We start from the raw sequence: 57,671 nt of genomic DNA on the forward strand, positions 1-57,671 counted from the left end.
AGAAGTCACCGATGACAGGACTGGTGTAAATGACGGTATGGGTCAGGGAATACTCGACAATCAGCATAGGCCACATGGCACTTTCGGCATATTCCCTTGTTCTGAAGGCCAAAAGGGAATTTGTAAGCTCCGTAGTTTGAAGCATAATGCCATAATTGTCGGCAGGTGTAATATACCAGCCTTTCACCAGATCGGTCATGGTGATATCGATATAGCCATTAGGGTTGTTATCATCAACCAGCGTATAATCAGGAGTTAAAACGGATCCGGGAGCATTATCCCAGGTTACAGCAGTTTCTTCAAAGGCAGCGGTTAAACGGTAAATATCCAGCTGCTGCGGCACGCCTGCTTGATAACGCGTAGTCAGATAAAGCCGGAGCACCGCTTTCTGGATGGTAATATTGGGTTCAAGCATGGAGAGGTCAAACCTTAGCAAGTTTCTATAGATTGAACTGGAATACGGATCCAGGCCTGTATACATCGCACCTGTCTTTCCGTTATTCGCAGTTGGGGTAAGATTAGTTATATAGGCATCGGCTGCCGCGTAAAACGTGTGAATCAATCCTATCACCTTTCCTTTTTGAACGAGCTTTTCTACGTTATATAGTATTCCGCTTGTCCGCGGATTGCGCATCAAGATTCACCAGACTTGCTTGATTCACATAGTATGAATTGTGAATTTGATACAGTTCAAGGAGAAAGCAATGGTCACAATTAGCCTGTGCATGATTGTAAAAAATGAGGAAAAGACGCTCGGAAGATGCCTCGAAAGTGTCAGAGATATACCCGATGAAATGATTATCGTGGATACTGGTTCGACGGACAAAACCAAAATGATTGCTACCCGTTATCAAGCTAAGGTCTATGATTTTGCCTGGATAGATGATTTTGCAGCAGCCAGGAATTTTTCTTTTGCCCAAGCTACCCAGAACTATATTCTCTGGCTGGATGCAGATGATGTGCTGCTGGAGGATGACAGGAATAAGCTCCGGCAGCTGAAAGAGACCCTGAATCCGCAAGTGGATATTGTGATGATGAGATATAACCTTGGCGTTGATGATAAAGGGAATGCTGTCTGTACTTTTTTCCGGGAAAGACTCCTGAAAAGGTCGATGAACTATACTTGGCAAGACCCGATTCACGAATATATAAAAATTGAAGGAAACATTATCAACTCGGATATTTGTGTCACCCATAAAAAAGTTGAACGGAAAACTGCAAGAAATCTAGATATCTTTGAAAAGATTATTTCCGAAGGCCGGATCTTAAGCGACAGAAATTGTTTCTATTACGCACGGGAGCTTTATATTAACAGCAGAATTGACGAAGCCATTCAATACTACGACAAATTCCTCGATACCGAGGGAGGGCTTTTATCTAATTATATTGATGCCAGCATCGATATGAGCAACTGTTATTTGAGCAAAGATGACCGTAGAAATGCGCTTAAAGCATTGCTGCGAAGTATGGAGCACGATCTTCCCAGGGCAGAAGTCTGCTGCCAGATCGGTCATTTGTATAAAACTGCGGAGGATTATCCCAAAGCAATATTCTGGTATGAGCTGGCAACCACGATAAAAAAGCCGGAAGAAAGCTGGGGGTCTGTCGTCCATGATTGTTACGGTTATATTCCGTGTATGGAGCTTTGCGCCTGTTACTTCAAATCCGGTAACCTGGCGGAGGCCATCCGCTATAACAAGAAGGCCGGTGAGTATAAGCCGGATGACAAGCTGGTTCTGCATAATCAAAAATATTTTGAAACTTTACTGGGCAGCGTCGTCAGTAAAAATTAAAGATGATGTTATACAAAGATGATGATATACAAAATAAACCAATGCACTTTAGGCATCGGCAATCTATAATCAGGAGTCAAAATAATGGAGAAGAAAAAGATTCTGCTGGGAAGCCCTGTCTGCCAAAAATCCAATATCTTAAGAGAATTTCTTGATTCGCTGACCAGACTGGAACAGGAAGATGTATGCATCGAGTATATTTTTGTTGATGACAATCATGAGGAAGAGTCCAGCCGGCAGCTGCTGCTTTTCGCCCAAAACAAACCGGTAAGACTGTATCAATCCGTGGACAAAGAAAAGAATTCTGAAACCTACGTATGTGATGACGCAACCCATTACTGGAAAGAGCACCTGATATGGAAGGTTGCTAAGTATAAAGATTTTATGATTCAAAAAGCGATTGAAGGTTCTTACGATTATTTGTTTTTAGTTGATTCGGATTTGCTTCTTTATCCTCGAACCATCACCCACCTGATTGGAACCGGCAAAGATATTATTTCTGAAATCTTCTGGACGACGTGGTATCCGGAAACTCCGGAGCTGCCCAATGTGTGGCTGTATGACAGCTATGATCTGGTTCGCAGGCTCAGAGGGGAGAGCCTGACCCCGGAGGAACAAATGAAGAGGCAGCAGGCTTTTCTCAATCAATTGAAAGTCCCCGGCGTTTACGAAGTCGGAGGTCTTGGAGCATGCACGCTGATCAGCAGAAAAGCCCTGCTTCAAGGAATCTGTTTCAGGGAAATAGAAAATTTGACTTTATGGGGAGAAGACCGTCATTTCTGCATCCGGGTCAAGGCGCTGGGGTTGGACTTGTTTGTGGATACGTATTATCCAGCTTATCATATTTACCGGGAATCAGCGCTGGCGGGGGTAAGTGATTTTAAGAAAAAGTGCGACGCCGATAAAGGTAGACTAGAAGTAAAAGAGAGAACCAATGAAAAATATTTAAGTGTTCATAGACCGAAATTAACGCTGTCAATGATTATGAAAAATGAAGCAAATCGCTATCTGGAAAAAGTGCTGGAAGAACACAGGCACTATATAGATGAAGCTGTCATCATTGATGACGGCAGCACGGACAACAGTGTCAATCTTTGCCGGAAGATCCTTCGGGGAATTCCGTATCAGATCATTCAGAACCCGGTATCAAAATTTCAAAATGAAGTGGAACTTAGAAAACAGCAGTGGGAAGAAACGGTCCGGACAAATCCGGAATGGATCCTAAACCTGGATGCAGACGAAATGTTCGAACGTAAATTTAAGGAGAAAGTCCAGGATTTAATCTGTAATCCTGATGTGGACCTTTATTTTTTCCGTTTATATGATTTCTGGGATGACAATCATTACAGGGAAGATAAGTACTGGCAAGCCCATTCCATTTATCGGCCTTTCTTGATCAGGTACAGGCCGGATTTTCAAGCCGAGTGGAATGAAACCCCCCTGCACTGCGGGAGGTTTCCCAAAAATATTACAATGCTTTCCTATGCTTTAGGCAATATGAGGATCAAACATCTGGGCTGGGCGGACCCGAAAGACCGTTTGGCGAAGTACCTGCGGTATTTGCAGCTTGATCCTGAATCGCGTTATGGCTGGAAAGAACAGTATGAGTCGATCCTTGACCCGAACCCCGGACTGATCGAATGGGAAGAGAATCCATTGCGCTAGTTATATCAAATACACTTGTTGGGAGAACCGAATATCGTGATGGAAGGTATCAAAATAGAAAAATGCCCTATATGTGAAGGATGTAGATTGGAAGTTTTTTTTGAATACAGCGGATTCAGACTGATTCATTGCCTGAAATGCGACTTAATTATGAATGAGCACGTTGCTTTGACCATGCAGGGCAGCAGCCCGGACGGTCTGATTGACGCAACGTATGACGACAGCTGGATCATGATGCGCCAGCGGTACATCCAGGATACTTTTCTGCAGCATGCAAGTTTTAATATTCTGCTGCTGGAAGTGTTTTGCCCCCATAAAGGTGACCTTTTGGAAATCGGTTCCGGTACAGGCGAATTTATTTTCATGGCCAAAAATGCGGGATGGAAGGTCACGGGTGTAGAACCGTCTGAAAAGGCATGTATATTTGCTGATGAACGATTCGGAATTCAAATGATTAATCATGTATGGCAGACCGGCGTATTGGAACAAAATAAAAAATTTGAAGCAATTGTGTTCTGGCATGTTCTGGAGCATATGGCTGATCCGGTGGGATTCCTCAAAGGAATATCCGGCTTGTTAAAACCGGATGGGAAAATATTTTTCAGCATTCCGAACAGGGATTCATTCACCAACGCGGTTTACGGACCTTATTCCCCGCTTTTTATGGAAAGGGATCACTTGTTTCATTATAATGCTGCGAATCTGACCCTGCTTCTGGAAGAGGCAGGACTCAAACCGGTTTCACTTTTTTCGAGGGAAACGTTTCAAAAAATGGAATCGGACCTGAACGCTTCATCAAAAATATCGAACAGGCCTGATAGCGGATCCCTCGATCGGATGATGGGAATGATAGCGCGGCTGCAGTCTCAGCACCAGGGGCATGAACTGTTCTGTATTGCAGTTTCATCATTTTTATAGATCGTGCTCTGAAAAATTATGTAAAAAAGGTAGATAAAACAGCAGACAAAGGTGTATACTTAAAATAAGTTGGAAGAAATTCCAAATTTTTGTTGTGTATAGACAGAAATATCAGACGGAAAGAGGAGACAAACAAATTATCATGATTCAATTTAATAAAAAAGCATTATCCGTTGTTATCGCCATGATGTTATTCGTCGCAACGCTTTCAAGTGAAGCAGCAGCCTTGCCGGCTGCGCTTTACCAATCAAGCACCCTGCAAACGATTACTGCTGGGGCAACTTTGGAGAATATATCGAGATTCACTTTGAACGGCTGGTTAAACATTAATGTTTTACGAATCGATACGACGAATCCTAATATAAAAATTGATACATTGACAAACGATCAGATCACAGAAAAACTCGTCACTGTTCCCGCTCTAGCTCAACAAGATAACGCTGTGGCAGCGGTGAATGCCAGTTTTTTCAATGCAATAAATGCGGCAGCCGGCTATGCCGACGGGCCAATCGTTCAAGATGGTAGCTTGTTGTCGACAGCCGGCTGGTATAATCAAAATAAAAATGAAATGGCTTCTTTAAGCATAAGCGATTACGGCGAATTGAGTATTGACTATTGGAAAAATGAGCTTCAATTGATTGGCCCTGATTCTGCGCCGTTTGTTGATTCTCAGTACAACCAGCCCAGCCGTCGGAATTATACCGATATTACCGTTCTTGATAAGAAATGGGGGGCTTCTACACTAGGGGCTTCGGCTGCCTATCCTGACCTGGTTGAAGTTCTTGTATCTGACGGCCGGGTTGTGGAGGTGCGTCAGGCTCAGTCAGCCGCAGTGATTCCTACTAATGGCTTTGTAATCATCTCCAGGGGAGAACAAGCAGCAAAACTGATGCAAAGTTTGCAAATTGGCGGACAAGCTTCGCTAAGCCTAAACTCAACCCCGGACTGGTCCGGCCTTCAAATGTCAGTCACCGGAGCTTCTGTTCTGGTTAAAGACGGTCAGATACCCGATAAATTCTCATATAATGTTAGCAGCTTTAATCAGAATAATCCCCGCACGCTCGCAGGAAGTACGCAGGACGGCAAACAACTGATTCTGGTCACTGTGGACGGAAGACAGGATAACAGTATCGGTCTTACCCAAAAAGAGTCAGCAGAACTGATGCTGCAGCTGGGCGCTTACAAAGCCATGATACTTGACGGAGGCGGGTCAACGACCATGGTGGCCCGAACCCCTGGGACAAAGCAGCTCCGGGTTGCCAATGTCCCTTCAGAGGGAACATTAAGGCCGGTTGCGAACGCCATCGGGATTTTTTCTTTGGCTCCTGCCGGAACGCTTTCAAGATTAATCATTGAAACCGAAAGTCCAAATATTTTTGTTAATACTTCGAGAAGTTTTACACTTAAAGGAATAGACCAATATGCGAACCCGGTGGACATTGACCCTAAGGATGTGAAGTGGGGAGTCAGCGGTATCAAAGGCACGTTTTCAGGAGGTACGCTTCGTCCGACTTCCGTGGGGGATGGAAAAGTCACCGCAAAGGTAGGGGATTTGACGACTGAGTTGGATATTTGCTCTTTAAGCGCCCCCGCAAGGCTTATTCTGAGTACCAATGAAATCAAGGTGCCGTCAGGGCAAAGCCAGACGATACAGGTTACAGGCTGCAGTCTGGAGGGATTTACAGCTCGGATTCAGCCGGAAGATATTCAGTGGAAGGTATATGGCAGCATCGGCATCGGAGAATGTCTTAATGGTGTCTTCCAGGCTCAGAACGCAGGTACAGGCTATATCGAGGCTTCCGTCGGCAATGCTCATGCCTACTGTGCGGTTGCCGTATCTTCGGAAAGTACGGAAAATAAATATGCTTTTGAAGACAGCTTTGGGACATTTTCAGCAAGCTCGGAAAATGTCAGGGGTTCTTACCGGATCAGTAGCGGGCAGGTTTATGCAGGTCAAACATCCGGAGAACTAATGTATGATTTTCTTTATACGGAGGACCCTGGTGAGGCATCCGTTCTTTTTGGAAACAAAGGGATCCCGCTTAACGCCAATACGTCAGGTCTTGCCGTTTGGGTTTATAATTCTCTGGAGAATACCAATAAACTCATGGGAGAAGTTATAGATGCCAGCGGTAAAAAGCATCAGGTCCAATTTTCAGCGGATATGAGCTGGAATGGATGGAGACAGGTCAGCACGTCTCTCAGAAGTATCAATTCCCCGCGCTATTTGACAAGACTCTACGTCCGGAACACGGATCCTTCCAATAGCGGCGGAATGATTTATTGGGATGAGCTTACGGCAAGCGTGAGCAATCATCCTGCCATCGATACTACCAAGATACCCCAAAATACTGTACTTACGGATAAGGCCAATCGGGCGGCAACGTTCTCTGCGGGATCAAGTAGTTTCAGGTTTGCGGTGTTCGGCAGCAGCGTGCAGCCCAACAGCAAATCCAAACAACAAAGCTTGATGCAACTGAATACGTTTATCAATAAAAATATGGATCTTGCCATTTACACCGGAGCAAGCGCTGCCAAATTAGCCGGAGGAGTGACCAAACCTGCTATGAAAACTGGCAGCGGGTATAAAACCTTTCATTACAAGAACAGTACCTTCATTCAGCTTGATTGCTGCAAAGGAGGGCTCCGGAGAACTGACCCGGCGCAATGGACCTCGCTGTTCAAAGAATTAAACAGTAGCAAAGGCGATCAAATCTTTGTATCCATGGACTGTGCCCCTGGTTCATTTGTTAATGCCAAAGAAGCTGCTTTACTTAAGGATACTTTAGCGGATTACCACAAGGAGACTGGCAAAAATGTCTATGTCTTTTATCCGGGCTCCACGGATCAAGCTCAGTTGGACAGGGGAGTACGTTACATTTCCTGTGCGGGCTTCAACACTTCCGCAGCAGGCAAACAGGCCAATAAGCTGATCGTTACTGTTCTGGATGATCAAGTTACCTACGAATTTAAAGCGCTATAAAAACGTAAGAAAATTGCTATAGAAAGAAAAAGACTTTAGCTGAATGGAAAAAAACCAATCAGCTAAAGTCAACTTGTATTTCGCTTACCCGAGTAAAGTTCTGGATCTTTGTTAACGGAATTTAGAAATCGATTTACTTGGGTTCGTGCTATCTTTGTTTCTTATTTTTGAACTGGCGCATGGCCTGCTTCATTTCGCCTTTGCTGCCGAACATGCTTTTGATTTTTTCCTGCTCAAGCTGCCGCGAATTTAAACCTTCGTAAGCAAGCTCTTTTTGCAGTTTCTGATAGCTGTTTACCCGGTCTTGCAGCAGTTCACCATTTTCAATCGCTTTGCGTACCGCGCATCGCGGTTCCGTGGTGTGGGAACAATCTTTGAATCTGCACTTTTGGGCAAATTCCGCAATATCATCGAACGTTTGGGCCAGATCACCGGATTCAATCTGCAGCTCCCGCATCCCTGGCGTGTCAATGACAAGGCCTCCGTTAGGAAGCTGCAGCAGCTGGCGGCTGGTCGTTGTATGCCGGCCTCTGTCGTCATCACGGATCTCCCGGGTAGCTAACACTTCCTGGCCCAGCAGGCGGTTAATCAGGGTCGATTTTCCGACACCGGAAGAACCGATAAGGGCAACTGTTTTACCATTGGCAATATAGGTTAAAATATCCCGGTAACCGTTTTCTGTCATACTTGAACAGACAATGACGTCTGTGCCGGCACAGACATCCGAAATTTTTTGAAGCTTTCTGTCTAAATCCGTGCAGAGGTCAGCCTTGGTCAGAACAATGACTGGAGTTGCCATGCTGTTGAAAGCAATGGTAAGGTAGCGTTCCAGCCTGCGCACGTTAAAATCATAGTTTAGGGACATGCAGATAAATACGACATCAATATTGGCCGCGACAATCTGGACAGCATGGGTTGTTCCTGCAGCTTTCCGCTCAAAGACACTTTGGCGGCGAAGCACCTGGTGAATGATCGCGTTGCCGGAACGCTCGTTTAAGCGGTCAATCATGATCCAATCCCCGACGGCCGGAAAATCTGCGTTATTTCTGGCGTTAAAAATAAACTTGCCGGAGACCTCAGCCTGCAGCTCGCCATTTTCAGCGATCACTTGATAGAAATCCCGGTGCTGTTCAATGACCCTTGCTAAATATAAACCCGGATATAAAGTTGCTTCTTGTGCAAAACGATCATTCAGCCCGTAGGCAGCTAAAAAGTTGTTATTCATTTTATCCTCCAAAATTATTCATCTCAAGTCATGTTAGAGAATTTTTTGGAGGGTACAAGTTTAGTAAACCTGTTTGCCCTCCCGACAGAGGACAAGGGGCTCGTGAGTGCAATAGAACTTCATCATAAAAATACTCCTTTGGTTTAAAGTAAATGTTGAAATACAATATAATTATACCATAAATGCCAATCACCAGAGGAAGATGTGTATCAAGGATAATCGTATCGTGTTATCCTTGATGTCAAAAAATTAGAGTTATTTTGAGAAATGTTCAGGAAAAGTATCTATAGATGGGAGAAATTACTGCTATGCCTGACCTGAAAAATACGCCAAGCATAACGAGATTGCCAAACGGATCGAACTGGAAGAACGACACTGTTCTGTTTATAGCAAGCCAGACGCTCTCGCTTTTTGGGACATCGCTGGTTCAGTACGCGATGATGTGGTACATCACCTTAAGCACGCAATCCGGCGTGATGATGACGGTTTATATCATCTGCGGATTTTTGCCGACATTTTTGCTTTCTCCGTTTGCCGGAGTCTGGGCTGACCGTTATAACCGTAAAAACCTGATCATGCTGTCGGACACGCTCATTGCGGCAGTTACCCTTATTCTGGCCATTCTTTTTTTGCTGGGCTACAAAACCGTCTGGCTTCTGTTTGTGATGGCTGCCCTGCGTGCGTTTGGAACGGCTGTTCAGACGCCAGCTGTAGGTGCATTTTTACCTCAGCTCGTTCCGCAGGATAAGCTGACCAAGGTCAACGGCATCAACGGCAGTATTCAGTCGCTGGTCATGCTGGTATCACCGATGATCAGCGGAGCATTGTTAGCCATAGCTGCAATTGAAACAATCTTTTTTATTGATGTGGTCACAGCTGCCATTGCTGTGACGGTATTGTTTGTATTCCTGAGGGTAGCTGCCCATGCCAAAGCCTTGCAGAAGCAAACCGTCAGTTACTTCGGTGATCTGAGAGAAGGGATCCGGTATGTTCTTAACCATCCGTTTTTGAAAATTTTCTTTCTATTTACAGCTGTTTTCTTTTTCCTGGCAGCGCCTTCTGCGTTTTTAACCCCGCTTCAGGTTACACGCAGTTTTGGTAATGATGTCTGGCGGCTGACTGCAATTGAAGTTGCGTTTTCGCTTGGCATGGTTATCGGCGGACTCGGGATGGCATCCTGGGGAGGCCTCAAAAACCGGGTAAACACGATGACCCTGGCAGCGTTAATGATTGGGGTATGTACTCTCGCGCTTGGGGTCGTTCCGGTTTTTTGGATTTACCTTCTTTTTATGTTCCTGATCGGGGTCGTCATGCCCATCTTCAATGTCCCGGCAATGGTTCTGCTGCAAGAAAAAGTGGAAGGGGATTTTCTAGGCAGGGTATTCGGTGTTCTGACTATGATATCAAGTTCCATGATGCCGCTTGGGATGTTGGTGTTCGGTCCTTTAGCTGATGTAATTAAAATAGAGTGGATGCTGATCGTGACCGGTGTGCTGCTGTTTATTCAGGGGTTTTTTCTGCTTGGAAATAAAACCCGGATTGAGCCGGAAAGACAAGAGCAGCCTGCCGGAAAACCTTAAATGGTTAACTGAAAAGCTCAAATATTCAGGTGGAAAGATTTAAACATAGACGCTGATAATAGAAGATGGCAGAAATGAATTCTGTATTATTCTTTGTGTTTGCTTGTATATCAATTCGATATTTTATAGTATAATAGCAGTCGAAATTATGTCATTGACAAAAGCTTTCGATTTTAGACATTTTCAGATATATTAAGGAGGACAAAATGCAGAAAATCCAAATGAACGTCCCACTGGTAGAGATGGATGGCGATGAGATGACCAGAATCATCTGGAAATCCATTAAAGAGATCTTGCTTCTACCCTATATCGATTTAAAAACTGAGTATTACGATCTTGGCCTGGAATACCGGGATCAGACGAATGACCAGGTTACGATCGATGCCGCTATGGCCAACAAGAAATATGGCGTTGCCGTAAAGTGCGCTACCATTACGCCGAATGCCCAAAGGGTTGAAGAGTACAATCTGAAAGAAATGTGGAAGAGTCCGAATGGCACCATCCGAGCGATTCTGGATGGAACGGTTTTACGAGCGCCGATTGTTGTGAAAGGCATCACACCAATGGTCTCTGCCTGGAAGAAACCGATCACGATTGCCCGTCATGCTTATGGTGATGTTTATCGCAATGTCGAATACAAAGTCCCGGGCGCTGGAAAGGCGGAACTCGTTTTCACCAGTGAAACCGGTGAAGTGAACCGTCAGACGATTTTTGACTTTGCTGGCAAAGGCGTCATTATGGGAATGCATAATGTCGACAAATCCATTGAGAGTTTTGCGCGTTCCTGCTTTAACTATGCGCTCGATGTCAAGCAGGATCTATGGTTTGCGACCAAAGACACGATTTCCAAACTGTACGATCATACCTTCAAGGATATTTTCCAGGAAATCTTTGATGCGGAGTACAAGCAGAAATTTGCCGATGCGGATATTGAGTACTTCTACACGCTGATTGACGATGCAGTGGCCCGTGTTATCCGTTCCGAGGGCGGATATATCTGGGCATGTAAAAACTATGACGGGGACGTGATGTCCGATATGATCGCGACAGCTTTCGGCAGTCTGGCCATGATGACATCGGTTCTGGTATCTCCCGATGGCTGCTATGAATATGAGGCAGCACACGGGACAGTAACCCGTCACTATTACAAGCATCTTAAAGGCGAAGAAACCTCAACGAATGCGATGGCTACCCTGTTTGCCTGGACCGGAGCATTAAGAAAACGCGGCGAAATCGACGGACTGAAAGATCTGATCGAGTTTGCAGATCAGTTGGAAGCCGCTTCCCTGCAGACAATCGAAGCAGGAATTATGACCAAAGACCTGGCCCTGATTTCCGATCTTCCTGAAAAGACGGTTGTCAGCACGGACGGATTCCTACTTGAAACCAAAAGGACCCTGGACAGAATCCGTGGTTAATTCTCGCACATCGTGTTGGATTTAACTGAATGAAATGACTGGGTGATTAAACAGCCTTGGTCCGAATTTCCATCGGATTAGGGCTGTTTATTATATCTAAAAAATTTTTCAATTTATGGGGTAAACATGGTTTTTTATAAAAAAACTGCGGATTACGTGAAAAATTTTCCTCCTTTTGATAAAATAGTATATATATCGCCGAAAATGTAGGATAATACTATAGGAAATTAATTTTGCACAAGCGGAGACGGAAAAAATTGAAGTATCTAAAAAAAGAAATGAAATTGGAAAATCCTCTGGCTTTTTGGACCCATTTTGACAAACAGGATCGTCTTTTCTTTTATAATCCCCTGACCGGTGAACTGATCATCGGGGCAATACGTTGGAAAACCTTTGCTGAAGGAGAAAGTTATCAGAATTACGACCTAGTGTTTTCTGCCAGAACCTTTTTTCAGTCGGTCCGTGATCCCAAATGGGCCGGACTTGGCAATGAAACCATTGCTTTCAAGTACTATTATGTTGAAAAGGACGGCAAGCAGCTTTTATACTATCCCGAGCAGGCGCCGAAGGAAGAAATTTGCGGGTTAGAGGACAGGGAGACAAAGTCTGTCCGCCATACCTATACGATCGCTGATGATGATTACCCGCAGTGGCAGGAATTATTCACCAATGTCAAACAGGAAATATCCTTAAAAAACGTGGATAAAGTGGTTATTTCCAGAGAAGTGAAAATCAGTTGTGCCACGACGGTTCATGTTGAGAGCGTACTCAAGAGCCTCCGGGAAAAAAACCCGGACAGCTTTGTTTTTGCGTATGCGAAGGAAGGACGGACTTTTCTGGGTGCTACGCCGGAAATCCTGGTCCAGAAAGCGGACGATGAAATTATCAGTTATGCCCTGGCGGGCACAATTCCCCGTAACGCCATTGATGAGGGGACTCAAATGGAGATCCTGCTAAACGACCCTAAAAACCTGCATGAGCACCGAATTGTGCGGGATACCATAGCCGATGTGATGAAAAAATACTGCGCTGAGGTATGGATCGACGAGACAAGGATTCTGACCCTGAAAAACCTTTATCATCTAAAGACCCGTCTTGGGGCAAAAGACCGCAGTCTTTTAACCGCCTGGGTCACCCGTCTGCATCCGACGCCGGCCCTTGGCGGCAATCCGGTCGGACCCGCCCTTGACATTATTGCCCGAGAGGAAAAACACGAGCGGGGGATGTATGCGGCCCCCCTGGGAATCATGGATCAGAACGGTAATGGCATTTTTGTGGCCGGTATCCGGTCGGCCCTTATTCAGGACAATATGGTCTATGCGTATACGGGATGCGGGATCGTGGAAGGATCCGATTGTCTGGAGGAATACATCGAGACGAACGATAAATTAAGGACGATCCTGGAGGGCCTTGTACCCTGAACCCCATGTCCTTAAATCTAATCCTGGAATCTTATGATTCTAACTTTGGAAATCTTTAAGCTTGGGATTTGAAATATGTTGGACATGAAGGTGAGGATAGTACGACGATGACCGATTTTTTTGTAGCAACGAATTACATAGCGGCCCTGGTGGATGAATTGTACCAACTGGGCGTAAGGGAAGTTGTGATCAGCCCGGGATCGCGTTCTACCCCGCTGGCAATTTTATTCAGTGAACATCAATTTGAGATCTATGTCAGCATTGACGAACGTTCCGCAGCCTTCTTTGCACTCGGGGCAGCCAAAGAGATGCAGAGACCCGTCGTGCTGGTTTGTACATCAGGATCTGCTGCAGCGCACTATTTGCCGGCCCTGGTAGAAGCCAAATATTCCAGAGTTCCGCTGATTGTTCTGACGGCCGACCGGCCGCCCGAACTGCGTCAGGCCGGAGCGCCCCAAACCATTGATCAGACCAGGATTTACGGAGAGTATGCGCGTTTTTTTGAGGAACTGGCATTACCCGAAGAAGATGAACGGATGTACCGCTATGCCAGGGCAGTTATGCAAAGAGCTTACGGCAGCGCCATGACGGGAAGCTTTGGCGTGTCCCACGTGAATATCCCGCTGCGTGAACCATTGGTGCCGGATTTAAGTAAACTTGATTTTACAGCAGGCCGCTACAGAGATGCTTTTAGACTTCATAAAGAACCTTTCAGCCTTAACAACCCGTCTTCGTATCTGCTTCCTGCCGAGCCTTTGGAAGTTCATCCGAAATTTGATGCAGCATTCAGCAATAAAAACGGAATCATTGTTTGCGGCGGCGACGCGTATGCTGACTATCATACAGAGGTACTGGCCCTAGCGGCGCGTTTGAAAGCGCCTGTACTTGCCGATCCGCTGTCCAATTTCCGCAGCTTCTCAAGCGAGATCATTTTGGACAGCTACCAGGCATTTCTAAAAGACGATGCGGTCAAAGACGAATTAAGACCTGAATATGTCATCCAGTTTGGACAGACACCTGTGTCGAAAAGCCTTCAGCAGTATTTGGCCCGGCATCAGGACGCATTATTTGTCCAGGCCGATACAGTATTTGACTATCGTAACCCGGCACTTTCCACGAATCATTATGTACTGGCTTCACCTAAACTTTTTGCAGCGTCGGTCAAAACCGAAAACAGCAGCCGGGGATATTTGGATAGGTGGCTCATTTGCCAACAAAGAATGCGGGTGCAGCTAAGACAAGCCAGACAGGAAAAAGGACTGTTTGAAGGGGCCTTGATTCAAAGGCTTCAAGATCTTCTGCCTCAAGAATCCAGGATTCTTGCAGCCAACAGTATGGCCGTCCGCGATGTTGATGATTTTCTGGAAGCTCGCGCGCAAAACCTGAAGGTACTAGGAAACAGAGGTGCCAATGGAATCGACGGCATGGTTTCTACAGCCCTTGGTATAGCGGCTGCCGGTAAACCGACGGTGCTGCTGACCGGAGACATTGCACTTTTCCATGATTTAAATGGGCTTCAGATCGCCAAGAATCACCCGTTGAATCTGACCATCCTATTGTTCAATAACAATGGCGGGGGGATCTTCAGGTACTTGCCCCAGAGCCGGGGAAAATATTTTGAAACGCTGTTCTTAACCCCCCCGGGCTTGGATTTTTCTGCATTAACTGCTCTGTATGGCATCGCCTACTTTGAACCGAAAAATTATGAAGAATTTGAGCGCAGTTTCCAAACAGCTCAGAACACACAAGGCATCAAGCTTATTGAAGTAAAAATAGATCTGGAGTTAAGCAAGGAACTGCATGACAAGTATACCCGGCTGCCATCAGAAAATGACTAAGGTGGATGATAGGAAATGATGATCACCGCAAATGGTCTAAACATTCACTTTGAAGTACGGGGAACTGGGAAACCGGTCGTCTGTTTGCACGGCTTTTCAGAGAACCTCGGTACCTGGGACGACATGGATCTGGCCGGCTTCCGGTTGATCCTGGTGGATATGCTAGGACACGGCAGTACTGAAAAACCGTCTGCCCTTCAGCCGTACAGACTTCCCACGCTGCTGGAAACGCTGCATGATTTGACGCAGCAGTTAGAGCTGGTGCATTACAGCGTGATAGGGTATTCCATGGGCGGCCGAATTGCGCTGGCCTATGCTTTACAATATCCCCGGGAAATTGCTAAACTTATCATGGAAAGCGCTTCCTATGGGGAATGCGGTGAGCTCAGCAGGGAGAAGCGGCGCAGAGATGATGCCGTACTGGCCGAAGATATTCGGCAGAACGGGATTGAATGGTTTGAAAGCTATTGGTCAGGTTTGGAACTTTTCAAAACACAAGCCCGGCTTCCCGAGAAAGTCCGAGCGAAAATCAGGCAGCGCCGCCTGCAAAATGAACCATATGCGCTTGCCAATACACTACTGGCGAGCGGTCAGGGAACGTTTCCTTGTCTGAAAGATCTGGTGGCCGAATTGACAATGCCTGTTCTCTTTATCAGCGGCGAACTTGACCCGAAATACCAGAAAATCAGCCGGGAGTTCAGTCATTTAAATGCCAGGATTATCCGGCAGACCATCTCCGGAGTAGGGCATAATACGCATATGGAAGACCCGCAGACTTTTCGGGCGGTCGTTAGCGAGTTCCTAAGCGTTGATGCTTAGATGAAATTACGGAAAGACGTAATAAGAATTCGGGAAAAAAGAATATGAACCCGGAGAAAAAGAATACGATATTATAGGGAGGTAATTCAATGAGCACATTTCCGTGGAAAAAATTCAGCCGCAGCTATGAGGATATTATTTATGAGACATACAGCGGGATCGCCAAGATTACCATCAACCGCCCGGAAGTCCGCAATGCTTTCCGCCCCAAAACGATTATGGAATTGATTGATGCTTTTTCGATTGCCCGGGAGGATGAAAATATCGGGGTGATCATTTTGACCGGCGCTAATCATGGTCAGGGCCAGGAAAAAGAAGCATTCTGCTCCGGCGGTGACCAAAAGGTGCGTGGTCATGGCGGTTATGTCGGTGACGACCAGATTCCGCGTCTAAATGTGCTGGATCTGCAGCATTTAATCCGCATCATTCCTAAACCGGTGATCGCAATGGTCAATGGGTTTGCGATTGGTGGCGGCCATGTTCTGCATATTGTCTGCGATTTGACAATCGCATCGGAGAACGCCAAATTCGGCCAGACCGGACCGAAGGTCGGTTCTTTTGACGCCGGCTACGGTGCAGGTTATCTGGCTCGCATCATCGGCCAGAAGAAAGCCCGCGAGATCTGGTATCTCTGCCGTCAATATACGGCTAAGGAAGCCCTGGAGATGGGACTCGTTAATACAGTCGTCCCGTTTGAGCAGCTTGAAGAGGAGACCGTGAAATGGGCGCAGGAAATCCTGCAGCATTCACCGACGGCCCTTCGCTTCCTGAAAGCAGCTTTCAATGCAGATACGGATGGTCTCGCCGGACTGCAGCAGCTGGCCGGGGATGCAACGCTGTTATTCTATACCACAGACGAAGCCAAAGAGGGCAGAGACGCTTTTAAAGAAAAACGCGAGCCCGATTTCAAAAAGTTCCCGAAATTCCCCTGATCCGGCAGGATATTACGAAGACCTACCTCAAATAATGTAATACACGATCTGTATGGATGGAATTAAGGATTTAATAGAGAGTATGGATTAAGATGAACTGGTTAAAAAGGCAAGCCCTTGAAAAACCGGATAAGAAATTTATCAACGACCTGACGTTTCGGGACGTGTCCGAACGCGTGAGCTTACTTTCGGTAAGGCTTTTGCTGCATGTCAAAAAACAAAAAAGGGTAGCGCTCCTTTCGAATAATTCTGAACAAACGGTCTTGTTTTTTCTGGCCTTACAGCTGCTTCAAAAAGAAGTATTGATGCTGAATACACGTTTAACCGCTGAAGAAATCGGCAAACAAGTAAAAACCTTGGATATTCAGCTGGTTTTGGCCCAGGATGGTCTGGCCGCCGTGAATTTTAGCCAGTCATTTCCGGCCGAAGTGAAGTCATTTTCGGATGTAGTTGGGGATGATGTTACGGATGATGTAAAGGCTGATGCTGCAGAACAAGATGATTCGGAAGCATGCAGCGAATTTGATCCGGCCGTGGATTATAACCCGGAACAAATTGCAGTCATTATGAATACGAGCGCCACGACCGGAGAATTCAAATCTGTTCCGCTGCGCTGGAAACAGTTTGCTGCCCATGTTAAGGCTTCTCAAAAAAGCCTCGGAGTCACAGAAGAAGATAACTGGCTAATGATTCTGCCGTTGTATCATATCAGCGCCTTAACGATTCTACTGCGCAGTTTATACAACGGGACTGCGGTAACCTTGCTGGAAAGCTTTCGGGAAGAAGAAACGTTAAACCTGGTTCAGGAAGGAAAAGTCAATATGCTGTCGGTTGTTCCGACCATGCTGAACAGAATCATTGACCGGATTGACAGGCATTGCTTGAGAGTGGTGCTTATAGGGGGGGAGTTCATACCCCGACCCTTGGTTGAAAAATGTATGGTTAGGCAGATCCCTATCTATAAAACGTACGGTATGACGGAAACCACCAGCCAATCGGCAACTTTTTCCGTTCTTCAATACCCGGATAAGCTTGATTCAGTTGGCTTACCGCTGGACTCGGTGGAAATCCTGATCAAGAATCCAGGGCCTGACGGCAGCGGCGAAGTCCTGATTCAGAGTCCCATGGTTATGGACGGGTATCTTGGCCGGGAAACAATCTCTGGATTTTTTCCTACGGAAGATATCGGTTATTTGGATCCGGATGGTTTCCTGTATATTCTCGACCGTCGCAAAAACATGATCATTTCAGGCGGGGAAAATATTTATCCGCGGGAAATCGAAAATATACTCTACGCGCACCCTGGGATCAAAGAATGCGTTGTCATCGGAAGAAAAGATCCTAAGTGGGGACAGGTACCTGTCTTATTTGCAGTATCTTCGTTAAACGAAGAAGAGATCAGGGACTATCTGTCTCCGAGACTTGCCCACTATAAACTTCCCAGCGAGATCATTTTTTTGGCTGAACTTCCCCGGAATACCACAGGAAAGATCCGTCACAAGGCACTGGAAGATATGCTGGCCGGGGGAGGAAACCCATGATCATAAAAAAAGCAGAGCTGTTCCTTTTGGACATGCCTTTGAAATTTACCTTTAAAACATCTCAGACCACTTTGAACCACCGGGAAACGATCATTCTTAAAATCACAGACGAATTTGGGAATACCGGCTATGGGGAAGTTGTCGCTTTCTCTGATCCTTTTTATACTTCGGAAACGCTTGCTGATGCCAAACGCCTTCTGCTGGAAACTTATCTTCCGCGGCTGCTGCAGGAAGAGACTGTGCATCCTTTCGACATTCATGCCTGGCTGGACAGAGCTTACCCGATGACAGGCGCCGGGGTTGAAAATGCGTTGCTGGACGTGTACGCGAGGCGTCAGGATATCCCTGTCATGGCGGCTGTGTTTCTGGAGGAGACAAATACGCAGATTGAGGCGGGGATGGTTCTGGGAGATCTGGATAGCGCCGGCCTGTTAAAACAGATTGAACAGTACCTGCAGGAAGGTTACGTCCGTTTTAAAATAAAGATCAAACCGCAGGACGGTTTTGCCAAACTCAACATGATCAGAACTGCCTATCCCTATCTCGAGCTGCTCGCGGATGCCAACAGAAGCTTTCGCTCCGAGCACATTCCCGAATTGATGAGAATAGATGGTCTTGGTTTGCTGTGTTTGGAGGAACCTTTGGCTGAAGCTGAACTGACGGACTATCAGAAACTCCAGGCAGAAATGCAGACGCCTGTCTGTCTGGATGAAAGCATTTTAAGTGTAGCTGACCTGGAGAAGGCGATCGAATTAAAAGCCTGCCGCGCCTTGAACATCAAGACCGGCCGGGTTGGCGGCCTGTTTTATGTCAGGCAGATGATTGAGCTTTGCCGGAAGCATCATATCTACTATTGGATCGGGAGTATGGTGGAAAGCGGAATTTCGAAAATACTGCACGTCCATTTGGCAAGTCTGAAGGATACCTATATTCCTGGAGATTTGTCGCCGTCCCAGCGTTATTTTCCACAGGATATCATCCGGCCTGAGGTCACGGTTCAAAACGGCAGGATTGAAGTACCCCGGGGTCCGGGATTGGGAATTGCTGTCGATGAAAATGTCCTGGCTGATTATACCGTTGAGCATCACATATTCGCTTAGCAACGTGCGCGGGAAAGGAGGACCACTTGATGGAAAACCAGAAATACCTGATGGATTACCTGAATATTGAATATATACAGTATAAGGACAATACGTTTGAAGCCAAGATGAATTTAACGGCTTTTCATAGCCAGCCTTATGGTATATTGCATGGCGGGGTAACCATTGCTTTGGGAGAATCGGCTGCAGGATATGCCTCCAATCAACTGCTGGATAATACCCAGGTTGCTGTGGGCCAGAATATTACGGCAAATCATATGAAAACAAAAAACATAGAAGGCTATATCCTTGCGAAAGGCAGACTGCTGCATCAGGGAAAGACATCTCATGTCTGGTTGATTGAAATGCTTGATGAAAAGGATGAGTTGATTTCCGTAGTAACCGTGACAAATGCGATTATCAATTACAATAGAGTGTAAAAGAAGGCTGTTAAAGCCTTCTTTTACATAGTATGAGGGTAGATCTGTGTGCCACAATACCACACTGGTCTAGCTATGGACGTCAAAATATTTGTGACCACTGTGCCTGTAATGGTGGCGTATTTTTTTTGACAAAGATGGTGTAATGTGATAATCTTCTCATTGCAATCTACTAATTTAGTAATTTAGTAGATTAGTTGATATAAAAGAAATGACAAAATAAAATTTTGCTAAATTAGGAGAGGTGACTTATGAAGATTCCGACGACGCTGAAACATAAACCTGTGATTGTATCGGAGGACTATGAACGGATTGACGGCAGAAATGCCTATGATTCCGACGCCAAAGGATTATCCCTGGGGCTGGCCCAGTGGAATGACAGGGGAAAGCTGGAGATATCTGCAAAAGTCTGGCGGTTCACCGGAGAAAAATGGTCGAGACAGTCCGAGGAGCTTCCACTTCACCGGGTGATCGATCTTGCGATCCTGATTTGCAGATCGACACTTCATTTTCGTGAGGCCTACCGGTATGAAAAAATGTATGATCCTGAGAAACCCGTCATTGACAGGATCGGGCTGCAGGGAGATGCAATGACCGTAGCCGTATGTACTGATAATCCGATGATTGAAGGAGACATCAAACTATTCAGGCAAGTACTCAGCAATGATGATGAATTAATCGGAGAACGGTTGAGTACGCTTTCCAAACTTCTGAAGGAAATGGGGTATTAGACGATGACGGGTACATCCGACCGGAAAAGGGAGCTCCGCAATGAATATAAGGAACGGAAAACTTCCGGTGGAGTTTTTATGATTACCAATAACGAAAACGGCAGTTATGTTCTGCAGGGCGCTGTTAATGTCAGGCGGTTCCAGAACCGTTTTGATTTTTCTAAAGATACCGGCTCCTGTGTGCTGACAAAACTTCAACCGGAATGGGATGAATATGGGGCCAAGGCCTTTAAGTTTGAAATTCTGGAAGAAATCGAAATAAAAGATACCCAGACCATGAAGGAATTTGAAGAAGACCTTCAGCTTCTCGAAGAGATATGGGCGGAAAAGTTGGATCCGGAACTAAGGATTCCCTAAGGTATCCAATGCGGTTTTCTTAGGTATCCAAGGAATGATGTATATTGGAATCTTTGACCTGTGAGAAGGATGTATTCTTCTCACGGGCATTTATTTTTTTAATCATAGTTGGGTTGGCTAACATTATAATAGTCTGAGAAGAAACCAAACCATGAAGAAGATGATTCCAGATTGCCGAATAATACGTCTTTGTTAAGCGGAATTTTTTTAAGAAACCAACTTTCTGTCCACCTATAAGCGTGCCCAAAGAAAGCATAGAAATGACAGCTCCTTTTATCAAGTAATGATCATTACCCGTTTTCTTAAGCGTATAAACTAAGGGAATTCCCCACAATGAGCCTATACCTAAATGAGCCAATTGACCCAATATGAAATTCTCGCGTCGTTTTGTTCTATATGGAGCTACAAATAATCCACCTGCTATATGACCATATAGTGTTTCAGTTTTCCCTGCCTTAAAAATTAATAAATTAGATACATCCATAGCAATCGTCCCAATTAAACCTCCAAGAAGGCCAATGATGATTGTATCTTCGCTCCTGCCAATTTTCAGCATTAAAGTACTCCTTTTTTATATAGAATGCACTTATTTTTGAAATTTTAGAATGGTATTTTCTACCGCTGAAATTTGGTCAAAAAAGTCTGCATTTATTTCTAACTGGAGTCTGGAGTTTTTTATTTAACCCCGGCCCAGAAATTCTTTCTTACTGCAGTGCTGGCCATTGTCTTGATGATCTTAGTTATACTGATGATCAGAAGGGTACGTATTTTACTGAAAAATATACGCCTAAAGCCTATGGCACAACGCCATAGGCTTTAGACTTGTCTTATTACGATTCTTTTTTTGTGTGAGATTTTATTTATCCGTGCTGTCCTTGTTGTCAGTGCTGTCTTGAGCGTCTTGCACTTCTACAGTTTGAGATTCAATTTGCTCGGGCACTGCAGCAGGGGATTCAGCCGGGTCCTCAGATACGATATCTTCAGCTGCGGTATTAACGGTGTTTGTATTTACCACTGCGGGTTCAGCATGGACCACGGTTTCACTGTTGGAACATGAACGGAAGTATCCGGTGATTTTTTGATTGATGAGACCTGCACCATACAGGACTACGGCAATGCCAAGGATGCTAAGCGGCTGGAAGATTCCAGGGAGCAGTTGACCGGGAACCAATTCCTTGGCGACCATTTCATATGGATAGCCTTGCGTGATATACTGCGAAATGGTGTTGTTGAAATACAAAATATTATTGACTAAAAGTGCAACAGCGATAACAGCAATAAAAGCAGATGCGATATACATGAAAATCGAACTTCTGGGGAGCTTTTTTCTTGCCTGGGATTTCTTTTGTTGTTTCATAAAAGATATTTCTCCTTTTTTTGCCTGTCACGGCGTTAATTGTTTTGCAGACCTTTATTTATTTGAAAAAGGTTCCTACTGGTAATATAGACATTAATTCTTAGAATTATATTAATGTAGGGTTTACATTATTCATTTTTGATTTTATACTGTATAATTGTACGAAGAGCCAAGCATCCTCATTGTTTCAAAACATTGACTATGAGGGGATTTCCAATTGGGAAGATTCAGGCAGCATTTATACGTAAAGGTTAAATTTAATTGAAGATAATTGGGGGCATAATGATGATTAGTGTTACGAGGCTGCTATTTGATGCGGAATATTTCGGGGATTCCCTGCGTTATAGCAGGCATGCTCATGGGGCTAAAAACGGAGCAACAGGTAGTTCAGGACCGGTCGTTGTTTGGAATTCGACGCGAACCTGCAATTTGCAGTGCGTCCATTGTTATATGGACTCAGATTCGCAGAAATATAACGGAGAACTGACAACGGAAGAAGCGAGGAGGTTTATTGATGATTTAGCGGAGTTTCACGTTCCTGTCCTGCTCTTTTCAGGCGGAGAGCCTTTGATGCGGCCCGATTTTTTTGAACTTGCCGCCTATACTGCTCAGAAAGGAATCAGACCAACTTTATCTACGAACGGTACGTTGATAACACCGGAAGCTGCCCGGCACATCAAAGAAATTGGTGTAGGTTATGTTGGGGTATCTCTTGACGGTCTGAGAGCGGTGAATGACAAGTTTAGGGGCAGAGAAGGAGCTTTTGCGGCTGCTATGGGAGGAATCCGGAACTGTGTGGAGGCGGGTCAGCGCGTTGGTCTGCGCTTTACGATTAACCGTCATAATTATGAGGAACTGGATCGTATCTTTGATTTTATTGAAGCAGAAAAAATTGACCGTGTTTGTTTTTATCATTTGGTATACTCCGGACGGGGCAAGCAAATGGTCGCTGATGATATTACTCCCGAAGAGTCGAGACAGGCGCTCGATACCATTATCCGCAGAACAAGGGACTTTGAAAAACGCGGACTGCACAAGGAAATCCTGACAGTTGATAATCACGCCGACGGTGTTTATCTCTATTTGCGGGCTTTATGTGAAGATCCGGCCAGAGCGGAGAAAATAAAGACACTCATCGGCTGCAATGGCGGAAATCGTTCTGGGATTGCGTTTGGAGAGGTTGATCCTTCAGGGAATGTACATCCAGATCAGTTTACGCAGCATATCTCGTTTGGCAATGTCCGAGAGAGAAAGTTCGGAGATATCTGGACTGACTTAAGCCAACCAGTGCTGGCAGGTTTGAAAGACCGTAAACCGCTTCTCAAAGGGCGATGTGCCGAGTGCCGGTATTTAGATTTCTGCAACGGCAATTTCCGCACCAGGGCAGAGGCTGTGACAGGCGATTTTTGGGAATCTGATCCTGCCTGTTACTTAACGGATAAAGAGATCGGAATAAAAACGATTAATGGTTGAGGTTTAGCTTTGTTAATCTCTGTACTAGGAAAGGAAGAAAGATATGATTGTCTCTTGGAATACGACAAATGCCTGCAACATGTATTGTGATCACTGTTACCGCGATGCCGGATGCAGGGCCGAGGAGGAACTCAACACGGCTGAGGCCAGGACGCTGCTGGAACAAATCGCCAAAGCAGGGTTTAAGATAATGATTTTTAGCGGCGGTGAACCACTCATGCGCCCAGATATTGTTGAACTAGTCGCCTATGCCAAAGACCTTGGTTTACGGCCTGTCTTCGGAACCAATGGTTCTTTGTTGACGGAAGATCTTGCCGCAAAGCTTAAAAAAGCCGGCGCCATGGGGATGGGAATTTCCCTTGATTCAATGGATCGAAAAAAGCAGGATGATTTCCGTCGCTATGACGGAGCCTGGAACCAGGCTGTGCAAGGTATGCGCAATTGCAAGGCAGTGGGGCTTCCTTTCCAGGTGCATACAACAGTGATGGACTGGAATGCACATGAACTGGAAACACTTACGGATTTTGCGGTCCGGGAGGGAGCAGTGGCGCACCATTTTTTCTTTCTGGTGCCGACAGGCCGGGCAGTGTCTATAGAAGAAGAGTCTTTAAGGGCGGAAGCTTACGAAGAAGTGCTGACCAGGATCATGAAGAAGCAGCAAACCGTTGATATTGAACTGAAACCAACCTGTGCACCGCAGTTTATGCGAATTGCCAAACAGATGGGGGTAAACACCCGGTTCAGCCGCGGCTGTTTGGCTGGAACAGCATATTGCATTATCAGTCCGAAGGGTCAGGTACAGCCCTGTGCATATTTGAATCTGCCTCTCGGTGATGTCCGGGACACACCTTTTGATGAAATATGGCGCAGCAATCCGGTTTTGCAAGAACTGCGCACGCTGGCGTATAAAGGTGGGTGTGGCAGCTGCGGGTATAAAAAAGTTTGCGGAGGCTGCCGGGCTCGTGCTGCTTTTTATGAAAACGGTGACTACATGGCTGAAGAGCCCTGGTGTTTATACCACGGACGCAAGGGGGTCAGTTGCTAAATGGAGACAAAGGACCGGATTTTGCTGACCAGAATCCAGGCGGCCTTCCCGGTTGAGGAACGTCCTTATCAGGTTTTGGGAGAAATGCTGGGGCTAAATGAAGAAGAAACATGGCAGCGGGTTAACCAGTTCCGGCAGAAAGGAATGATCCGGCGGATAGGCGGAGTCTTTGATTCTCGTCGTCTTGGGTATTTCAGCACGCTTTGCGCGGCTAAGGTTCCGGAAGAAAAAATATCCGTTCTTGCGGATTTTTTAATGGAAATCCCCGGAGTTACGCATAATTATTTGCGGGATCATCGTTACAATATGTGGTTTACGGTCATCTCCCGGTCGCAGGCCGGGCTGATGCAGATTTTAGAACAGGCAAAGAATATTTTGGGAAGTCCTGAAGTTTACAGCCTTCCCGCTATCAGGTTGTTCAAGATTGGCGTGCTGTTTGACCTGGAAAAGCGTACAAATAATAAGCTGCCCATTGCGAATGCCGGCTATTCGTCTCCGGAAGGGCAGCCTGCTTTTCAGGCAGGGGAGGGGGATAAGGCCTTAATCCGCATTTTGCAGGGTGATTTGACTTTGTCGCTTTGTCCTTTCTCTGAGGCAGCTTCCAGACTGGGATGGTCAGAAGAAAGTGTCCGAGCAAGAATCCAGGACTATAAGCATGACGGGGTGCTGCGACGTTTTGGTGCCATCCTGTATCACCGGAAAGCTGGATTTACTTCAAATGCGATGGGGGTATGGGTTGTTCCAGAAGCGCAGGTTGAAGAAACCGGTCACATCATGGCCGCCTTTAAGGAAGTAAGCCATTGCTACCAACGCCCTGAACTTCCGGATTGGCCGTATAATCTATTTACCATGATTCATGGGCATTCGCCGTCGGAGTGCAGGAAAACAATGGAGAGAATTTCTAAGGTTACAGACATACGACAGTATGAGATGCTATTCAGTCATGCTGAATTGAAAAAGACAAGCATGGAATATTTCAGGGAAGAAGAGTAAAATAACGCATTTTTGGCAAGGGCGTAACGGGACTTAAGTTCTGTTACGCCCTTGTTCCTTATGCTTTATTGATTTATCTGTTCCGGTGATTGTCTGCTGGTATCTTTCTTCAGATTAGAGTAAAAACTGAATTAATACACAAAATAAGCATGATAGAATAAATTTGGATGGTAATGCCGAGATGCTTGACCAGCTTATCACTAAAATACGCAGTAAGAACATAGGAAAAGAAAAACCTTTGCTTGATGAACGGTCCCAAGCCGGGAAGCCTCTGTCAAGCGTAATTGAGCATAACCTGCAAGCCATGCAGCAGATTTTTGAAAAATGTTCGGATATTTCTTTCAGAGAATTTCAGCTGCACTCTACCAAAAAAATCAAAGCGTTTATTGTCTACTCAGACAGCCTGTGTAAGCCCGAAATTATTAATGATGCAATTTTAAAGCCGATCATGCTGGAGGTTTCTGCAAGGACAGAAAATCTTCACACAAAAGCAGATCTTAATACGAACACAGCCGTTTATACGGACACGAATCTCAAAACAAATGTCGGTGATATGCCCGGTATCATACTTCAACATCTGCTAACCAATTACAAAGCCGATACGTTGTCTCTGATCTCCGAAGCAGCTGACGCAGTACTGGAGGACAATCTCGTTCTGATTATAGACGGGTATCCGATTGGCATTAAAGCTTCTGTCCAGGGCTATAACATCAGACAGATTAATGAGCCGACGACTGAACCGAACATTCACGGACCGAGGGACGGTTTCGTGGAAAATCTGGGAACAAACATAAGCCTTCTCCGACGCCGCATCCGGACCAGCCTACTGAAGGCTGAGAGTATAACGGTCGGAACGTTATCCAAAACGAAGGTTAATATTTGCTATATTCAGGGGGTAGCAAACGAAAAGATTGTAGCTGAAGTCAAATCGCGTATTGAGAGGATCACGATCGATAATATTTTAGACAGCAGTTATCTTGAAGAATTTATCTCTGATGAACCAATCAGTCTGTTCCCACTTGTACAGTATACGGAACGGCCGGACAGGACCGCCGCTTCGCTGTTTGAAGGCAGAATTGCCATTATGGTTGACAATTCACCTTCTGCTTTAATTATTCCATGCACTTTTGTGACCTTGATACAGGCCTCAGAAGATTACTATTATAGCGCTTTGTTTGCCTCTTTTGCGCGATTAGGCCGTTTTATGGCCATCAATATTACACTACTGGTTCCGGCAGTTACAGTTGCGGTATTTTCAGTCAATCAGTCGCTTATTCCAATATCTCTTTTGAATACGGTAGCCGGAGCAAGAGAAAATCTGCCTCTGCCAATTTCTTTGGAAATATTTTTGATGGAACTTGTTTTTGAGCTTCTACGGGAAGCCGGGGTACGTTTGCCTAGGACAGTTGGGCAGGCGATCAGTACAGTAGGCGGTTTGGTGATCGGGCAGGCCGCAGTCGATGCCGGGATTGTCAGTCCGACTTCAGTGGTGGTTGTCGGTTTGACAGCGGTTGCTTCGTTTACATTCCCGGATTACAATGTCGGGACAAGCATCCGGATCATTCGTTTTGGCTTAATTATCATGGCCAGTGTTTTTGGAATTGTGGGAATTATCTTTGGGCTGATGATTTTGCTTACCCATCTTTGCAGTCTGCGTTCTTTCGGGGTACCTTATCTGTCACCCATCGCTCCGCTGACACTGCGTGATCTGAAAGATACCTTAATCCGGGCCCCTTGGTGGGCGATGTCTACGAGACCCAGGTTCTTCGGAGGCAAGAAATCTCTGCGGGGCAATGTTGGTCACATAAAGCATAAACCTAAAAAGAGGGGGGATAACAAATAAGCAAGGAACGGATGTCCGGAACGCAAATAGCAATGTTGCTGTTTATTATGATGACCTCAACCGCGATCCTATTTATTCCGGGATTAACCGCACTGACAGCCAAACAAGATGCCTGGTTCGCGAGCCTGGGAGCAGGGATATTTGCTTTTGGCGTATTGTTCATTTCGGCCAAGCTGGCACAGCGATTCCCGGGACTCACAATAGCAGAATATCTGCCGCTCATTGTAGGAAAAATCGGAGGCAAGGCGCTGGCTGTTTCCTATATCCTATTTTTTATTGTCTTAAATATCCTCGTCGTTAGGGAAACTTCGGAATTTTTAACCGTATCCGCTTTATTTGGAACGCCGGGCATTCCTATCAATTTGGTATTTGTACTTATTTGCTGGTATTCTGCGCAAAAAGGGATTGAAGTGATTGCGCGGATGAACCAATTCATCCTGCCTCTATTTGTATTTGCTTATCTAATGGCCTGTATCTTGGCGATTCCGAAAGCAGATCCAAGCAGTCTGCTTCCTATTTTGGAAGACGGGATCAGTCCGGTGATGCAGAATATATGGATACCGGTTCAATGGTATGGCGAAATTGCCGTATTGCTGATGTTAATCCCTCTGATAAACAAACCTCAGGAAGTGCTGAAGAAGGCATCCTACGCGGTTATCAGCACAATGCTTTTGTTGACTTTCGGATCGCTGGTTGTACTTACTGTCTTAGGGGCAGATGTGACCGGTCAAATGATTTTCCCGATATGGTCTACTGTGAAAACAATTGAATACGGGAATTACATTCAACGTATAGAATTATTGGTATTGCCGTTATGGCTGACCGGGATCATGGTCAAATCCTCTCTGCTTTTTTATGTAACGATTCTTGCAGCCAGACAGTCAGTCGGTAGAAAGCATCCGAAAATTATTGCCGCTTCAGTGATGATCATCGTATTCTCAGGGGCAACGTTTCTTGTACCAAACACCATGGCGCTACTGGAATTCCTGACAAAATGCTGGCCGTCCATATCTTTGTTATTTGAAGTTGTACTGCCGTTACTGTTGCTTGCTATTACATTAATCAGAAAGAAAAAAGGGGGCTGTATGCAGTGACATCAAAAGCAAAAAGATATGCCCGGATGATTCTTTTGATGCTGAGTTTGCTTTTCCTTACAGGCTGTTGGAGTAGAAATGAGGTTGAGGATTTGGCTATGATGACTGGCGGGGCGATCGATTACTTGTCTGAAAAAGGTCAGGAAAAGTATGAGGGTCAATGGGTAATCATTAGTCCGCCAAGCTCCAGTAATTCAGACGGTGGTGCGTCTTCCAGCAAATCTACGGATCTGGTGTATAAAGGGGAAGCTGAAACACTTATGGAAAGCATAGCGGCTATAAATAAACAGCTTCCGCGTTTGCAGACCAGTAGCCATGTAATATTTACCATTTTTGGGGAAAATTTGGCTAAGACAGTGACGGCCAAGGTGGTGGAAAACTTTCTGCGTTTTCCTGAAGGTAGACCCAATCAATTTTTATTTGTGACCAAAGGAAATGCTGGGCCTTTTCTTCAGGCCAAGCCGGCACTTGTTTCGAATCTTTTTAAGCAGATAAAAAAACAGCAGGAGATTGCGCTTCGCACGGGAGTTTCAAGAGGGGTTACCTTTCTGGAATTTTGTCAATGGCTTCTTAGCCCAGACCGAGATCCGGTGCTGCCGCAGATTAAATGGAATGATGTAAAAAGCGATAGTATTATGATTGAAGGCTTGGGTGTATTTCGAAGCGACAAACTTGTTGGCTGGTTGGACAGGGAGGAGTCTACAGGATACTTGCTTCTGACGCATGATTCTAAAGACAGCCTAATGACGTTTAAGTTTGAATATGGCTCCCAGATGATCAGTTACCAAATGGGGGCCTCCAAGCATAAAGTCAAAGCAAAAATGGTTGATGGAAAACCAGTCTTTCATATATTAATCCAAACTTCCGGGACAATTCCTGAAAACGCTAATATCCAAATCTCCACGAAAAATGTCAAGCAAATGGAAGCAGCCGCTGCAGAAAGCATCAAAGAGGTGGCGTTAAAGAGCATTTCAAAAGCCAGGTTGTATGACTCGGATTTTTTGGGTTTAATGCAGCAATTGCACCGTCATGAGCCGTCAGCCTGGAAAGAAGTCGAGACTGACTGGCGGAAGGCCTTCCGGGAAGCGGAGATTGAAGTAGAAGTTCAGGCAAAGATTGTAGCGGAATGGGCATTAAAGCAATCCTTTAATCTCAAGGACTAGGGACATTCCAGCATATTCAAAAGGGCCTTGAAGATTTCCATGCAAATTAATGGATGTTAAAAAGGATCAGAATGTACTATAATTCCTAATATAGTCAATATTATCATGGCATGGAAGCACACGATTTTGGCATATCCATTTTACCGGCCTTTATTAGTGAAGAGTGATACAAAAGGAGAATGCAGTTATGAACATGAAATATATTAAAAAAATACCAACGGCCGAGGAGATTATTGAACAGATACCTTTACCTGAACATATAAAAAAAATAAAACGGGACAGGGACGAGCAGATTAGCCATATTCTAGAAAACAAAGATAACCGCTTTATTCTGATCATCGGACCCTGTTCGGCGGATAATGAGGACTCGGTATGTGAATATATTGGAAAGCTCGCTGTCATGCAGGAAAAAGTCAAGGATAAGATATTGATAATCCCGCGGATCTATACCAACAAGCCCCGTACTACGGGGGAAGGCTATAAGGGGATGGTCCATCAGCCCGACCCGAGCAAAGAACCCGATTTATGCGAGGGGATTATAGCCATCCGTAAGCTCCATATCCGAGCCCTGTCGGAATTCCATATGCCGGCAGCTGATGAAATGCTTTATCCGGAGAACTACACGTATCTTCTCGATGTGCTGGGTTACATTGCAGTTGGTGCCCGCTCTGTGGAGAATCAGCAGCACCGCTTAACCGTCAGCGGCGTATGTACACCGGTCGGCATGAAAAACCCGACGAGCGGGGACATAACGGTTATGCTGAATTCGATTTATGCCGCTCAGCAAGGGCATCATTTTATCTATAACGGCTGGGAAATAGAGACATCCGGTAATCCGCTTGCACATGCTATCCTAAGAGGGGCTGTGGATTCCTCCGGCAGAAATATTCCGAATTATCATTATGAAGATTTAATCTATGCCGCCTACGAATATGAAAGGCTCCAACTGGTCAATCCAACAATCATTGTGGATACCAACCATGCCAATTCGATGAAGCGCTTCTATGAACAGCCTCGGATCGCGCGGGAAGTTCTGACAAGCAGAACGTATGATCCGCTGTTGAATAAAATGATTAAAGGGCTGATGATTGAGAGCTATCTGGTAGAAGGCAGGCAGGAGATCGGAGCGAATATCTATGGAAAGTCCATTACCGATGCTTGTCTGGGATGGGAGAAAACGGAAGAATTGATTTATAAAATAGCTGAAAACGTTTGAGCTTGGGGGTTTAAGAACCATGCTTTTGGAAGAACAAAGGAAACAGGTCATTGATATTGCCAGACAGGCCCTTCAGTCCGGGTTAATTATGCGGACCATGGGGAATTTCAGCATGCGGGACTCGAAAACAGGCTATGTATGTATAACCCCGAGCGGGATGGATTACTCTGTGGTCAGACCGGAAGATATAGTTGTGATGGATACGCAGCAGATTGTGATCGATGGCAGCCGAAAACCTTCGATTGAAAGCGGGATGCATTGTCTTGCCTACCAGGAAAGACCGGATGTGCTCGGTGTTTGTCATACCCATTCCTGCTTTGCGACAGCCTGGGCCTGTGTGGAGGAACCCTTTCCGCTTGTCTTGGCCGAAATGGCTGCTGTGCTGGGTGAAAAACTTGAAACGGCCCCTTTTTTCCCGATGGGTTCCGAGGAGCTGGCTGAGGCTACGATCCAGACTCTTGGCATACAAAATGCTGTACTGATGAGCAATCATGGCCAGTTGACGGTAGGCCCGACGCTCGACAAAGCCCTGGCCAATGCGCAGCTTGTCGAAGAAGCTGCCAAGATTGCCTGCTATGCAGTCAGTATTGGAAAGCCAAAAATGATTTCTCCCGGGCAGGCCAATTTGCTTCAGCAGTGGATCTCGGAAAATTACGGACAGTAGAGAACAAAAGAGGGAAAACAATGAAGGTAAACCAAACGAACATGATAAACCGTTTCGGTGAATTTAAAGATAAAAAATTAGAGAAGGAGTACGAAGAGTCTGAGTTAATTGTTTTATTTAAATATCTCCGGCCAATCGTACTTCTTCTGGGAATCCTATATTTCCTTTTTGTTATTCCGGACTTCTATTTTGTGAAGAACCCGAAAGCATTTCAATTGATATTTCTGGTAAGAGCCGTCTATTTGATCTTGATAGGTATATTTTTTTTCAGAATGAAATCCATAAAAAAGTATTCAACGCTGTGTTTCTGGGTTACGCTTTATGAAGTAATGGCGTCTGTTGTATTTATTTTTGTCTTTTACCAATATGAATCTCCGGATTTTTTTATTCAAGCTTTTGGTATTATCGCGATTATTTTAGCGGTTTGTTTAGTCCCGAACCGTTGGATCAATATGATCATGGTCTCCGTATTTACTGCGGTCACTTTTTTTGCTGCTTCGATCTATTTCTTGGAGCAAATGGATGCTTCGGATTTTTCCGCGGTAATTTTTTATATCTTTTTAGTGGCGGCCCTGAGCAGTAGCGCTTCATTTAGGACCCACCTTTTTAAAAGAATCCATTTCCTTAACGGCAGAGATCTGATCCAACTGTCTATTAGAGATCCGTTAACCGGGATCTATAACAGGTTGAAATTTGATGATGAGCTTGATAAATGGATCTCCTATGCGAAAAGATATCCTTGTGATCTTTCACTTATGATTTTCGACATTGACTATTTTAAGAAAATTAACGATTGCTTTGGACATTTAACTGGGGATAAGGTTCTGACGGAGGTCACGGATCTGGTCAGAGGAATGATAAGAGAAACAGATATCTTTGCCCGCTGGGGAGGCGAGGAATTCGTTATTCTGCTACCGAATACCCATAAGAGTGAGGCTGTGGAAATAACAGAAAGAATAAGAAAGAGGATATCAGGCTATGATTTCACTTCCGGCCATCTAACCTGCAGTTTCGGAGTAGATTCTTGGCGCAAGGAAGAAGAACGGGACAGTTTTGTGCAGCGTGTTGACACGCTATTGTTGAATGCCAAGGAGATGGGTAAAAACAATGTACAAAGTGACGATGTCCATTTAAACAAGCCAACATTGCTCACTGAATGAACACGGTCATTCGACCATCATAGGAGGAAAGATATGTCAGACTTTGAAAATATTTTGGGTAATGTTAAAACCTGGGTAAGAGAAGTCGGTAATCTTCAGAAAAAAAACTTCCGCAAGGAGAATCTTTATATCGAAACGAAGTCGACAGAAGTAGATTTGGTAACGGAGGTCGACAAGCTTTCGGAAGATTATTTTCTGAAAGCGATTCAGGATAAATATCCCAGCCACAGTATTCTGTCTGAGGAATCCGGGGTGCATCAGAACAAGGATTCGAATTATCTATGGATTATTGATCCGCTGGATGGAACGACGAATTACGCGCAGGGTCTGCCGGTCTTTGCGGTATCGGTGGCACTTCAATATAAGAAAAAAACGGTTCTGGGCGTTGTTTATTTGCCGATGCTGGATCTGCTTTTTGAAGCGGTGGTCGGTCAGGGAGCCAGCCTGAACGGCAAAAGAATAAGCGTTGCCGCTAAATCCAGGTTAAAGGAATGCCTGCTGTCTACTGGTTTCCCATATGACCAGTCTGAAAATCCGGACAACAATACGAACTATTTTGCATACTTTGTGCCTAGATCGAGGGGGATGCGCAGAATCGGCTCCGCAGCCTATGACCTTGCCAATGTGGCCGCAGGAATCATTGACGGCTATTGGGAACTGAATCTAAGTCCCTGGGATGTTGCCGCGGGCATTCTGCTTGTTGAGGAAGCAGGCGGGAAAGTCGCGCTTCTTGAGAAAAAGAGAGGGATATCCCTGATTGCAGGGAATGAAAATATTGTTGGCCAGATATTTCAAGGAATGTCTTCGGTTGACCAGCAAGATATCAGTTGATGACTTTGAACCATTCAAAACCCTTGAGCAGAGGATTGCTGCCCTCACTCCTGAATGTGTTCTAATTTATTTTGCGCAGGACTGTCAATGATCTCACCCTCGTAGGTAAAACGGGATCCATGGCAGGGGCAGTCCCAGGATGCTTCAGCTGAATTCCACTGCAATTCACATCCCAAATGGGTGCAGGTCGTGTCGACAATATGCAGGGCCCCTTGCTGGTCGCGATAAGCACCTGCTCGTTGGCCGTCATGTTCGATGATTTTGCCTTCGCCTCTGGGAATTTCCGCTATGCCCGGGACGGATGACAGTTTGCCGGAAAGCAGGTGTTTGGCGACGTTCAGGTTTTCCTGGACAAAGTTTTTGGCTGAGGCGACCGGCGTAAAGCGGGAAGGGGAATACACATTCATCCAGGGGCTGTAGCCGTTCAGGATAAGGTCCCGGAAAATAAGAGCGGCGGCCGTACCTGCGGTCATTCCCCATTTGCCAAACCCTGTAGCGACGTAGACATCAGGCGTATCGGTCGTGAGATTACCGATATAAGGGACTTCATCCATCGTCGTATAATCCTGTGTGGACCACCGGTAAGGGATATCCTCAACCTCAAAAAGCTGCCTGGCAAAATCTCTGAGTTTTAGGTAATGATTGCGGGTATCTTCTCCCTGCCCCGTCTTGTGATGTTCGCCGCCAACAATTACCAAATTGTTTTCCTTGTCGTGTTGAGAACGTAGGGAACGGGTTGGGTCTTCAGCAGAAATATACATGCCTCCGGGATAATCTCCTTTGATTCTGACACCTAAAGCATAAGAACGTTCGGGATAGAGTCTCGTGAAAAATAAACCCATAGCCTCATAAAAAGGGTAATGAGACGCGATAATAACCTTTGATGCAGCAATTCTTGGCCCGTTATCGGTGAGCACTAAACAAGGGGTGCCTTGCTGAATGTCAACAGCTTTGGTTTGTTCAAAAATATGACTTCCCTTTCCAGGTATTTCCTTGGCAAGTGCGAGCAAATATTTTCGCGGATGAAACTGAGCCTGGTCATCAAAACGAACAGCGCCTTTAATCGGGAGCGGGAGAGGAATTTCCCGCAGGAAAGAAGCTTTGATGCCGAAAGTCTCAGCGATTTTGGCTTCTTCCATGATTTCCGGAATATAACGATCCTGCTGTGTAAAAATATAGGCACTTTGCCGTACAAAATCGCAGTCTATGTTGTTATCCTGAATCAGTCCGGCAATCAACTGTAGGGCAATTTCATTGGCTTGCGCATACTGTCGGGCTTTTTCTTCCCCAAACTTTTTCTGCAGCTTAGCATAGATTAAGGAATGCTGTGAAGTAATCTTGGCGGTCGTATGACCTGTAGTCCCTTGAAGAATGCGGTCGGCCTCAAGGACAACCACCTTATAGCCTTCCTTTTTTAAAAGAAAAGCAGAAGTAATCCCTGCGATTCCGCCGCCAATGACTGCAATATCGGCTTCAACATCCTCATTCAGAGCCGGATACTCGGTCCGGGGTGTCGAAGCCATCCAGTAAGACTGGGGCACTCTTCGGAAATCTGTCGGATAATTTTCCATCGGTTTATCCTCCTGAAAGTGAATAATCTTTGAATCTTACGGTATTATCTTTAGCAGATGAAATAAAAATATCCAATGAACCGGCAATCGTGTAAAATAGTCTTATGATAAGCGACGAAGGAGATACATCGGTGGAAGCATATGATGTGAAGGTGCTCGCAGAACTGAAAAAATGGCAGAGAAAAATGACCAGGAACGCATCGCTGACCGACAGGGTAGCAAAAAATATTCAGAACAGAACGAACAGGCTGATTCCGGATAAAGCTCATGAAATCATCACAGCTGCGATCAAAAATATGGTGGGGGCTGTTTTGACAGGATCCGAATTTACGACAAGGGAACCGCTTAAAAATATTGACCTGAAGGAACGGGATAGACTTGCTTTGGCTAAAATCAGCGTCTACAAAAAAACGGCCAGTCTGGAAGGGGCGGGCACAGGAGCAGGCGGTATCTTGCTTGGATTTGCAGATTTTCCTCTGCTCTTAAGCATCAAAATTAAGTTCTTATTTGAGATGGCAAGCATTTATGGATTTGATGTCAAAGATTTAAGGGAAAGACTATATATCCTTCATCTGTTTCAGCTGTCTTTTTCCAGCAGAGAGAAACGGATGCAGGTCTTTCAAAGGATTTTGGACTGGGATGAATACATTTACAGGCATCCGATTTCAATGGAAACGGTTGATTGGCGCACTTTTCAGCAGGAATACAGAGATTATATTGATCTCGCCAAGCTTTTGCAGCTGGTACCTGTCATCGGAGCTTTTGTCGGTGCAGTAGCGAATTACCGGTTGCTTGGGGAACTAGGCGATACGGCTATGAATGGCTACCGTCTGAGATTATTAAAAGATAAGATAGATACTATGATCTGATTACAAAACCCGATAATTCAATTTGATTATGCTATAGATTAAATCATAACGGAAAATATACCGATATGAATTTGGCGCAAAAAAGGAGGATACGAATGAAGGAACCCGCTGAACAAGATCGTAACGCTGAACTTGAAGAATGGATCTTAATCACTGAAGCCGCGAATGAAATTGAGGCGGATATTATTGAATCTATCCTTGATTCTGAAGAAATTCCCTGCTATAAAAGGTACAATGAAGCCGGGGATTATCTTCGAATCTATATGGGGATGACCAATTTCGGTGTGGAAATCTATATCCCGGGAAATCTGAAGGAAAAGGCGGAAGGCCTTCTGAATTCAATAAATACGCAAGACGACCAGGAATAACAAATATTCTATGCGAGTTTTAAGATTTGTGTTATAACTTAGAGTGTGATAGATAATCATTATTCAATTTATTTCAAAGGGGGAGTTTATCATGCCGCATATCATCGTTAAATTATGGCCCGGCCGAAGTGACGAACAAAAAATAGCCTTAGCCGACAAAATGGCCGAGGCGATGACGGAAATAATGGGAATTCCCGATAAGAATATTTCGGTTTCTTTTGAAGAAGTAGCCAAGGAAAAGTGGACCGAAGAGGTTTATAATACCGACATCCTGGCCAAAGAAAGTCTGTTGTATAAAAAGCCGGGTTATTAATGTTTAGGAGTGGTGTGAATGCGGAAGGTTAAGATTATAACCGACAGTACCAATGACCTTTCAGCAGAATTGCTTCAAGAATATGATATTGATGTTGTTCCGCTGCATGTTGATTTTGGAGAAGAAACCTACAGGGATGGCATAGACTTAATTCCGGCAAGGCTTTTTCAGCTTGTGGAAGAAAAAAAGTTGCTTCCGAAGACGGCAGCTCCTTCACCGTATGCGTATGCAGAATGTTTTCGGGAATATTTTGATCAGGGGCAGGACATTATTGTAATCACCATTTCTGCTCAGATGTCCTCATCTTACCAAAATGCCGCCCTTGCTGCCTCGGAATTTCCACAGGGAAGAATCTGGGTAATTGATTCCCAAAACCTGTCTACAGGCATAGGAGCTTTGGTGATTACAGCTGCCGAATATGCCCGACAGGGGCTCCAGGCGGAAGAAATTTCGGCAAAGATCCGGGATTCGGTTGCCAAGGTCCATGTGAGCTTTGTGATCGATACGCTGGAATACCTTTATAAAGGCGGCAGGTGTAATGTTCTGCAGAACCTAATGGGTAGCGTCCTGAAAATCCGGCCGACCATCGGTGTAGAAAATGGGAAAATGCTTGTCGTTGATAAAGTGCGCGGAGAAAAGAAAAAGGCCTTGGATAAATTGATTGAGAATGCCAGGCGGGATTCTGTAGATTCAAAACAAATCTTCATCACCCACTCCCTGGGAAGTGAAGAGGAAGCCGTCTACTTGAAGTGCGCGTTGCAGGATATTTATCCGTATAAAGAAATTCTGATCACCAATGCAGGCTGCGTGATTTCCAGTCACTGCGGCCAAAAGACAATCGGTGTGATTTATATCAGAAAATAAAACGCCAAAAATGATGGTGCTTTTCAGCTACTTAATCGTAATTACTTAAAAATAGTATTGCGTTATGCCAAATAATAATGCCAAATAATAATAAAGAAATTACAATTTTGACAAAACGTTTACGGAAATGTAACGAAAGTGCTATTAAATTGTAACAAAAGACCATTGAAATCATGGTTTGTTTCTAATATAATAAGTTCTAGTTAATAAAGTTAGGAGCAATCATGGAAAAATTATTAGTAAAGTATGATGATTATTTTCTTGCAGTAGCCAGACCCATTATCGAGCACGATGAATACCAGAAAATGAAAGTGATCCCGCATCACCATGGCTCAGTCTTTGAGCATTCTCTGGACGTTGCTTACCTGTCTTATAAGATTGCCATGAAGTTCAGACTCGATGTCATTTCGACGATCAGAGGGGCACTTCTTCACGACTTCTACTTATACAAGTTTAAGAAAAGAGAAGACAAGAACCTGCTCGCAGAAAGCTACCGGCATTCACGCAATCATCCGAAGATCGCGGTGAAAAATGCGCAGAAATACTTTGAACTGAACAAAAAAGAACAGGATATCATTTCCAATCATATGTTCCCAGTCGGACTGCCAAGAAGTTATGAAGCCTGGGTAACCACAATCGCAGATAAAAGCCTGGCGCTGACCGAATACACCACGAGAGTATACTGCTTTGCCTATCTGAAACTGTATCTGCATCTGGTTCAAAAATCTGCTTAACGCGAATACATTAAAAAATTTATACTGATAACTTTAAAGTATTCAATAAAATCGAATTAAATAGAATCGAATTAATAAAATATAGAAGAATCTAATAATAATCACCATGATCGACGAAGAATGAAATCAACCCATCAGATTCAGAATGTTAACCGGTTTGACCGGTTTTTCTGTTTTGGGACAGAAATAAGCTCTGCTGAACAAAAGCCCGACGGTACGGTTGTTTTTGATGAAAGATATGGTAAAATCTGAATAGAACAAAGAGAACGGGGTGTTTTCTTATGACAGTCAAAGAGTTAAATCAGCTCTTAAAGGAAAAAGGCTATAAATTTACCAGCCAAAGACAGTATGTTTTTGAGGTAGTAACGGAAAATCAGGGAAAGCACCTGAACAGTCAGGAGATTTTCGAGCTTGTCCGTAATAGATTTCCCGAAATTGGTGTTGCTACCGTCTACAGGACGCTATCGCTGTTGGAAGCGATGGGGCTGATTTACGGTGTTGATTTTGAAGATGGATTCCGCAGGTACGATATCGTGAAAGATGACGAGGAACACCGGCACCACCATTTGATTTGTCTGGAGTGCGGAGCCATTAAAGAAGTCGAGGAAGATTTGCTGGGAACAATTGAAGAAAATATTATGAAGAAGAATAAATTCAAAGTAATTAACCACCGTGTTAAGTTTTATGGTTATTGCGAAAAATGTCTGGCAAAGATCGAACGTGATCAATGATCATTAACGTAAAGAAATTATGATGTCATAAGGCATGGATGAAGAATAATGGCAGTAAATCAAAAAACGAACGTCGTAAGGATCCTTAAATCAAAAGAGATCCGGCATGAAGTCTATGAATATGAAGTGGAAGACGGACTGATAGACGCTGTATCCGTAGCCCGGAAGATGGGATTTGACCCGGAACGGGTATTTAAAACGCTTGTTACAACCGGAAAAACAACAGGGACCAATGTTTTCATTATCCCTGGAAATTGCGAGCTGAATTTAAAAAAAGCTGCCGAGGCAGCCGGGGACAAAAATATTGAGATGCATAAATCTAAAGAACTTTTGCCGCTCACGGGCTATATTCACGGCGGCTGTTCCCCTATCGGGATGAAGAGGGATTTTCCGACCTATCTTGAGGAGATGGCCTCGGAATATGATTACATCATTATCAGTGCGGGAAAAATCGGGATGCAAGTGAAACTTGATACGGCGGAACTCGTCAAACTGACGGATGCCAAACTGGCTGACCTTGTATAGTTCAGTCGGCTTTCTACTTTCTAGAACCGGTTAGAACTTCTCAATTGAGAATTATCTGTAAGAGCATCCTGGTAAGAACAAATCTTTATACTTCGCTATAGTACCGGTGCCAGAAGTCGCGAAATGGACTCTTTAAACTTGATCAGACCGGAACGCTTCGCATATTTCTCGGGCGTCAGTTCGGTACATAAAAGCAGATCTTCATTATAAATTTTACAGAGATTTTCCGAAATGCCGACATCATAAATAAATGCATTGACTTCAAAATTCAGTCGAAAGCTTCTGATGTCAAAATTCGCCGTACCGACAGAAGCTATTTTTTTATCGACCACGATGGTTTTCGAGTGCAGAAAACCGTTATTGTAGATATAGATCTTAGCCCCGGCTTTGATCAGTTCCCCGACAAAGGAATACGTTGCCCAGTAGACAAAAATATGATCCGGTTTGTTCGGGATCATTATTTTTACGTCGACACCGGATAGCGCGGCAATTTTCAGAACTTCGAGGATACTGGAGTCAGGTACAAAATAAGGCGTGTGAATATAGATAGATTTCTTGGCGGAGTTGATCATTTTGATATAACCCTGCTTGATTTCTTCGTGGGGAGAATCCGGGCCGGAGGAGACGATCTGAATACCGCTCGTTCCGACAACTGCTGGTTCCGGATAATACTTCGCCGAATGCTTGATTTTTTCACCTGAAGCAACTTTCCAGTCCAGCAGGAATCTCGTCTGCATACTGAGAACGGCGGTGCCTGTTATTTTGAGGTGAGTATCACGCCAATACCCCATCTTTTTCTTCAGGTTGATGTATTCATTGCCGACATTGAAGCCGCCGATATAACCTATCTGACCGTCAATGATCACTAGTTTACGGTGGTTTCTGTAATTGAGCCTCAGGTTAATATAACTCAGAAATGAAGGGAAAAATTTTTCGACACTTCCACCGGCATCAATCAGAGGCTGAAAATCATCCTTCCGCAGTTTGTTACCGAAGGAATCAACCAATAGCCTGACTTCAAGGCCTTCTTTGGCTTTTTCGGTCAGAATTTTGATTAATTGCAGTCCCAACGAATCTCTTTTAATAATAAAATACAGAACGTGAATATGGTCTTTGGCTTCGAGGATCGTGCGAAAAAGGTCTTCGAATTTCTTTCTGCCGTTTGTAAATATTTCTACGCTATTGTCCTGGGAAAAGAGTGCCTGGCTCTGAATCTGATGTAGCAGAATCATATCTTTGTAGTTTTCCATCGCTGGGTCATTAAAGGTCAATCTTCCAGACTGAAGATCTTCAATTTCTTTGTTTAAAAGCGCAGCATATTTCAAATGTTCCTCCGCTCCGAGTTGGAACATTTTTTTGCGCGTCAGATTCTGAGAAAACATAAAATATAGAATTGCTCCACCGGCGGGGAACAAAAATAAAACAAGAATCCAGGCCAAGGTGGAGGTTGGATTTCTTCTTTCTAAAAAGATAACGGTACAGGCCAGTAAAATATTGATAATATATAAAACGGTAACAACGTGGGAACTGAGTTCTGTAAAGGATAGTGTCATTATATCGTTCCTCTCAAAAACATCTGTTTATTCTTTTATATCAGAAAGATGTCAAGCTGGCAATTATTTTGTAAAATGGCAAATTTTCATAGAACGGCACAATACTGGGAATAACATGGAGAGGATAAAATATTCCTAATTGGAGGCAAGCCATGACATTTCTTGCACTGCTCACAGCTTGCTTGATTTGGCTGCTGGTTTTAGCGCTGTTCAAAATCAATCTGGTCATCGATTATACTTTCGAAAATTTTAGCAGTATGCTGAAGATACATTATCAAGCTGCATTGTTCCGGTCCAATCTGGAGATAAACATTCCGGCAGAGATGGTCTCGACTGGCTTTCTTTATTTTCTGTTGAACAGCATAGAAAATATACAGCAAAATGACTGCCCGGACAGAAAATCAAAAAATAATGCTGACTCGACCAGAAAACGTTACCGGTTGATAAAGCATTTTCTGCGGGAGGCTGTTCGTCATTATGGCTATTCTTCCGCAAGTATCAGACGGCTGCAACAAGGTTTTTCCAAAATCATCCGCTCTTTTTATCGCAAAATGACTGTTCATTCCCTCCAGGCCGAGCTTGAGCTTGGCGGCAGGGATGCTGCTGAGACGGGTTACTTGACGGGAGCCTGCTGGACAGCTTTTGGGTTTATCTCGGCAAGACTGCACAGGTATAACCCACTAAAGCAAGATGACTTTAGATACCGGGTAATTCCGAATTTTACCGAAAATATATTTTTATTTAGACTTTGCTGCATATTAAATCTAAAAAGCAGCCATATTATTTTTACAGGCTATAAATTCCTATTAATGATCTTAAAAAACAGGAGGACTAGGAATTATGGATGAACATCCAATTGAAAATCTGATGCAGACAGCGATGGATAGTATCCAAAAAATGATAAATGTAAACACAGTGATTGGAGACCCGGTCGAAACACCAAGTGGCTCTGTGATTATACCTGTTTCCAGGGTATCCTGTGGCTTTGCAGCCGGCGGCAGCGAATTCTCTTCCACTGAGGGAGAAAAAGAGGAGGAGAAAAAAAATGAAAACGCTTCCAAGATGCCTTTTGGTGGAGGAAGCGGCGGTGGGGTATCGGTAAAACCTGTAGGTTTTCTGGTTGTAAACCAAAATCAGGTCCGACTGCTTCCGGTCGAAGGAAATATGATTGCAGAACGTATCATTGACGAAATGCCTAATCTAATGGATAAATTGTCCCATATGGTCAATAGAAAGAGATTCCACCGTGAAGACGGGTATGAAGAAAGGTGCTAATAAAGTATATATGCCGACAAACAGCATGTCCTTGATATCGTCGAGATATTTTTGAAATTGTCTATTCTTCTATTCCCCCTGCTGAAAACATACATTTTAAGCAGGGGGTTTCTGTTATGGTCAATTTGATCTGGCTGGTTATGCTGATCTGCGGCATTATTGTCGCTGCCCTGAATGGAAATATCGATCAGGTCACTGCGTCGGCCCTTCAGGCTTCTGAACTCGGGATAGAAGTGGCAATCGAGTTAATGGGTGTCATGAGCCTGTGGCTGGGTATCATGCATATTGCCGAAAAAGCAGGACTCATCCGGCACTTGGCCAGAATAAGCGCCCCATTGGTCAGAAAACTTTTTCCATCGCTCAGGGCGGATAGTCCTGCCTTCGGCCCAATTGTCATGAATCTCTGTGCGAATATCCTCGGTCTGGGTAATGCCGCTACGCCGTTTGGCCTGAAGGCCATGCAGGAGTTACAGAAAGAAAACCCGGATCAGGAAACAGCCAGTCCCGCGATGATTACGTTTCTGGCGCTGAATACGTCCTGTATTACGATTATTCCGGCTACAATCATTGCTGTCAGAATGAAAGCCGGATCGGCCAATCCAGTCGAGATCATTGGGACGACAGTTTTTGCCACAGGGTGTGCCATGGCCTCAGCCATCATTGCAGATGTTCTTTTTAGAAAGAGGAACGGATTATGACCATCATCTCTGAGCTTGCCAGATGGGCTATTCCGTTTATTTTATTTTTTGTGCCGCTTTATGGTTACCTTCATAAAGTTCCAGTCTATGAGACATTTGTTGAGGGGGCGGAGAATGGCTTTAAAACCGCCGTAAAAATTATTCCGTTTTTAATTGGAATGCTGGTGTCCATTAAAGTGTTTGTGGATTCTGGTGCCCTGGATCTGTTAATCAACCTTCTTCGACCTCTTTTTTTAGCTATGGACTGGAATCCAGACCTGTTAGGCATTATTCCTTTGGCCGTTATGCGGCCACTGAGCGGTTCAGGGGCCCTTGGGGTTGCAACTGAACTGATCCATCAATACGGACCTGATTCGTTTATCGGCCGACTTGCTTCCACGCTCCAAGGAAGCACAGATACCACCTTTTTTGTGCTTGCCGTCTATTTTGGCTCAGTCGGCATCAAAAAACACAGATATGCTTTAAAAGTCGGACTGCTCGCTGATGCAGTCGGACTGATTGCTTCAATCTGGATCGTCAGCAGGGTCTTTGGATAAGGGTTTGCTTTCTACAGTTTTTTTGCTAAAATCAATTGAGAGATGTTTTGTTAATGGTGGTTTTTTGATGGATTGTTCCGGAGATCAATCTGAACGTTTGCAAAAAGCGATGGCTCGTTTGGGCGTCGCTTCTCGGCGTCATGCCGAAATTCTGATCAGTCAGGGACTTGTAAAAGTGAATGGACAGACCGTAACGCAGCCGGGTTTTAAGGTAACGCCTGAGGATGTCATCGAAGTCAACGCTAAGACGTATTCTTCAGGACCAAACGAAGACCTGGTCTACGTCATGCTTTATAAACCTGCGGGTGTTATTACAAGTGTTACGGATCCCCATCAAAGGAAAACGGTGATTGATTTACTTGGCCAGAATATTAAAGAAAGAGTCTATCCGGTCGGCAGACTGGATTATGACACTTCAGGACTTCTGCTTCTGACCAATGACGGGGAACTTACATTTCGGCTGACGCATCCAAGTTTTGGCGTGGAAAAAGTATACCGGGCCTCAGTCGCCGGTAATATTTCTGATCAGGCAATCAGGACGCTTGAGTCGGGTGTACACCTCGAGGATGGTATGACTTCTCCTGCGAAAATTAAGAAGCTTTCCCGTTATAAAAGCGGCAACCAGACCGAAATTGAGCTTGCCATTCACGAAGGAAAGAACAGGCAGGTCAGGAGAATGCTTGAGCAGGTCGGATACCCCGTTTTTCGCTTGCGCAGAATCTGTTTTGGCCCGCTCCAGCTGGATCCAAAAATGACGGCAGGAGAATACCGACTGTTAACGACTTCTGAAGTCAATGCTTTGAAGGAAGCAGTAAGTATACGGTGATTATTTTATATCATTTGTAAGTAATAGGTAATCAATGCGAAATAAATATTGATATTGCGGGGAGAAAGCATGAATCTGAAACCAGCAAAAACGAAAAGAATCTACGAAGAAATAGTTGATCAAATCAGTACGCTGGTTGCTGAAGGACAAATCAAAGCAGGTGATAAGCTTCCTTCCGAACGGGATCTTGCGGAGAGGCTGCAGGTCAGCAGGGCATCTGTCCGGGAAGCGCTCAGTGCTTTGGAAATTATGGGTTTGCTGGAAATCCGAAGCGGAGAAGGAACCTATATTAAACATGTTAATATCGAGTCTGTCATTGCTCCTTTGCCATGGGTGCTTTCTCTGGAGAAAGATACCATTTTTGAAATGATGGAGATAAGAAAAATCCTGGAGACCCAGGCTGCCGCACTGGCAGCAGAAAGGGCTGAATATCAGGATCTTTCCGCAATGAGGGGTTCTCTTATTGAGATCAGAAAGGGTCAGAATACGGGCCGGCAGGACTGTCCCTGTGACCGGGATTTTCACGATGCTATAGCTAAAGGAACGAAGAATAAGATGCTGATCCACATGCTCCATATGATTTCAGATATCATGCACCAGACATTGAAGACGAATTGGGCAGATACTTTTGAAAAAGAGGGCATGTCGGAACTTCTTTATCAGGAACATGAGGAAATATATCAGGCGATCGAAGCAGAATTACCTGAAGAAGCGCATGCCGGAATGCTTCGTCATCTCGAAAGAATTGAAAATGAATTTCGCAAAGGATATGAATAATCATGAAGAAATACAATCAAATGCTGTATCATCCCGACAACTGTCTGAACAAGAAGAAGCCCTATCCCCGGGATTGCAGGCTTTGTATTGAAGCCTGCCCGCATAAGTCCATCGGTGATAAGAAAGAGATTTCGATAGAAAGCTGTACGGAATGCGGTGTCTGTATGGCTGTTTGCCCCTCTGACGGTTTTGTGGACAGAGACATGAAAAACCTCGGAGAGTACCTTTTGGAAAACGGAAATTGCGTATTAAATTGTCCAATGGCTGCGCCTGCCGGTTATGAAATTGCCTGCCTCGGGATGCTGGACAGGGATGCCTGGACAGTTTTAATGCTTTTGGCAGAATCCAAACAGGTCAGAATCCTTACAGGGGACTGTTCCAATTGCCAGGATAAACAGGCTGCAGCGGTCAGCCAGCGCTTCTATCTGGAGGTTAGCCAGCAATGGACGGATCATCCCGGGTTAAAGCTGGAGATTCTCCCTGCTGAAGAAGGCGCAGCAAAATCGGATTACGGTCCCGGACGTTTTGCTCGTGGCCGATCGAAAAAAGGGTTGAAAAACAGGTTGCGTGAATTTGGCAAAGATAGAATCACGGCAGCGTTTCCGGCTATCGAAGCAGAAGAATCCTATACCATTCCGAGGACCCGTCAATGGCTGGCAGAGACACTGAAACAGAAACCAAATAAGAAGGTTCCTTTTCAGGCAATCAGATATACCGACCAGTGCAACGGCTGCGGCGTTTGTACCAAAATATGTCCGCAGCAGGCGCTCACACTGAAACAGAAAGAGAATAAAATGCTTTTGATTTATGAACCGCTCCAGTGCGTTCAATGCGGTCGCTGTGTGGACATCTGCGGCTCCCGGGCTCTGAGCTTTGCATATCTGATGTTTCCGTTCAAGTTTCTGGCCGGTAAGGTTATTGTCGGAGAAGCGAATTCCTATTATTGCCGGGAGTGCGGCAAACAGATCTTCAGCGATACGGATTCAGGCCTATGTGCTGCTTGTGCAGCGCATTCAACGAATATTGAAGGTAGGTAAACAGCCACGCTATGCATCCTACTCCATTTGAAGTTGTCTAGATATTACGGAGACTGATCTCTAAAGTTATTTTAGAAAGTGTTGTTGGTTTGCAATCAACATATTGGAAAGCAGGGAGGATGGATTGTGGTTAAAAAGGTTGTTGTAATAGGCGGTGGGGCTGCAGGCATGATGGCAGCGGGCCAGGCTGCTTTCGTTGGAGCAGAGGTGGTACTCCTTGAAAAAATGACGAGACTCGGCAGTAAGATTGCGATCTCCGGTAAAGGTCGGTGCAATCTTACCAATGCGGGGGATATCAGTAATTTTGTAAGTTTTTATCCCGGAAACGGAAAATTTCTATACGCTTCCTTAAAAGAGTTCGGCAATGAGGCGTTGATTCATTTTTTTCAAGACTATGGTGTCGAAACAAAAGTAGAAAGAGGTGGAAGAGTGTTTCCGACAGCCGACGATTCGGAGGTAATCGTTAAGGCTTTAAAGAAGTATCTGGAACGAACATGCGTAAAAATCAGGCTTAACCAGGCTGTCAAAAAAGTCATGATCGAAGACGGGAAAGTAACCGGTGTTCAGCTGGCTGTCTCCGATGAAGTGCTTCCGGCAGATGCTGTGATCGTTGCCACGGGAGGAGCATCCTACCCTGGAACAGGATCAACCGGGGACGGATATACGCTGGCTGAAAAAGCAGGACATCGGATCATTAAGCCGCTGCCTGCGCTTGTTCCGCTCAAAACCCTTGAAAAATGGCCGAAAGAGCTTCAAGGATTGACGCTGAAGAATACGGCTGCCTCAATCTGGATCGACGGGAAAAAGCAGGGAGAAGAATTTGGGGAGATGCTGTTTACGCATTTTGGTTTATCCGGTCCGATTATTCTAACCTTAAGCAGGATTGCTTCCAAGGCTTTGGACCAAAAACAGAAGGTTGAGCTGAAAATAAACCTAAAGCCCGCCCTTACTTCTGAGCAGATAGATTCAAGGCTGCAGAGGGATTTTCTGAAGTATGGTAACAAGCAGTTTAAGAACACCCTGGACGATCTTCTCCCGCAGAGTATGATTCCTGTGATGGTCGCTTTATCGGAGATTGACCCAGAGAAGGTTGTTAATAAAGTTACTAAAGAAGAAAGGAAAAGACTCTGCCGGTTATTTCAGGAGCTTGTACTTCATATAACGGCGACGCTCGGTATGGCGACAGCAATTGTTACCTTCGGGGGTGTTGACGCCAAGCAAATTAATCCAACCACAATGGAATCCCGTTTGGTCAAAGGGTTGTATTTTGCCGGAGAAGTCATTGATATCGACGGCGTAACAGGCGGCTACAACCTCCAGGCAGCTTTCTCAACCGGCTACAAAGCCGGAAAAGCGACGGCCAGGATGAGCTAATGCCGAATGAGCCATAGAAGCAAGGAGCGACAAGATTATGGCAGACGGCTATGCTCTTGGGTAGGTCTGGAGGCCACAATACCGCTTTTCGGCTATTGCGCCCTCCATGGTGCAAAAAGCCGCGCTCCGCATCGTGCTCCGCTCACAGCGGAACTGTGGCCCCCAGACTGATCATAAGGTTATTTAAGCGGGGTTGTATGCCAGAATGCAGCTCGTTATCTAGCGCATTCGAGGAGCAGTTCAGCAAACGCCTTTCATGTAAGCTTATCAGCGACTTCCTGTTAGAAGGTCTTCATGCCACAGTAACCGCGCAAGTGGAATATGGGCGAAGGTACAGGATTGCTTGGGAAGCCAAGGATGATAACATACCCGACTTGCAGTTTAGTCTTCTGGTCAGATAAGTAAGACATTCATAATTAGCTGCTTCGAAGAGCAACATTCTAGTTACAGACATGCTTAAATAATCCTTAGATATCAGGCTGCGTCTCACAATTCCGTGCAAGTGGCATGCAGACCAACCCCAGATAAGGTTTTATAGATGCCTTACAGAATGATGTCGGTATGCAAATTCCTGACGGCGCATACATATTACTGAGGTGAGTCAGATGCGCTCCAGGAGATTTTCTTTCCCGCGCCAAAAAGTGTCAAGGTTTCAGGGCTTTGAGAAAACAGCCATCAGGATTATGGCAGTTTGTACAGTATTGTTAGGGCTGTATCAGCTGAAAGCATTTACTGATCCCGTCGAGTTCTATTTGAAATTTTCCGGAGAAATAGATGCCCCGGCCTTTAAATACAGCGAAAATGTAAACAGCGGCTCGATTAGTCTCTCCTTTGAGATAACTCCTGACAGTGTTGTAATGGTTAGACAAAATGACCAGGATATTGGAACCATTGAAAATGGGAAAAGCATCACAGTTGAACCGGGAACCGTTGTTCTGGATGCAACCAGCATTCCTTATCCGGTCACTGTCAATGTGATTCTGAATAATAAAACATATTCGATTGAACTTAACGGGGATGTCAAAAGTTTTGATGTGAAGTTAAAATCTGCTGAGGCCAGCTGATAAGCTCGTCGTAAGTCCCTCAAGATAAGCTTTGCTAATCTCCGGAAATTCATGTAAGATAATGAAAGCAGGTGTTGTTTTTTCTGACATCGCCTCTTTTTTTAGCGTGTAATTGTTTGTTAGCGTCATGAAAGAACGTTTGCCTAGAAGGAGGATTGACTATGGTGCCGGATAGTAAGACGGTTGCTCTGGCTGCTTTAAGAATGGCAATGAGTGAAACCAGAGAAGAGGAAAGTGCGCTTAAACAGAAATTTTTAGCGGATAGCATCAAGTCAGTTGCCGTAGATTACGGCGGAGATTATCTGGCTTCAATTAAAAAGCTTGTCGAAAGGGCGATTGTTGCTTCGAAACGTGAAGGGGTAATCCACGATTCCCATGGCGACGAAGGGGCCGTCGCGGGCGCGACACGTGAGGCTTTAAGCCAGATTATGCCGAAAGCAGCGGGGCTGAATATCGGAGGAAAAATTGGGATTGCCCACCGCGGTGATCATCTCAGCGTGGCCGTGTTTTTTGGGGTAGGGTTGCTGCATTTGGATGAAGTAGCCGTAGGCCTTGGACACAGGGTTGCCCCACGAAGCTGAAAATATAGAAAACTTGGCTGTGGCCAATCCTTTTGGCAACAGCCTTAGTTGCACTTAGATCTATCAGAAAGGAACGTATTCTTTCTGATAGAATAAAAAAGGCTCCGGTTAAGGAGCAGAGTGTCAGTGAATAAAGATAAGAGGCGATGATCGCTGATTCAGATTTAGCTTTCGTGTGCTGCGAACATATCATCATTCGAATCTTTTTGCCAGAACTTCTGAATGTGTTTTTCGATTTTTTTGCCATATCTTTTATAAGTACAACCCAGCAAAAATCCCCCCACCATGGCAGAACCCATGAACAGCAAGCTATGATCCGATTTTTTGGAATAAAGCATCCTAACAGCCTCCTTCCGCTGTATATATTTCTGTGTAATTCATTTGAATTTATTATGTATAGATCTGAAAAAAATAATCTAGGATAATTTATGTAATTGCAGAGGATGAAATATGAAATTGAATTTTAAGGCCTTAGCTTATTTTGTGATCGGTATGGCAGTTGTTTTTTTATTGATGCCATTCATCAGTTATTCTATCTATCAGTTCTTTCCTGAAATCAAAACGGCCTATTATCTTTCCATGATTACTTCGAATACCCTGTTTGTTTTTTTGATTATGCTGATTATGTTCAAAAATAGGCTTTCCCTGAATGACCTGGGCTGGAGAAGGACCAGTCTTGCTTCCACCCTTATTGATGTATTCAAAATCTGTTTTTTGGTCTGGCTGATTAATATGATCTATATGGTACTTCTGTATTATTCAGGCCAGACGACGGCAGAAAATGAACTGGTAAAGCTCCTGCAGGACCCGACAATTTCCATGTTCATTGCGAACATTTTTCTGATCGCCGTTATTGTTCCTTTTATTGAGGAAACGCTGTTCCGGGGAGTACTGCTCGGCTGTTTGCGAAATTATTTCGGCAAATGGACGGCGATTGTAATCAGTGCCTGCATTTTTTCCGCTCTGCATTTTGATTTGACCGGCTTCATTCCGAAGCTGGTTCTCGGAATCGGACTTGGCTTTTTATATACCAAACATGATTCGATTTATCCGGCAATCGGGCTTCATGCGCTGAATAACTTACTGGCGGTTATCGGGGTCTCAGTATCTTAAACCGTAAAGTGAATTGTAAGCGATCATTTTGCTGTGGTATAATTTTGGCAGATGCGAGCTTCGAAACAGCGCGCAAGATTAAGATTTTTTCGATTGGAGCATCGTTTTGGAACATTTGCGTGAAAATCATTTGCAGGTGGCGATTGACGGTCCTGCCGGGGCAGGAAAAAGTACCATTGCGAGAATCGTTGCCGACAAACTTGGCTTGTATTATCTTGATACAGGTGCGATGTATCGATCTGTAGCTTATAAAGCCCTTGCTTCAGGAATTTCCCTTCAGGATGAAAAGGCAGTAACAGATCTAGCCCGGATCATTGACATCAGACTAAGCCATAATGACCGTCAAACCGTATTCTGCGACGGGGAAGATGTTACCTCTAAAATCCGGGATGTTGAGGTAAGCAGGGCAGTATCACTGATTGCATCTTATCCCGGGGTTCGTAACCGGCTGGTTGAACTACAGCGTCAGGAAGCACTGAAGGGCAATATCGTGATGGATGGCAGGGATATCGGTACATACGTCCTGCCGGATGCCGGAATTAAGATTTTTCTGACGGCTTCGGCTTCTGAACGTGCACGTCGGAGATACCTTGAGAATATCAAAGAGGGTAAGATGGTATCTTTGGAAGAAATACGCTCGGATATTGAAAAACGAGATGCAGTAGATTCCCAGAGAAAATTTGCACCGCTGAAACCAGCTAAGGACGCGGTGATCCTCGATACGACAGGGTTAACGATTGATGAAGTTGTTGCCAAGATCATTAGAATTATCAGGGAGGATTAAAGTGATGCTGTATTCATTGGCGAAGGGAATCATGACCCTTGTTCTGAAGGTCAAAGGATGTAAGATAACAGGCCTGGAAAATTTTCCTGCAGAAGGACCTGTGATTATAGCCTGCAATCATATAAGCCTCTGGGATCCGATTATTGTTGGCTGTTCGATGCCAAGACAGGTATATTTCATGGCGAAAGAGGAGCTTTTCTCGATACCATTGTTAGGGCAGATTCTGCACGGACTTGGTACTTTCCCGGTTAAACGTGGGAAGGGCGATATCGGGGCATTCCGAAAATCGGTCAGGCTGTTAAAAGAAGGAAAAGTTCTGGGGATATTTCCGGAAGGTACCCGCTCCAAAACCGGTAACATTCAGGAAGCCATGGCAGGGATCGTTTTGATTGTAAACAAAAGCCATGCCCCGATTCTGCCGGTCAAGGTATATGGAGCCAGAGGATTATTAACCCAAAAAAGGGGCAAGATAGGGATAATTATCGGTAAGCCATTTTATGCCGATAACCTTGAAATCCCTGAAAAGACTGAAAATAGCAGGGAATGGCTTGCCAATAAAATCATGGATGTTGTGAATGAAATGTAAAAATCATAAAAGGTTAACAAGGTATTAGAAGGAATTTTGTTTTTCTCAGCGAAATAGACGTGATAGGCATAAAAGGAGGGCAGTTTTGTTGACGATTCAGCGAGCGGCAAAAGCAGGTTTCTGTTTTGGAGTTAAACGGGCGATTGAATTGGCTGAAAAAGCTGCCGGCACCGGGTTGACTGCATCTTTGGGACCGCTCATTCATAACCAGCAAGTTGTTGATTATTTGGCTGAGAAAGGATTGGAAGTCATTCACTCTGTTGATGAGGCTAAAATGGGTCAACAGCTTGTAATCAGGTCGCATGGCGTTCCCCCGGAAACGTACGAGGAAGCAAAGGAACGCGGAATTACCATTATTGATGCAACGTGTCCTTATGTTCAAAAAGCGCAAAGAATGGCCGCAAGCTCATCAGCAAACAGTTTTGTCATTGTTGTCGGTGACAAAAGCCATCCGGAAGTTAAAGGGATCCTGGGATGGGCAGGAAGTAATGCCCTCGCCATTGAGACGCTGGCCGAGGCTGAAGATTTGCCGTACTACCCGAGAATTACAGTCTTAGCCCAAACAACACAGCAAAAAAGCCATTTTTTTACGGTTGTTGAAGAATTAAAAAAACATACTGGGGAGCTGATCGTCCAGAATACGATCTGCGCGGCAACTGAAGAACGTCAGGCCTCAGCCAGGGAATTGGCTGAAAAAGTGGATCTGATGATTGTCGTGGGGGGCTTGAGCAGTTCCAACACACGAAAACTGGGATCGATCTGCAGTGGGAAAACGAAAACATACTGTATCGAAACAGCTGAAGAATTACTGGAGATCTGGTTTACGGATGCTAAAATTACCGGCCTGACAGCAGGAGCTTCCACACCGGATTGGATTATCGAGGAGGTTTACAAGAAAATGTCGGAGTTTATGGAAAAAACACAGATCCAAGAGGCTGAGGAAAGCGTTGTGAAGACGGTTAGTACAGTTAGTGATGAAGAGAACATGATGGAAAATTTTGATAAGGGACTGCCCAAACTTTATCGGGGCGCGATTGTCAAAGGGACCGTCGTAAAAATAACAGGCGATGAGGTATTTGTGGATATTGCCTGGAAATCGGAGGGCATGATTCCTTTTGAGGAGCTTTCCGCTACCAAGGTTTCGAATATTAATGATCTCGTTAAAATTGGTGACACGATTTCCGTGATGGTCATGCGTGTTGAAAACCAGGAAGGCTACCCTGTTTTATCCCGTAAACGGGCCAATGAGGTTGAAGCGAAGGAACAGTTGGCCCATCTGGCCGAATCAAAAGAAGAAGTTCAGGCAGTCGTTACGGAAGCAGTCAAAGGCGGACTTCTGGTCGACCTCGGAATGAGAGGCTTTGTGCCTGCTTCTCAGGTTGAGACCGGCTTCGTAGACAATCTTGAAAAATATATCGGGAAAACACTTCGTTTAAGAGTCATCGAGTACGATGAATACAAGAAGAAACTGGTTCTTTCCCAAAAGGCTATTTTAGCTGAAGAGCAGGAAGGTAAAAAAGAAAAGCTTCTGGAGACGCTTAAGGAAGGCGATATCGTCAAGGGAACAGTCCGCCGCCTGGCCGATTTTGGTGCGTTTGTTGATCTTGGCGGTATTGACGGGCTGCTGCACATCTCGGATATGGCTTTCTCCAGAGTAAAACACCCGTCGGAGATCGTGAATGTCGATGATGAAGTTGAAGTTCAGATCTTAGCGATTGATACCCAAAAAGGCAGGATTTCCCTCGGGTTAAAACAGCTTAAAACGAATCCGTGGTCTGCTGCTGCTGAAAAATATGCCGTGGGATCCATCGTACACGGCAAAGTCGTCAGAATCGCACCTTTCGGCGCTTTCGTGGAACTGGAGGACGGGATCGATGCGCTGGTGCATATTTCCCAGCTGGCCGACCACAGGGTCATGAAAGTACAGGATATCGTACAGGTTGGCCAGGAGATCACAGCCAAAGTCATCGATTTTAAACCGGAAGATAAAAAAATAAGCTTGAGTATCCGGGAACTGCTTACGGAAGCCAGTGAAGCCAGTGCCCGTCAGGATTTGGAGAACCAACCGGAAATACCTGAAGTTACGATAGGCGAGAAAATCGGAAATATTCCGGATACAGACGTGGACACACTTTAATAAAATTAATGCATCAAATGGCTTCTTGCTTTGATTTGGCAGGAAGTCATTTCACTTCAGACGGAATTAATGCAACAGGAGGTCAAAAGATGGCTGTTCAGAAGATAAAAACAAAAAAACCTGACTTTATTCTGTTATTTTCTGCAGTCATCATTTTGGCAGTTGGTCTGATTATGGTTTTAAGTGCCAGCTCCTCTTTTTCCTATGAGAATACCAATAATTCTTATTATTTATTTTTTAAGCAGCTGCGCTGGGTAAGCCTTGGAATAGTGGCAGCCGGGGCGGCGGTTTTTATTCCTTTGAAGTTTTTCCGGAAGATTTCCGGGCTGAGTATTCTCGTCAGTGTCATCCTGCTCCTGTTGGTCGAATTCAGCAATATGTCTATTACTACGAAAGGATCGGCCCGCTGGCTGGATATTTTTGGGATGTCCGTACAGCCATCGGAGATTGCGAAACTGGCCATCGTTTTTTTCTTCGCCTATATTCTTAGCCGCTATCCGATAAAGAAGTTTACGGATATCTTCCTGCCTATTGGTGTGCTCGCGGTCATTTTCTTGCTGGTTTATAAACAGCCCGACCTTGGAACCGCGATTGTCATCCTGGCGGCAGGAGGGTTTATGCTTTTGATGACCGAGCTTCCGACAGGTTATTTTCTGGCTGCGATACCTCTAATTGGCATCCCGGGATTCTACCTGGTCAAAGGTGAAGAGTATCAGTGGAACAGAATTTTAGGCTGGCTGCATCCATGGGAATATGCAACGACCTTCGGCTACCAGCAGATTAATGCCCAGATAGCCTTCGGGTCGGGTGGACTGCTCGGGATAGGTATCGGGAGAAGCAATGAAGGGCTCGGGTTTTTGCCTGAAAATTATACGGATACTATTTTTGCCGTGATCGGACAAGAATTTGGTTTCTTCGGGACTTCGCTTATGCTTTTGTGTTTTATCGTACTCATTGGGCGCGGCTATGCCATATCCCGGCAATGTCCGGATGGATTCGGACGGATGCTCGGATTTGGGATCACAACGATCCTGGGCATCCAAACCATGATTAATCTTTGTGTTGTAACCGGTCTTTTTCCGGTAACGGGGATCACGCTTCCTCTCGTATCCTATGGAGGAAGCTCCCTGCTTGTAACCATGTTTGAAATAGGTATTTTATTGAATATTTCGCGCTTCCGACAGGATAAGCTGTTGCGAAGCAGCTAGCAGACTAATCATAAGGTTATTTATGTTTCAATTTGGGTAGTTATTTGAAAAATGGTTTACTAGTACCTTTATAATAGCCATTATAGTATAATAAAAAGGTTAACCAAGTGCTAAACGTTTTACGTTGGAAAAGGATGGAAAAGATGCCCAATGGGTTGATGGTATCTGCTGTCATGAAAAACAGTATTGCTGCTGAGATGGAAATTGAACCCGGAGATGAGATTCTCCAGGTGGATCAGCACAATGTTCAGGATATTTTGGATTTGCAGTATTGGACCGCTGAAGAAGAATTTACATTGATCATTCAGAAGAAGAATCATGAGATCTGGGAACTGGAGATTATCAAGGAACCGGAGGAACTGCTCGGTATCGAAGTCAGCAGCGTAGGCCGAGACGGACTAATGAAGTGTCGAAATAACTGTGTTTTCTGCTTTGTCCGGCAGATGCCTCCCGGGATGAGATCATCGCTGTACGATCTGGATGACGATTACCGGTTGTCGGTGAACCAGGGGAGCTATATCACTCTGTCCAACCTGAAGGAGAAGGATTTTCAGAGAATCATCGAAATGCATCTAAGTCCTTTGTATATCTCCGTTCATGCATGGAATCCCGTCGTCAGGGAGAAACTGATGAGAAACAGGCAGGCCGGGAAGCTGGCGGAGCAAATAAAAAGGCTTGCTGAAGCCGGTCTTGTTCTTCATACGCAGATCGTTCTGGTTCCTGATTACAATGACCGGGAGATCTTGCAGGAAACCGTGGAGAACCTTGCGGCCTTTTTCCCACAGGTCCAGTCCATTGGGATTGTTCCGGTCGGCTTAACAAAGTACAGGGATGGATTGCCTGAACTTCGGACTGTAACGCCGGAGGAGGCCAAGGAAGTCCTGGATATCGGCATAGAATGTCAGCAGAAATACCGAAAACGGACCGGACTAAACCTTGTTTATTTTTCTGATGAATTTTATATCCTTGCCGGCAGAGATATTCCGTCATATCCAGAATATGATGACTTTCCGCAACTGGAAAACGGCATTGGCATGGCCCGAAAGTTTCAGGAAGAAATCCGGATGTGTCTCTGTGACCTGCCGCGGCAGATTCCGGAAAGAAAGATACATCTCGTAACTGGTTCATCGGCAGCGGCATATTTCCGGTCCAGGGTCGCGGAGCTGCCTGCAGTTCAGGGTGTACATATTACAGTTCATGAGATTGGCAACCGTTTTTTTGGACCTGCGGTGACCGTAGCAGGGTTGCTCACGGCTCAGGACATCGCACTGCAACTGGGTGACCTGCAGGGAGAGTATTTCTTACTGTCGCGCGTGATGCTGAGAGCCGGTGAAGAAGTATTCCTCGATGGATATGATGTCCGGTGGTTGACCGAACAGGTCAATGGCATACCGGTAGTTGTGGAGAATGATGGTCAATCTTTTATAGAAGGACTTTTTGGGATAACGATTGGAGGTTCGGAAAATGAGTAAACCTGTGGTAGCAATTGTCGGGCGTCCGAATGTCGGGAAATCGACGCTATTTAACAGAATCGTCGGCGGCTTGGTGGCCATCGTTGAAAATACCCCCGGGGTAACAAGGGATCGGTTATATTTTGATGCTGAATGGCTTGGCAGAAAATTTACGCTGATTGATACCGGCGGTATAGAATTTAAAGATGAAACGACACCGCTTTCATCGAAGATGAAACAGCAGGCCGAAATCGCAGTCGATGAAGCTGATGTCATCATGTTTCTTGTCGATGCCAAATCCGGGATTACGCCGGATGATCAGCAGATCGCCAGATACCTGCGGAAATCGAGCAAACCGGTATTGCTGGTTGCGAATAAAGTAGAAAAATTTACCCGATTTGAGGCAGAGGCCCATGAATTTCTGCCGCTGGGTTTCGGTGATCCGATTCCGGTCTCGGCCGTTCACGGCATGAATACCGGGGATCTTCTCGATACGCTTGTTTCGGCCCTGCCGGAAGATGCCGCGGCCGACTATGACCCGGATGTGATTAAAATCGCCGTGATTGGCAGACCGAATGTCGGCAAATCATCCATTGTCAATATGCTGCTCGGGGAGGAACGGGTCATTGTCAGTGACATACCCGGAACGACCAGGGATGCGATCGATACTCCGTTTACGTATGAAGGCAGAAATTATGTATTGATCGATACGGCCGGTATCAGGCGCAAGAAAAAAATCTCCGAAGTCACGGAAAACTACAGTGTAGTGCGTTCTTTCCGGGCTGTGGACAGGTCGGATGTCGTACTGATGGTGATTAATGCCATCGAAGGCGTAACAGACCAGGACAAGAAAATTGTCGGCTATGCACATGAAGCAGGAAAAGGTCTCATCCTTGTGATCAATAAATGGGATCTAGTGATCAAAGATGAGAAAACCATCAATAAATATGAAAAAGATATCCGGGAAGAACTGGCTTTTGTCCTTTATGCACCCACGCAGTTCGTTTCGGCCAAGACAGGCCAAAGAATCAATAAAATTATGGATCTGGTGGAATTTGTTGCAGAGCAGACCAGCAGACGTATCTCGACCAGCACCTTAAACAACCTGCTACGGGAA

General features: G+C 45.0%; 57 protein-coding genes (2 of these 57 cut by a window edge). 50 read left to right on the top strand and 7 right to left on the bottom strand.

The genetic code is table 11. The features are described 5' to 3' along the window. Window positions 1-634, bottom strand: the 5' portion of a protein-coding gene (locus tag AB3489_RS05560; RefSeq protein WP_368294271.1) for a DNRLRE domain-containing protein. The gene continues 455 nt to the left of window position 1, outside the view; only the first 634 of its 1,089 coding nucleotides appear in the window; it begins with the start codon at window positions 632-634; its stop codon lies beyond the left edge, outside the window. 70 nt (window positions 635-704) lie between these two features. Here AB3489_RS05560 and AB3489_RS05565 point away from each other — a divergent pair, with 70 nt between their 5' ends. The 4 genes from AB3489_RS05565 (at window position 705) to AB3489_RS05580 (ending at window position 7,359) form a co-directional block, all read left to right on the top strand. Continuing rightward, window positions 705-1,793, top strand: coding sequence for a glycosyltransferase (locus tag AB3489_RS05565; RefSeq protein WP_368294272.1), 1,089 nt, complete (start codon window positions 705-707; stop codon window positions 1,791-1,793). A gap of 84 nt (window positions 1,794-1,877) precedes the next feature. Continuing rightward, window positions 1,878-3,458 (top strand): glycosyltransferase family 2 protein, encoded by a 1,581-nt coding sequence (locus AB3489_RS05570; protein WP_368294274.1) that lies wholly within the window; start codon window positions 1,878-1,880, stop codon window positions 3,456-3,458. 18 nt (window positions 3,459-3,476) lie between these two features. Continuing rightward, a complete protein-coding gene (locus AB3489_RS05575; protein ID WP_368294275.1) occupies window positions 3,477-4,376 on the top strand; it encodes a class I SAM-dependent methyltransferase in 900 nt (299 codons plus the stop codon). Between the two features lie 94 nt (window positions 4,377-4,470). Continuing rightward, window positions 4,471-7,359, top strand: coding sequence for a phosphodiester glycosidase family protein (locus AB3489_RS05580; RefSeq protein WP_368294276.1), 2,889 nt, complete (start codon window positions 4,471-4,473; stop codon window positions 7,357-7,359). Window positions 7,360-7,507: 148 nt separating this feature from the next. Here AB3489_RS05580 and rsgA read toward each other — a convergent pair whose 3' ends face one another. Next, the gene (gene rsgA / locus AB3489_RS05585; RefSeq protein WP_015043107.1) at window positions 7,508-8,584 is read right to left on the bottom strand and encodes a ribosome small subunit-dependent GTPase A; all 1,077 of its coding nucleotides are present in this window, start codon (window positions 8,582-8,584) and stop codon (window positions 7,508-7,510) included. Window positions 8,585-8,892: 308 nt separating this feature from the next. On the opposite strand from rsgA, the gene AB3489_RS05590 reads away from it, so the two are divergent. The 11 genes from AB3489_RS05590 (at window position 8,893) to AB3489_RS05640 (ending at window position 20,740) form a co-directional block, all read left to right on the top strand. Next, window positions 8,893-10,164: an MFS transporter gene (locus AB3489_RS05590; RefSeq protein ID WP_015043106.1), complete on the top strand. Its 1,272-nt coding sequence runs from the start codon at window positions 8,893-8,895 to the stop codon at window positions 10,162-10,164. 206 nt (window positions 10,165-10,370) lie between these two features. Then, complete coding sequence (locus AB3489_RS05595; protein WP_015043105.1) at window positions 10,371-11,582, top strand: NADP-dependent isocitrate dehydrogenase; 1,212 nt, start codon at window positions 10,371-10,373, stop codon at window positions 11,580-11,582. Between the two features lie 257 nt (window positions 11,583-11,839). Then, complete coding sequence (locus AB3489_RS05600; RefSeq protein ID WP_015043103.1) at window positions 11,840-13,003, top strand: isochorismate synthase MenF; 1,164 nt, start codon at window positions 11,840-11,842, stop codon at window positions 13,001-13,003. Window positions 13,004-13,110: 107 nt separating this feature from the next. Next, window positions 13,111-14,841, top strand: a complete 1,731-nt coding sequence (gene menD, locus AB3489_RS05605) for a 2-succinyl-5-enolpyruvyl-6-hydroxy-3-cyclohexene-1-carboxylic-acid synthase (RefSeq protein ID WP_015043102.1) — start codon at window positions 13,111-13,113, stop codon at window positions 14,839-14,841. Between the two features lie 15 nt (window positions 14,842-14,856). Further along, a complete protein-coding gene (gene menH, locus AB3489_RS05610; RefSeq protein WP_026071882.1) occupies window positions 14,857-15,660 on the top strand; it encodes a 2-succinyl-6-hydroxy-2,4-cyclohexadiene-1-carboxylate synthase in 804 nt (267 codons plus the stop codon). An 89-nt stretch (window positions 15,661-15,749) separates the two neighbouring features. Continuing rightward, window positions 15,750-16,592 carry a 1,4-dihydroxy-2-naphthoyl-CoA synthase gene (gene menB / locus AB3489_RS05615; protein WP_015043100.1) on the top strand — a complete coding sequence of 281 codons (843 nt, stop codon included), beginning with the start codon at window positions 15,750-15,752 and terminating at the stop codon, window positions 16,590-16,592. A gap of 92 nt (window positions 16,593-16,684) precedes the next feature. Then, window positions 16,685-18,133, top strand: a complete 1,449-nt coding sequence (gene menE, locus AB3489_RS05620) for an o-succinylbenzoate--CoA ligase (protein ID WP_019226425.1) — start codon at window positions 16,685-16,687, stop codon at window positions 18,131-18,133. Then, the gene (gene menC, locus AB3489_RS05625; protein WP_015043098.1) at window positions 18,130-19,233 is read left to right on the top strand and encodes an o-succinylbenzoate synthase; all 1,104 of its coding nucleotides are present in this window, start codon (window positions 18,130-18,132) and stop codon (window positions 19,231-19,233) included. The genes menE and menC overlap by 4 nt, the downstream gene beginning before the upstream one ends. Before the next feature lie 29 nt (window positions 19,234-19,262). Continuing rightward, window positions 19,263-19,652, top strand: coding sequence for a PaaI family thioesterase (locus AB3489_RS05630; protein WP_015043097.1), 390 nt, complete (start codon window positions 19,263-19,265; stop codon window positions 19,650-19,652). Window positions 19,653-19,903: 251 nt separating this feature from the next. Continuing rightward, complete coding sequence (locus AB3489_RS05635; protein ID WP_015043096.1) at window positions 19,904-20,383, top strand: DUF6530 family protein; 480 nt, start codon at window positions 19,904-19,906, stop codon at window positions 20,381-20,383. 3 nt (window positions 20,384-20,386) lie between these two features. After that, window positions 20,387-20,740, top strand: a complete 354-nt coding sequence (locus AB3489_RS05640) for a GIY-YIG nuclease family protein (RefSeq protein WP_015043095.1) — start codon at window positions 20,387-20,389, stop codon at window positions 20,738-20,740. A 19-nt stretch (window positions 20,741-20,759) separates the two neighbouring features. On the opposite strand, the gene AB3489_RS05645 is transcribed toward AB3489_RS05640, so the two are convergent. After that, on the bottom strand, window positions 20,760-21,296 hold the full coding sequence (locus AB3489_RS05645; protein WP_019226424.1) for a hypothetical protein: 537 nt from the start codon (window positions 21,294-21,296) through the stop codon (window positions 20,760-20,762). A gap of 300 nt (window positions 21,297-21,596) precedes the next feature. Beyond that, on the bottom strand, window positions 21,597-22,097 hold the full coding sequence (locus AB3489_RS05650; RefSeq protein ID WP_019226423.1) for a hypothetical protein: 501 nt from the start codon (window positions 22,095-22,097) through the stop codon (window positions 21,597-21,599). A 285-nt stretch (window positions 22,098-22,382) separates the two neighbouring features. Here AB3489_RS05650 and nirJ1 point away from each other — a divergent pair, with 285 nt between their 5' ends. The 10 genes from nirJ1 to AB3489_RS05700 all read left to right on the top strand — a co-directional run bounded on the left by nirJ1 (window position 22,383) and on the right by AB3489_RS05700 (window position 33,579). Further along, on the top strand, window positions 22,383-23,570 hold the full coding sequence (nirJ1, locus tag AB3489_RS05655; RefSeq protein WP_026071881.1) for a putative heme d1 biosynthesis radical SAM protein NirJ1: 1,188 nt from the start codon (window positions 22,383-22,385) through the stop codon (window positions 23,568-23,570). Window positions 23,571-23,613: 43 nt separating this feature from the next. Next, window positions 23,614-24,615: a putative heme d1 biosynthesis radical SAM protein NirJ2 gene (gene nirJ2 / locus AB3489_RS05660; RefSeq protein WP_015043090.1), complete on the top strand. Its 1,002-nt coding sequence runs from the start codon at window positions 23,614-23,616 to the stop codon at window positions 24,613-24,615. Beyond that, on the top strand, window positions 24,616-25,608 hold the full coding sequence (locus AB3489_RS05665; RefSeq protein WP_015043089.1) for an Lrp/AsnC family transcriptional regulator: 993 nt from the start codon (window positions 24,616-24,618) through the stop codon (window positions 25,606-25,608). It begins immediately after the preceding gene. Between the two features lie 181 nt (window positions 25,609-25,789). After that, window positions 25,790-27,451 (top strand): spore germination protein, encoded by a 1,662-nt coding sequence (locus AB3489_RS05670; RefSeq protein ID WP_015043088.1) that lies wholly within the window; start codon window positions 25,790-25,792, stop codon window positions 27,449-27,451. An 11-nt stretch (window positions 27,452-27,462) separates the two neighbouring features. Further along, window positions 27,463-28,545 (top strand): endospore germination permease, encoded by a 1,083-nt coding sequence (locus AB3489_RS05675; protein WP_015043087.1) that lies wholly within the window; start codon window positions 27,463-27,465, stop codon window positions 28,543-28,545. Beyond that, complete coding sequence (locus AB3489_RS05680) at window positions 28,542-29,708, top strand: Ger(x)C family spore germination protein (RefSeq protein WP_015043086.1); 1,167 nt, start codon at window positions 28,542-28,544, stop codon at window positions 29,706-29,708. The genes AB3489_RS05675 and AB3489_RS05680 overlap by 4 nt, the downstream gene beginning before the upstream one ends. A gap of 187 nt (window positions 29,709-29,895) precedes the next feature. Next, window positions 29,896-30,924 carry a 3-deoxy-7-phosphoheptulonate synthase gene (locus AB3489_RS05685; RefSeq protein WP_368294279.1) on the top strand — a complete coding sequence of 343 codons (1,029 nt, stop codon included), beginning with the start codon at window positions 29,896-29,898 and terminating at the stop codon, window positions 30,922-30,924. A 19-nt stretch (window positions 30,925-30,943) separates the two neighbouring features. Continuing rightward, entirely contained in the window at window positions 30,944-31,588 is a 645-nt protein-coding gene (locus AB3489_RS05690) for a class II aldolase/adducin family protein (protein WP_368294280.1), read from the top strand. Window positions 31,589-31,608: 20 nt separating this feature from the next. Beyond that, entirely contained in the window at window positions 31,609-32,748 is a 1,140-nt protein-coding gene (locus AB3489_RS05695; RefSeq protein ID WP_368294282.1) for a GGDEF domain-containing protein, read from the top strand. Window positions 32,749-32,781: 33 nt separating this feature from the next. After that, a complete protein-coding gene (locus AB3489_RS05700; protein WP_015043082.1) occupies window positions 32,782-33,579 on the top strand; it encodes an inositol monophosphatase family protein in 798 nt (265 codons plus the stop codon). Window positions 33,580-33,623: 44 nt separating this feature from the next. Here the strand turns inward: AB3489_RS05700 and AB3489_RS05705 are convergent, their stop codons facing one another. Then, entirely contained in the window at window positions 33,624-35,150 is a 1,527-nt protein-coding gene (locus AB3489_RS05705) for an FAD-dependent oxidoreductase (RefSeq protein WP_368294284.1), read from the bottom strand. Window positions 35,151-35,281: 131 nt separating this feature from the next. On the opposite strand from AB3489_RS05705, the gene AB3489_RS05710 reads away from it, so the two are divergent. From AB3489_RS05710 to ybaK, 8 genes are all read left to right on the top strand, one after another. Continuing rightward, on the top strand, window positions 35,282-36,019 hold the full coding sequence (locus AB3489_RS05710) for an EcsC family protein (RefSeq protein ID WP_368294286.1): 738 nt from the start codon (window positions 35,282-35,284) through the stop codon (window positions 36,017-36,019). 95 nt (window positions 36,020-36,114) lie between these two features. Continuing rightward, window positions 36,115-36,387 (top strand): DUF2007 domain-containing protein, encoded by a 273-nt coding sequence (locus tag AB3489_RS05715; RefSeq protein ID WP_368294287.1) that lies wholly within the window; start codon window positions 36,115-36,117, stop codon window positions 36,385-36,387. 91 nt (window positions 36,388-36,478) lie between these two features. Continuing rightward, window positions 36,479-36,700, top strand: coding sequence for a tautomerase family protein (locus AB3489_RS05720; RefSeq protein ID WP_025205828.1), 222 nt, complete (start codon window positions 36,479-36,481; stop codon window positions 36,698-36,700). Between the two features lie 18 nt (window positions 36,701-36,718). Further along, window positions 36,719-37,564: a DegV family protein gene (locus AB3489_RS05725; protein ID WP_368294288.1), complete on the top strand. Its 846-nt coding sequence runs from the start codon at window positions 36,719-36,721 to the stop codon at window positions 37,562-37,564. A gap of 224 nt (window positions 37,565-37,788) precedes the next feature. Then, entirely contained in the window at window positions 37,789-38,298 is a 510-nt protein-coding gene (locus AB3489_RS05730; protein WP_368294289.1) for an HD domain-containing protein, read from the top strand. A 120-nt stretch (window positions 38,299-38,418) separates the two neighbouring features. Next, complete coding sequence (locus AB3489_RS05735; RefSeq protein ID WP_368294290.1) at window positions 38,419-38,550, top strand: hypothetical protein; 132 nt, start codon at window positions 38,419-38,421, stop codon at window positions 38,548-38,550. Between the two features lie 29 nt (window positions 38,551-38,579). After that, window positions 38,580-39,029, top strand: a complete 450-nt coding sequence (locus tag AB3489_RS05740; protein WP_368294291.1) for a Fur family transcriptional regulator — start codon at window positions 38,580-38,582, stop codon at window positions 39,027-39,029. A 48-nt stretch (window positions 39,030-39,077) separates the two neighbouring features. Then, a complete protein-coding gene (gene ybaK, locus AB3489_RS05745; protein ID WP_368294292.1) occupies window positions 39,078-39,554 on the top strand; it encodes a Cys-tRNA(Pro) deacylase in 477 nt (158 codons plus the stop codon). A gap of 95 nt (window positions 39,555-39,649) precedes the next feature. On the opposite strand, the gene cls is transcribed toward ybaK, so the two are convergent. After that, window positions 39,650-41,107 carry a cardiolipin synthase gene (gene cls / locus AB3489_RS05750; RefSeq protein ID WP_019226330.1) on the bottom strand — a complete coding sequence of 486 codons (1,458 nt, stop codon included), beginning with the start codon at window positions 41,105-41,107 and terminating at the stop codon, window positions 39,650-39,652. Window positions 41,108-41,259: 152 nt separating this feature from the next. Here cls and AB3489_RS05755 point away from each other — a divergent pair, with 152 nt between their 5' ends. The 10 genes from AB3489_RS05755 to AB3489_RS05800 all read left to right on the top strand — a co-directional run bounded on the left by AB3489_RS05755 (window position 41,260) and on the right by AB3489_RS05800 (window position 49,275). Continuing rightward, entirely contained in the window at window positions 41,260-41,955 is a 696-nt protein-coding gene (locus tag AB3489_RS05755) for a DUF2953 domain-containing protein (RefSeq protein ID WP_368294293.1), read from the top strand. Then, the gene (ytfJ, locus tag AB3489_RS05760) at window positions 41,948-42,382 is read left to right on the top strand and encodes a GerW family sporulation protein (RefSeq protein ID WP_368294294.1); all 435 of its coding nucleotides are present in this window, start codon (window positions 41,948-41,950) and stop codon (window positions 42,380-42,382) included. Before AB3489_RS05755 ends, ytfJ begins: the two co-directional genes overlap by 8 nt. A gap of 116 nt (window positions 42,383-42,498) precedes the next feature. Then, window positions 42,499-43,080, top strand: a complete 582-nt coding sequence (locus tag AB3489_RS05765) for a nucleoside recognition domain-containing protein (RefSeq protein ID WP_368294295.1) — start codon at window positions 42,499-42,501, stop codon at window positions 43,078-43,080. Further along, window positions 43,077-43,616 carry a spore maturation protein gene (locus AB3489_RS05770; protein ID WP_368294296.1) on the top strand — a complete coding sequence of 180 codons (540 nt, stop codon included), beginning with the start codon at window positions 43,077-43,079 and terminating at the stop codon, window positions 43,614-43,616. Before AB3489_RS05765 ends, AB3489_RS05770 begins: the two co-directional genes overlap by 4 nt. A 67-nt stretch (window positions 43,617-43,683) precedes the next feature. Continuing rightward, a complete protein-coding gene (locus AB3489_RS05775; RefSeq protein ID WP_368294297.1) occupies window positions 43,684-44,442 on the top strand; it encodes a pseudouridine synthase in 759 nt (252 codons plus the stop codon). Window positions 44,443-44,511: 69 nt separating this feature from the next. Beyond that, window positions 44,512-45,219, top strand: coding sequence for a FadR/GntR family transcriptional regulator (locus AB3489_RS05780; protein ID WP_368294298.1), 708 nt, complete (start codon window positions 44,512-44,514; stop codon window positions 45,217-45,219). 2 nt (window positions 45,220-45,221) lie between these two features. Beyond that, window positions 45,222-46,256, top strand: coding sequence for a 4Fe-4S dicluster domain-containing protein (locus AB3489_RS05785; RefSeq protein ID WP_368294299.1), 1,035 nt, complete (start codon window positions 45,222-45,224; stop codon window positions 46,254-46,256). A 126-nt stretch (window positions 46,257-46,382) separates the two neighbouring features. After that, window positions 46,383-47,630 (top strand): NAD(P)/FAD-dependent oxidoreductase, encoded by a 1,248-nt coding sequence (locus tag AB3489_RS05790; protein ID WP_368294300.1) that lies wholly within the window; start codon window positions 46,383-46,385, stop codon window positions 47,628-47,630. Window positions 47,631-48,271: 641 nt separating this feature from the next. Continuing rightward, a complete protein-coding gene (locus tag AB3489_RS05795; RefSeq protein WP_368294301.1) occupies window positions 48,272-48,694 on the top strand; it encodes a hypothetical protein in 423 nt (140 codons plus the stop codon). Window positions 48,695-48,855: 161 nt separating this feature from the next. After that, complete coding sequence (locus AB3489_RS05800) at window positions 48,856-49,275, top strand: HutP family protein (protein WP_368294302.1); 420 nt, start codon at window positions 48,856-48,858, stop codon at window positions 49,273-49,275. Between the two features lie 164 nt (window positions 49,276-49,439). Here AB3489_RS05800 and AB3489_RS05805 read toward each other — a convergent pair whose 3' ends face one another. Further along, window positions 49,440-49,613 carry a hypothetical protein gene (locus AB3489_RS05805; protein WP_368294303.1) on the bottom strand — a complete coding sequence of 58 codons (174 nt, stop codon included), beginning with the start codon at window positions 49,611-49,613 and terminating at the stop codon, window positions 49,440-49,442. A gap of 112 nt (window positions 49,614-49,725) precedes the next feature. Between AB3489_RS05805 and AB3489_RS05810 the strand changes: the two genes are divergently transcribed. The 7 genes from AB3489_RS05810 to der all read left to right on the top strand — a co-directional run. After that, window positions 49,726-50,388, top strand: a complete 663-nt coding sequence (locus AB3489_RS05810) for a lysostaphin resistance A-like protein (protein ID WP_368294304.1) — start codon at window positions 49,726-49,728, stop codon at window positions 50,386-50,388. 106 nt (window positions 50,389-50,494) lie between these two features. After that, window positions 50,495-51,172 carry a (d)CMP kinase gene (gene cmk, locus AB3489_RS05815; protein WP_368294305.1) on the top strand — a complete coding sequence of 226 codons (678 nt, stop codon included), beginning with the start codon at window positions 50,495-50,497 and terminating at the stop codon, window positions 51,170-51,172. A 4-nt stretch (window positions 51,173-51,176) separates the two neighbouring features. Continuing rightward, on the top strand, window positions 51,177-51,758 hold the full coding sequence (locus tag AB3489_RS05820; RefSeq protein WP_019226342.1) for a 1-acyl-sn-glycerol-3-phosphate acyltransferase: 582 nt from the start codon (window positions 51,177-51,179) through the stop codon (window positions 51,756-51,758). A gap of 88 nt (window positions 51,759-51,846) precedes the next feature. Then, complete coding sequence (locus AB3489_RS05825) at window positions 51,847-53,895, top strand: bifunctional 4-hydroxy-3-methylbut-2-enyl diphosphate reductase/30S ribosomal protein S1 (protein WP_019226343.1); 2,049 nt, start codon at window positions 51,847-51,849, stop codon at window positions 53,893-53,895. 89 nt (window positions 53,896-53,984) lie between these two features. Further along, a complete protein-coding gene (locus tag AB3489_RS05830; protein WP_368294306.1) occupies window positions 53,985-55,103 on the top strand; it encodes an FtsW/RodA/SpoVE family cell cycle protein in 1,119 nt (372 codons plus the stop codon). A gap of 143 nt (window positions 55,104-55,246) precedes the next feature. After that, entirely contained in the window at window positions 55,247-56,575 is a 1,329-nt protein-coding gene (locus AB3489_RS05835; RefSeq protein WP_368294307.1) for a DUF512 domain-containing protein, read from the top strand. Next, a protein-coding gene (gene der / locus AB3489_RS05840) for a ribosome biogenesis GTPase Der (RefSeq protein WP_368294308.1) crosses the window boundary here: on the top strand, window positions 56,568-57,671 show its 5' portion. 228 nt of this gene lie beyond the right edge of the window; 1,104 of the gene's 1,332 nt are visible here — the first part of the coding sequence; the start codon lies at window positions 56,568-56,570; the stop codon falls past the right edge of the window. Before AB3489_RS05835 ends, der begins: the two co-directional genes overlap by 8 nt.

Origin of the sequence: Dehalobacter sp. TBBPA1 (assembly GCF_040931655.1) — a bacterium.
Classification (GTDB): domain Bacteria; phylum Bacillota; class Desulfitobacteriia; order Desulfitobacteriales; family Syntrophobotulaceae; genus Dehalobacter; species Dehalobacter restrictus.

Excerpts from the sequence above, each read along its gene's own strand:
- AB3489_RS05565 (WP_368294272.1), top strand. The coding sequence starts at position 705 with ATGGTCACAATTAGCCTGTGCATGATTGTAAAAAATGAGGAAAAGACG.
- AB3489_RS05570 (WP_368294274.1), top strand. The coding sequence starts at position 1,878 with ATGGAGAAGAAAAAGATTCTGCTGGGAAGCCCTGTCTGCCAAAAATCC.
- rsgA (WP_015043107.1), bottom strand. The coding sequence starts at position 8,584 with ATGAATAACAACTTTTTAGCTGCCTACGGGCTGAATGATCGTTTTGCA.
- AB3489_RS05590 (WP_015043106.1), top strand. The coding sequence starts at position 8,893 with ATGCCTGACCTGAAAAATACGCCAAGCATAACGAGATTGCCAAACGGA.
- AB3489_RS05595 (WP_015043105.1), top strand. The coding sequence starts at position 10,371 with ATGCAGAAAATCCAAATGAACGTCCCACTGGTAGAGATGGATGGCGAT.
- menD (WP_015043102.1), top strand. The coding sequence starts at position 13,111 with ATGACCGATTTTTTTGTAGCAACGAATTACATAGCGGCCCTGGTGGAT.
- menH (WP_026071882.1), top strand. The coding sequence starts at position 14,857 with ATGATGATCACCGCAAATGGTCTAAACATTCACTTTGAAGTACGGGGA.
- menB (WP_015043100.1), top strand. The coding sequence starts at position 15,750 with ATGAGCACATTTCCGTGGAAAAAATTCAGCCGCAGCTATGAGGATATT.
- menE (WP_019226425.1), top strand. The coding sequence starts at position 16,685 with ATGAACTGGTTAAAAAGGCAAGCCCTTGAAAAACCGGATAAGAAATTT.
- menC (WP_015043098.1), top strand. The coding sequence starts at position 18,130 with ATGATCATAAAAAAAGCAGAGCTGTTCCTTTTGGACATGCCTTTGAAA.
- AB3489_RS05630 (WP_015043097.1), top strand. The coding sequence starts at position 19,263 with ATGGAAAACCAGAAATACCTGATGGATTACCTGAATATTGAATATATA.
- AB3489_RS05635 (WP_015043096.1), top strand. The coding sequence starts at position 19,904 with ATGAAGATTCCGACGACGCTGAAACATAAACCTGTGATTGTATCGGAG.
- AB3489_RS05640 (WP_015043095.1), top strand. The coding sequence starts at position 20,387 with ATGACGGGTACATCCGACCGGAAAAGGGAGCTCCGCAATGAATATAAG.
- AB3489_RS05645 (WP_019226424.1), bottom strand. The coding sequence starts at position 21,296 with ATGCTGAAAATTGGCAGGAGCGAAGATACAATCATCATTGGCCTTCTT.
- AB3489_RS05650 (WP_019226423.1), bottom strand. The coding sequence starts at position 22,097 with ATGAAACAACAAAAGAAATCCCAGGCAAGAAAAAAGCTCCCCAGAAGT.
- nirJ1 (WP_026071881.1), top strand. The coding sequence starts at position 22,383 with ATGATTAGTGTTACGAGGCTGCTATTTGATGCGGAATATTTCGGGGAT.
- nirJ2 (WP_015043090.1), top strand. The coding sequence starts at position 23,614 with ATGATTGTCTCTTGGAATACGACAAATGCCTGCAACATGTATTGTGAT.
- AB3489_RS05665 (WP_015043089.1), top strand. The coding sequence starts at position 24,616 with ATGGAGACAAAGGACCGGATTTTGCTGACCAGAATCCAGGCGGCCTTC.
- AB3489_RS05670 (WP_015043088.1), top strand. The coding sequence starts at position 25,790 with ATGCTTGACCAGCTTATCACTAAAATACGCAGTAAGAACATAGGAAAA.
- AB3489_RS05675 (WP_015043087.1), top strand. The coding sequence starts at position 27,463 with ATGTCCGGAACGCAAATAGCAATGTTGCTGTTTATTATGATGACCTCA.
- AB3489_RS05685 (WP_368294279.1), top strand. The coding sequence starts at position 29,896 with ATGAACATGAAATATATTAAAAAAATACCAACGGCCGAGGAGATTATT.
- AB3489_RS05690 (WP_368294280.1), top strand. The coding sequence starts at position 30,944 with ATGCTTTTGGAAGAACAAAGGAAACAGGTCATTGATATTGCCAGACAG.
- AB3489_RS05695 (WP_368294282.1), top strand. The coding sequence starts at position 31,609 with ATGAAGGTAAACCAAACGAACATGATAAACCGTTTCGGTGAATTTAAA.
- AB3489_RS05700 (WP_015043082.1), top strand. The coding sequence starts at position 32,782 with ATGTCAGACTTTGAAAATATTTTGGGTAATGTTAAAACCTGGGTAAGA.
- AB3489_RS05705 (WP_368294284.1), bottom strand. The coding sequence starts at position 35,150 with ATGGAAAATTATCCGACAGATTTCCGAAGAGTGCCCCAGTCTTACTGG.
- AB3489_RS05715 (WP_368294287.1), top strand. The coding sequence starts at position 36,115 with ATGAAGGAACCCGCTGAACAAGATCGTAACGCTGAACTTGAAGAATGG.
- AB3489_RS05720 (WP_025205828.1), top strand. The coding sequence starts at position 36,479 with ATGCCGCATATCATCGTTAAATTATGGCCCGGCCGAAGTGACGAACAA.
- AB3489_RS05725 (WP_368294288.1), top strand. The coding sequence starts at position 36,719 with ATGCGGAAGGTTAAGATTATAACCGACAGTACCAATGACCTTTCAGCA.
- AB3489_RS05730 (WP_368294289.1), top strand. The coding sequence starts at position 37,789 with ATGGAAAAATTATTAGTAAAGTATGATGATTATTTTCTTGCAGTAGCC.
- AB3489_RS05735 (WP_368294290.1), top strand. The coding sequence starts at position 38,419 with ATGAAATCAACCCATCAGATTCAGAATGTTAACCGGTTTGACCGGTTT.
- AB3489_RS05740 (WP_368294291.1), top strand. The coding sequence starts at position 38,580 with ATGACAGTCAAAGAGTTAAATCAGCTCTTAAAGGAAAAAGGCTATAAA.
- ybaK (WP_368294292.1), top strand. The coding sequence starts at position 39,078 with ATGGCAGTAAATCAAAAAACGAACGTCGTAAGGATCCTTAAATCAAAA.
- cls (WP_019226330.1), bottom strand. The coding sequence starts at position 41,107 with ATGACACTATCCTTTACAGAACTCAGTTCCCACGTTGTTACCGTTTTA.
- AB3489_RS05755 (WP_368294293.1), top strand. The coding sequence starts at position 41,260 with ATGACATTTCTTGCACTGCTCACAGCTTGCTTGATTTGGCTGCTGGTT.
- ytfJ (WP_368294294.1), top strand. The coding sequence starts at position 41,948 with ATGGATGAACATCCAATTGAAAATCTGATGCAGACAGCGATGGATAGT.
- AB3489_RS05765 (WP_368294295.1), top strand. The coding sequence starts at position 42,499 with ATGGTCAATTTGATCTGGCTGGTTATGCTGATCTGCGGCATTATTGTC.
- AB3489_RS05770 (WP_368294296.1), top strand. The coding sequence starts at position 43,077 with ATGACCATCATCTCTGAGCTTGCCAGATGGGCTATTCCGTTTATTTTA.
- AB3489_RS05775 (WP_368294297.1), top strand. The coding sequence starts at position 43,684 with ATGGATTGTTCCGGAGATCAATCTGAACGTTTGCAAAAAGCGATGGCT.
- AB3489_RS05780 (WP_368294298.1), top strand. The coding sequence starts at position 44,512 with ATGAATCTGAAACCAGCAAAAACGAAAAGAATCTACGAAGAAATAGTT.
- AB3489_RS05785 (WP_368294299.1), top strand. The coding sequence starts at position 45,222 with ATGAAGAAATACAATCAAATGCTGTATCATCCCGACAACTGTCTGAAC.
- AB3489_RS05800 (WP_368294302.1), top strand. The coding sequence starts at position 48,856 with ATGGTGCCGGATAGTAAGACGGTTGCTCTGGCTGCTTTAAGAATGGCA.
- AB3489_RS05805 (WP_368294303.1), bottom strand. The coding sequence starts at position 49,613 with ATGCTTTATTCCAAAAAATCGGATCATAGCTTGCTGTTCATGGGTTCT.
- AB3489_RS05810 (WP_368294304.1), top strand. The coding sequence starts at position 49,726 with ATGAAATTGAATTTTAAGGCCTTAGCTTATTTTGTGATCGGTATGGCA.
- AB3489_RS05820 (WP_019226342.1), top strand. The coding sequence starts at position 51,177 with ATGCTGTATTCATTGGCGAAGGGAATCATGACCCTTGTTCTGAAGGTC.
- AB3489_RS05830 (WP_368294306.1), top strand. The coding sequence starts at position 53,985 with ATGGCTGTTCAGAAGATAAAAACAAAAAAACCTGACTTTATTCTGTTA.
- AB3489_RS05835 (WP_368294307.1), top strand. The coding sequence starts at position 55,247 with ATGCCCAATGGGTTGATGGTATCTGCTGTCATGAAAAACAGTATTGCT.